This is a genomic window from Streptomyces sp. HNM0574 (assembly GCF_012726235.1).
Taxonomy (GTDB): domain Bacteria; phylum Actinomycetota; class Actinomycetes; order Streptomycetales; family Streptomycetaceae; genus Streptomyces.
This window is the reverse complement of sequence record NZ_JAASAH010000020.1, coordinates 56705-113961: the sequence shown is the minus strand read 5'-3', so window position 1 is coordinate 113961 and position 57257 is coordinate 56705. Positions and strand designations below refer to the sequence as shown.

49 protein-coding genes (1 of these 49 cut by a window edge) are annotated in these 57257 nt (G+C 73.5%); 28 read left to right on the top strand and 21 right to left on the bottom strand.

Annotated elements, in window-relative coordinates:
- The 3 genes from HCC30_RS25875 to HCC30_RS25865 form a co-directional block, all read left to right on the top strand.
- Positions 1-538 (top strand): 1-hydroxy-2-methyl-2-butenyl 4-diphosphate reductase (locus HCC30_RS25875; RefSeq protein ID WP_169445197.1); only part of this gene is annotated, 538 nt, incomplete at its 5' end.
- Between the two features lie 7 nt (positions 539-545).
- Entirely contained in the window at positions 546-1565 is a 1020-nt protein-coding gene (gene hpnH / locus HCC30_RS25870; protein ID WP_169445196.1) for an adenosyl-hopene transferase HpnH, read from the top strand.
- 50 nt (positions 1566-1615) lie between these two features.
- Positions 1616-3001: an aspartate aminotransferase family protein gene (locus HCC30_RS25865; protein ID WP_169445195.1), complete on the top strand. Its 1386-nt coding sequence runs from the start codon at positions 1616-1618 to the stop codon at positions 2999-3001.
- Positions 3002-3026: 25 nt separating this feature from the next.
- Here HCC30_RS25865 and HCC30_RS25860 read toward each other — a convergent pair whose 3' ends face one another.
- Entirely contained in the window at positions 3027-3827 is an 801-nt protein-coding gene (locus tag HCC30_RS25860; RefSeq protein WP_169445194.1) for a tyrosine-protein phosphatase, read from the bottom strand.
- A gap of 268 nt (positions 3828-4095) precedes the next feature.
- Complete coding sequence (locus HCC30_RS25855; protein ID WP_346776815.1) at positions 4096-4710, bottom strand: TetR/AcrR family transcriptional regulator; 615 nt, start codon at positions 4708-4710, stop codon at positions 4096-4098.
- Positions 4711-4871: 161 nt separating this feature from the next.
- Between HCC30_RS25855 and HCC30_RS25850 the strand changes: the two genes are divergently transcribed.
- Positions 4872-6533, top strand: coding sequence for an APC family permease (locus HCC30_RS25850; protein ID WP_346776814.1), 1662 nt, complete (start codon positions 4872-4874; stop codon positions 6531-6533).
- A gap of 57 nt (positions 6534-6590) precedes the next feature.
- On the opposite strand, the gene HCC30_RS25845 is transcribed toward HCC30_RS25850, so the two are convergent.
- Genes HCC30_RS25845 through HCC30_RS25830 form a run of 4 tightly spaced genes read right to left on the bottom strand, consistent with a single transcriptional unit; the run spans position 6591 to position 12857 of the window.
- The gene (locus HCC30_RS25845) at positions 6591-8717 is read right to left on the bottom strand and encodes an acetate--CoA ligase family protein (RefSeq protein WP_346776813.1); all 2127 of its coding nucleotides are present in this window, start codon (positions 8715-8717) and stop codon (positions 6591-6593) included.
- A 29-nt stretch (positions 8718-8746) separates the two neighbouring features.
- The gene (locus HCC30_RS25840; protein WP_169445214.1) at positions 8747-9925 is read right to left on the bottom strand and encodes a Glu/Leu/Phe/Val dehydrogenase dimerization domain-containing protein; all 1179 of its coding nucleotides are present in this window, start codon (positions 9923-9925) and stop codon (positions 8747-8749) included.
- Positions 9926-9975: 50 nt separating this feature from the next.
- Positions 9976-11676 (bottom strand): 5-guanidino-2-oxopentanoate decarboxylase, encoded by a 1701-nt coding sequence (locus HCC30_RS25835; protein WP_169445193.1) that lies wholly within the window; start codon positions 11674-11676, stop codon positions 9976-9978.
- Positions 11676-12857, bottom strand: coding sequence for an acyl-CoA dehydrogenase family protein (locus HCC30_RS25830; RefSeq protein WP_169445192.1), 1182 nt, complete (start codon positions 12855-12857; stop codon positions 11676-11678). Before HCC30_RS25830 ends, HCC30_RS25835 begins: the two co-directional genes overlap by 1 nt.
- A 587-nt stretch (positions 12858-13444) precedes the next feature.
- On the opposite strand from HCC30_RS25830, the gene HCC30_RS29085 reads away from it, so the two are divergent.
- The 6 genes from HCC30_RS29085 (at position 13445) to HCC30_RS25800 (ending at position 21349) form a co-directional block, all read left to right on the top strand.
- Positions 13445-15613: an ATP-binding protein gene (locus HCC30_RS29085; protein ID WP_206324322.1), complete on the top strand. Its 2169-nt coding sequence runs from the start codon at positions 13445-13447 to the stop codon at positions 15611-15613.
- Positions 15614-15647: 34 nt separating this feature from the next.
- A complete protein-coding gene (locus HCC30_RS25820; protein ID WP_169445191.1) occupies positions 15648-16064 on the top strand; it encodes a roadblock/LC7 domain-containing protein in 417 nt (138 codons plus the stop codon).
- A gap of 8 nt (positions 16065-16072) precedes the next feature.
- On the top strand, positions 16073-16456 hold the full coding sequence (locus tag HCC30_RS25815; protein WP_169445190.1) for a DUF742 domain-containing protein: 384 nt from the start codon (positions 16073-16075) through the stop codon (positions 16454-16456).
- Positions 16434-17048 carry an ATP/GTP-binding protein gene (locus tag HCC30_RS25810; protein ID WP_169445189.1) on the top strand — a complete coding sequence of 205 codons (615 nt, stop codon included), beginning with the start codon at positions 16434-16436 and terminating at the stop codon, positions 17046-17048. Before HCC30_RS25815 ends, HCC30_RS25810 begins: the two co-directional genes overlap by 23 nt.
- A gap of 88 nt (positions 17049-17136) precedes the next feature.
- Positions 17137-20310 carry a glycoside hydrolase family 2 TIM barrel-domain containing protein gene (locus tag HCC30_RS25805; RefSeq protein WP_169445188.1) on the top strand — a complete coding sequence of 1058 codons (3174 nt, stop codon included), beginning with the start codon at positions 17137-17139 and terminating at the stop codon, positions 20308-20310.
- Positions 20311-20410: 100 nt separating this feature from the next.
- Positions 20411-21349 (top strand): alpha/beta fold hydrolase, encoded by a 939-nt coding sequence (locus HCC30_RS25800; RefSeq protein WP_169445187.1) that lies wholly within the window; start codon positions 20411-20413, stop codon positions 21347-21349.
- A gap of 44 nt (positions 21350-21393) precedes the next feature.
- Here the strand turns inward: HCC30_RS25800 and HCC30_RS25795 are convergent, their stop codons facing one another.
- Together HCC30_RS25795 and HCC30_RS25790 are read right to left on the bottom strand one after the other, a co-directional pair.
- Positions 21394-23589 (bottom strand): EAL domain-containing protein, encoded by a 2196-nt coding sequence (locus HCC30_RS25795; RefSeq protein ID WP_169445186.1) that lies wholly within the window; start codon positions 23587-23589, stop codon positions 21394-21396.
- Positions 23586-24461, bottom strand: a complete 876-nt coding sequence (locus HCC30_RS25790; RefSeq protein WP_169445185.1) for an SAM-dependent methyltransferase — start codon at positions 24459-24461, stop codon at positions 23586-23588. The genes HCC30_RS25795 and HCC30_RS25790 overlap by 4 nt, the downstream gene beginning before the upstream one ends.
- Before the next feature lie 309 nt (positions 24462-24770).
- Here HCC30_RS25790 and HCC30_RS25785 point away from each other — a divergent pair, with 309 nt between their 5' ends.
- The 5 genes from HCC30_RS25785 to HCC30_RS25765 all read left to right on the top strand — a co-directional run bounded on the left by HCC30_RS25785 (position 24771) and on the right by HCC30_RS25765 (position 30150).
- Entirely contained in the window at positions 24771-26366 is a 1596-nt protein-coding gene (locus tag HCC30_RS25785) for an ABC transporter substrate-binding protein (protein ID WP_169445184.1), read from the top strand.
- A gap of 74 nt (positions 26367-26440) precedes the next feature.
- Positions 26441-27433 carry an ABC transporter permease gene (locus tag HCC30_RS25780; RefSeq protein ID WP_169445213.1) on the top strand — a complete coding sequence of 331 codons (993 nt, stop codon included), beginning with the start codon at positions 26441-26443 and terminating at the stop codon, positions 27431-27433.
- 137 nt (positions 27434-27570) lie between these two features.
- Positions 27571-28383 carry an ABC transporter permease gene (locus tag HCC30_RS25775; protein WP_206324332.1) on the top strand — a complete coding sequence of 271 codons (813 nt, stop codon included), beginning with the start codon at positions 27571-27573 and terminating at the stop codon, positions 28381-28383.
- 23 nt (positions 28384-28406) lie between these two features.
- Entirely contained in the window at positions 28407-29486 is a 1080-nt protein-coding gene (locus HCC30_RS25770) for an ABC transporter ATP-binding protein (RefSeq protein WP_169445212.1), read from the top strand.
- Positions 29479-30150: an ATP-binding cassette domain-containing protein gene (locus HCC30_RS25765; RefSeq protein WP_169445182.1), complete on the top strand. Its 672-nt coding sequence runs from the start codon at positions 29479-29481 to the stop codon at positions 30148-30150. The genes HCC30_RS25770 and HCC30_RS25765 overlap by 8 nt, the downstream gene beginning before the upstream one ends.
- Before the next feature lie 277 nt (positions 30151-30427).
- Here HCC30_RS25765 and HCC30_RS25760 read toward each other — a convergent pair whose 3' ends face one another.
- The 4 genes from HCC30_RS25760 to HCC30_RS25745 all read right to left on the bottom strand — a co-directional run bounded on the left by HCC30_RS25760 (position 30428) and on the right by HCC30_RS25745 (position 33188).
- Entirely contained in the window at positions 30428-31006 is a 579-nt protein-coding gene (locus HCC30_RS25760; protein WP_169445181.1) for a hypothetical protein, read from the bottom strand.
- A gap of 22 nt (positions 31007-31028) precedes the next feature.
- Positions 31029-31724 carry a class I SAM-dependent methyltransferase gene (locus tag HCC30_RS25755; RefSeq protein ID WP_240979892.1) on the bottom strand — a complete coding sequence of 232 codons (696 nt, stop codon included), beginning with the start codon at positions 31722-31724 and terminating at the stop codon, positions 31029-31031.
- Positions 31724-32638: a phosphotransferase gene (locus HCC30_RS25750; protein WP_169445179.1), complete on the bottom strand. Its 915-nt coding sequence runs from the start codon at positions 32636-32638 to the stop codon at positions 31724-31726. The genes HCC30_RS25755 and HCC30_RS25750 overlap by 1 nt, the downstream gene beginning before the upstream one ends.
- 82 nt (positions 32639-32720) lie before the next feature.
- The gene (locus HCC30_RS25745) at positions 32721-33188 is read right to left on the bottom strand and encodes a hypothetical protein (RefSeq protein WP_169445178.1); all 468 of its coding nucleotides are present in this window, start codon (positions 33186-33188) and stop codon (positions 32721-32723) included.
- Positions 33189-33376: 188 nt separating this feature from the next.
- On the opposite strand from HCC30_RS25745, the gene HCC30_RS25740 reads away from it, so the two are divergent.
- From HCC30_RS25740 to HCC30_RS25730, 3 genes are all read left to right on the top strand, one after another.
- On the top strand, positions 33377-34732 hold the full coding sequence (locus HCC30_RS25740) for a tetratricopeptide repeat protein (protein WP_169445177.1): 1356 nt from the start codon (positions 33377-33379) through the stop codon (positions 34730-34732).
- Position 34733: 1 nt separating this feature from the next.
- Positions 34734-35267, top strand: coding sequence for an NUDIX domain-containing protein (locus HCC30_RS25735; RefSeq protein ID WP_169445176.1), 534 nt, complete (start codon positions 34734-34736; stop codon positions 35265-35267).
- 139 nt (positions 35268-35406) lie between these two features.
- Positions 35407-35715: a DUF6343 family protein gene (locus tag HCC30_RS25730; RefSeq protein WP_346776812.1), complete on the top strand. Its 309-nt coding sequence runs from the start codon at positions 35407-35409 to the stop codon at positions 35713-35715.
- Here HCC30_RS25730 and HCC30_RS25725 read toward each other — a convergent pair.
- Positions 35685-36731, bottom strand: a complete 1047-nt coding sequence (locus HCC30_RS25725) for a LysM peptidoglycan-binding domain-containing M23 family metallopeptidase (RefSeq protein ID WP_169445175.1) — start codon at positions 36729-36731, stop codon at positions 35685-35687. The genes HCC30_RS25730 and HCC30_RS25725 overlap by 31 nt on opposite strands.
- 112 nt (positions 36732-36843) lie before the next feature.
- Positions 36844-37686: a DUF6227 family protein gene (locus HCC30_RS25720; protein ID WP_240979891.1), complete on the bottom strand. Its 843-nt coding sequence runs from the start codon at positions 37684-37686 to the stop codon at positions 36844-36846.
- Positions 37687-37943: 257 nt separating this feature from the next.
- Between HCC30_RS25720 and HCC30_RS25715 the strand changes: the two genes are divergently transcribed.
- A complete protein-coding gene (locus tag HCC30_RS25715) occupies positions 37944-39524 on the top strand; it encodes an FAD-dependent oxidoreductase (protein ID WP_169445174.1) in 1581 nt (526 codons plus the stop codon).
- Positions 39525-39649: 125 nt separating this feature from the next.
- Entirely contained in the window at positions 39650-41146 is a 1497-nt protein-coding gene (locus HCC30_RS25710) for an LCP family protein (RefSeq protein WP_240979890.1), read from the top strand.
- 60 nt (positions 41147-41206) lie between these two features.
- Here the strand turns inward: HCC30_RS25710 and HCC30_RS25705 are convergent, their stop codons facing one another.
- From HCC30_RS25705 to HCC30_RS25690, 4 genes are all read right to left on the bottom strand, one after another.
- On the bottom strand, positions 41207-43015 hold the full coding sequence (locus tag HCC30_RS25705; protein WP_169445173.1) for an acyl-CoA dehydrogenase: 1809 nt from the start codon (positions 43013-43015) through the stop codon (positions 41207-41209).
- A gap of 170 nt (positions 43016-43185) precedes the next feature.
- Positions 43186-44028 carry an SAM-dependent methyltransferase gene (locus HCC30_RS25700; protein WP_169445172.1) on the bottom strand — a complete coding sequence of 281 codons (843 nt, stop codon included), beginning with the start codon at positions 44026-44028 and terminating at the stop codon, positions 43186-43188.
- A 21-nt stretch (positions 44029-44049) separates the two neighbouring features.
- A complete protein-coding gene (locus HCC30_RS25695; protein WP_169445171.1) occupies positions 44050-44334 on the bottom strand; it encodes a DUF397 domain-containing protein in 285 nt (94 codons plus the stop codon).
- 4 nt (positions 44335-44338) lie between these two features.
- Complete coding sequence (locus HCC30_RS25690) at positions 44339-45196, bottom strand: helix-turn-helix transcriptional regulator (RefSeq protein ID WP_169445170.1); 858 nt, start codon at positions 45194-45196, stop codon at positions 44339-44341.
- A 207-nt stretch (positions 45197-45403) separates the two neighbouring features.
- Between HCC30_RS25690 and HCC30_RS25685 the strand changes: the two genes are divergently transcribed.
- Together HCC30_RS25685 and HCC30_RS25680 are read left to right on the top strand one after the other, a co-directional pair.
- Positions 45404-45880: an ATP-binding protein gene (locus HCC30_RS25685; protein WP_169445169.1), complete on the top strand. Its 477-nt coding sequence runs from the start codon at positions 45404-45406 to the stop codon at positions 45878-45880.
- Positions 45881-46067: 187 nt separating this feature from the next.
- Positions 46068-46922, top strand: a complete 855-nt coding sequence (locus HCC30_RS25680; RefSeq protein WP_169445168.1) for an SAM-dependent methyltransferase — start codon at positions 46068-46070, stop codon at positions 46920-46922.
- Between the two features lie 139 nt (positions 46923-47061).
- On the opposite strand, the gene HCC30_RS25675 is transcribed toward HCC30_RS25680, so the two are convergent.
- Complete coding sequence (locus HCC30_RS25675; protein ID WP_169445167.1) at positions 47062-47973, bottom strand: helix-turn-helix transcriptional regulator; 912 nt, start codon at positions 47971-47973, stop codon at positions 47062-47064.
- Between the two features lie 178 nt (positions 47974-48151).
- Positions 48152-48394: a DUF397 domain-containing protein gene (locus tag HCC30_RS25670; protein ID WP_169445166.1), complete on the bottom strand. Its 243-nt coding sequence runs from the start codon at positions 48392-48394 to the stop codon at positions 48152-48154.
- A 215-nt stretch (positions 48395-48609) separates the two neighbouring features.
- Between HCC30_RS25670 and HCC30_RS25665 the strand changes: the two genes are divergently transcribed.
- The 6 genes from HCC30_RS25665 (at position 48610) to HCC30_RS25640 (ending at position 56373) form a co-directional block, all read left to right on the top strand.
- Positions 48610-48789: a hypothetical protein gene (locus HCC30_RS25665; RefSeq protein WP_169445165.1), complete on the top strand. Its 180-nt coding sequence runs from the start codon at positions 48610-48612 to the stop codon at positions 48787-48789.
- 440 nt (positions 48790-49229) lie between these two features.
- The gene (locus HCC30_RS25660; RefSeq protein ID WP_169445164.1) at positions 49230-49997 is read left to right on the top strand and encodes a glutathione S-transferase family protein; all 768 of its coding nucleotides are present in this window, start codon (positions 49230-49232) and stop codon (positions 49995-49997) included.
- Positions 49998-50165: 168 nt separating this feature from the next.
- Positions 50166-52676 (top strand): ATP-dependent Clp protease ATP-binding subunit, encoded by a 2511-nt coding sequence (locus HCC30_RS25655; protein WP_169445163.1) that lies wholly within the window; start codon positions 50166-50168, stop codon positions 52674-52676.
- A 134-nt stretch (positions 52677-52810) separates the two neighbouring features.
- Positions 52811-53845 carry an NAD(P)-dependent alcohol dehydrogenase gene (locus HCC30_RS25650; RefSeq protein WP_169445162.1) on the top strand — a complete coding sequence of 345 codons (1035 nt, stop codon included), beginning with the start codon at positions 52811-52813 and terminating at the stop codon, positions 53843-53845.
- A gap of 80 nt (positions 53846-53925) precedes the next feature.
- Entirely contained in the window at positions 53926-54822 is an 897-nt protein-coding gene (locus tag HCC30_RS25645; RefSeq protein ID WP_169445161.1) for a universal stress protein, read from the top strand.
- A 66-nt stretch (positions 54823-54888) separates the two neighbouring features.
- On the top strand, positions 54889-56373 hold the full coding sequence (locus tag HCC30_RS25640) for an NAD(P)/FAD-dependent oxidoreductase (RefSeq protein ID WP_169445160.1): 1485 nt from the start codon (positions 54889-54891) through the stop codon (positions 56371-56373).
- 28 nt (positions 56374-56401) lie between these two features.
- On the opposite strand, the gene ligD is transcribed toward HCC30_RS25640, so the two are convergent.
- On the bottom strand, positions 56402-57257 hold the 3' portion of the coding sequence (gene ligD, locus HCC30_RS25635; protein WP_346776811.1) for a non-homologous end-joining DNA ligase. It continues 26 nt past the right edge of the window; only the last 856 of its 882 coding nucleotides appear in the window; its start codon lies beyond the right edge, outside the window; it ends in the stop codon at positions 56402-56404.

Genomic DNA, 57257 nt, shown 5'->3' with positions numbered 1-57257 from the left:
GCGCGTGCTGCGGACGGGCATGGGGCCGCAGGCCGCACGGGCCGCGCTGGCGGGGGCACTGCGCGAGGAGCCGGGACACGGCGCGACGGCGGTGCTGGCCACCGGGTTCTGCGCGGGGCTCGCGCCCGGCATGCACCCGGGCGACCTCGTCGTCGCCACCGACACCCGGGACGGGGACCGGCGCACCGCCTGCACCGGAAGTGAGGTGCTGGCGGAGGCGCTGGCCGGGTTCGGGACGGTGCACACGGGGACGCTGGCCGGATCGGGGCACGTCGTGCGGGGTGCCGAGCGGGCGGCGCTGCGCGAGTCCACGGGAGCCGTCGCCGTAGACATGGAATCCGCCGCCACCCTGGGTGCGGCCGTCGCGGCGGCCGGTGAGCGGCCGGTTGCCGCCGTACGAGTGGTGGTCGACGCGCCAGGACACGAGCTGATTCGCATCGGCACGCTTCGCGGTGGAATATCGGCATTCATCATGCTACGCCGGGTTATGCCCGCGTTTGTCGAATGGCACCGATCCTTGCTGCTCCCCTGGAGGTGAGCGCGTCATGGCCATGCCGCTGCGCCAGACCGTCCGTATCGGCTCGTACCTGCTGAGCCAGAAGCTCCGACGGCGCGAGAAGTTCCCGCTGATCGTCGAACTGGAGCCGCTGTACGCCTGCAACCTCGCGTGCGAGGGGTGCGGCAAGATCCAGCACCCGGCCGGGGTCCTGAAGCAGCGGATGCCCGTCGCCCAGGCGGTCGGTGCCGTGCTGGAGTCCGGGGCGCCGATGGTCTCCATCGCGGGGGGCGAGCCGCTGATGCACCCCCAGATCGGGGAGATCGTCAAGCAGCTGGTGGCCCGCCGGAAGTACGTCTTCCTGTGCACCAACGCGATGCTGCTGCGCAAGAAGATGGACCAGTTCGAGCCGTCCCCGTACTTCGCCTTCGCGGTGCACATCGACGGGCTGCGGGAGCGGCACGACGAGTCCGTCGCGAAGGAGGGTGTGTTCGACGAGGCCGTGGCGGCGATGAAGGAGGCGAAGCGACGCGGCTTCCGCGTCACCACCAACTCGACCTTCTTCAACACCGACACCCCGCAGACCGTCGTCGAGGTGCTCAACTACCTCAACGACGACCTCAAGGTGGACGAGATGATGGTCTCGCCCGCCTACGCCTACGAGAAGGCGCCCGACCAGGAGCACTTCCTCGGCGTCGAGCAGACCAGGGAGCTGTTCCGCAAAGCCTTCGCCGACGGCAACCGGGACCGCTGGCGGCTCAACCACAGCCCGCTCTTCCTGGACTTCCTGGAGGGCCGCGCCGACTTCCCGTGCACGGCCTGGGCGATCCCCAACTACTCGCTCTACGGCTGGCAGCGCCCCTGCTACCTGATGAGCGACGGCTACGTCCCCACGTACAAGGAACTGGTCGAGGAGACCGACTGGGAGGCGTACGGGCGCGGCAAGGACCCGCGGTGCGCGAACTGCATGGCGCACTGCGGCTACGAACCCACCGCCGTGCTGGCGACCATGGGCTCGCTCAAGGAGTCGCTGCGCGCGGCCAGGGAGACCGTGCAGAACCCCAAGTAGCGGCGTACGAGGGTCGGTTGGCGGGATCACGGGGAGAGAGGGCGACCGAGGTGACGGGCTTCGACCTGGAGAAACTGCTCGGGGAGCGCCGGGACGAGCGGTACGAGCTGCACTCCCGGTATCTCAACCACCAACTGCCGCGCATGCTGCGCACCATCGGCTTCGACAAGTTCTACGAACGGGCCGAGGGCGCCTACTTCTACGACGCCGAGGGCCGCGACTACCTCGACATGCTCGCGGGCTTCGGCGTCATGGGGCTGGGCCGCAACCATCCCGTCGTACGGCAGGCCCTGCACGACGTGCTCGACCTGCAGCTCGCCGACCTGACCCGGTTCGACTGCCCGCCGCTGCCCGGGCTGCTCGCCGAGAAGCTGCTCGGGCACGCGCCGGGTCTGGACCGGGTGTTCTTCGGCAACTCGGGGACGGAGGCCGTCGAGACCGCGCTGAAGTTCGCCCGGCACGTCACGGGCCGGCCCCGCGTCCTGTACTGCGCGCACGCCTTCCACGGGCTGACCGCGGGCTCGCTGTCGGTCAACGGGGAGGAGGCGTTCCGGCGCGGGTTCGGGCCGCTGCTGCCGGGGGACGCGGTGCCGCTGGGCGATCTGGACGCGCTGGAGCGGGAGCTGCGGCGGGGCGACGTGGCCGCGTTCGTCGTCGAGCCGGTGCAGGGCAAGGGCGTGCACGAGGCGCCGCCCGGGTACCTGCGCGCGGCGGGTGAACTCCTGCGCCGGCACAAGGCGTTGCTGATCGCCGACGAGGTGCAGACGGGGCTCGGGCGCACCGGGGACTTCTTCGCGTACCAGCACGGGGAGGGCGCCGACCCGGATCTGGTGTGCGTGGCGAAGACGCTCTCCGGCGGGGTGGTGCCCGTCGGGGCGACGCTCGGCAAGGAGTGGATCTTCAAGAAGGTCTACTCGTCCATGGACCGGGTCCTGGTCCACTCGGCGAGCTTCGGCTCCAACGCGCAGGCCATGGCCGCCGGCCTCGCCACGCTGACGGTGCTGGAGGACGAGCGGCTGGTCGAGAACGCCCGGCGCACCGGCGACCTGCTGCGCGGCCGGCTCGCCGAACTCACCGGCAGGTACGAGCTGTTGCGCGAGGTGCGCGGGCGGGGGCTGATGATCGGCATCGAGTTCGGGCGGCCGTCCTCGCTCGGGCTGCGGAGCCGCTGGACGATGCTGCAGGCCGCCAGGAAGGGGCTGTTCGCGCAGCTGGTGGTGGTGCCGCTGCTCCAGCGGCACCGCATCCTGACCCAGGTCTCGGGCGACGAGCTGGAGGTCATCAAGCTCATCCCGCCGCTGATCGTGGGGGAGCGCGAGGTGGAGCGGTTCGTCGACGCGTTCGTCTCGATCATGGACGAGGCGCACGCGGGCGGCGGGCTGATCTGGGATTTCGGCCGCACCCTCGCGAAGCAGGCCGTCACCGCCCGCCGCTGAGGCGGCGGGGGCGACGGCCCGTGCGTCAGGAGTCTTCCAGCATGCGGCCCTGGAGGCGTTCCCGCGTCGCGGCGGTGAGGCCCAGGCCCTGGCTCAGGTAGGTGTCGACGTCGCCCCACAGCTCGGTGATCGTGTCGAAGGCGGCGGCGAGGTACGTCGGACGGGCGTCGAAGAGCGGCGCCAGGAGCTCCATGACCTCGGGCGACATGCCGGCCTCGGACTTGTCGCTGCGGCGGACCTTGTACCGGCGGTGCGGGGAGTTGGACTCCAGGTAGTCGGCCTCGATGGCCTCCTGGCGCACGCCCAGGGCGAGCAGCGTCACGGCGACGGACAGGCCCGCGCGGTCCTTGCCCGCCGCGCAGTGCATCAGCGCGGGGACGCTGTCCTCGGCGAGCGCCTGCAGCAGCCTGCCGTGCTCCTCGGTGCGGCCCTTGATGATGGCGCGGTAGGAGGAGATCATGCGGCCCGCGGCCTGGCCGTCGGCGAGGGCCGCGCGGAGCTGGTCGAGCTCGCCGTCCCGCACCATCGTCCAGAACTCGGCGCCGTCGGCGGGGTCGGTGAGAGGTATGTGGACGTTGCGGACGCCGGGGAGCGCGACGTCGGGGCCCTCCAGGGCCTGGTCGGCGGAGTTGCGGAAGTCGAAGATCGTGTGGAGGCCGAGGCCGCCGAGGAACGCGGCGTCCTCCTCGGTGGCGTGGGCCAGGTGTCCGCTGCGGTAGAGCACCCCCGGCCGCACCCGGCGTCCGTCCAGGGTGGGCAGGCCACCGACGTCACGGAAGTTACGGACTCCGGTCAGGGCGGCTTCGGCTTCGGCGGACTGCGTCACGGGCGCTCCTTCGGCTCTGCGGCTGCTGGGCGGCTCACGGCCGCGGGGTACGCGGCCAGGGCGGCGGCTCGGCTTCCCGGCCGCCCGCCGGTTCCCGGAACGCCGGGCTCCGGGCGACGCGGCCGGTGCTGCCGACGATACGTCATGGGTGCCGGGGGCAATCAGCGCTGTGCACGTGACGGTGCTGACAGTCGTCGCACGTCCGGGGCGTACGCGCCCGGCCCGCGCCCGGCCCGCGCCCGCCCGCGCAGGGGGGCGCGGGAAGGTGTCAGCGGGTGGCGCGCGGGGCGTGGTCGAGGCCGAGTTCGCGGGCGAGGGCCTCGTCGACCCAGGTCTCCATCCGGCGGCGGCCGAGGGCCTGCGGGTAGGCCGTCATCTGGACGGCGAGGCCGTCGATGAAGGCGGACAGCCGCCAGGCGGCGCCGCGCGGGTCCTCGCAGGCGAACTCGCCCGCGGTGACGCCCTCTTCGATCACCTCGGCGATGGCCGCCTTCCAGCGGCGGTCCAGGTTCTCGCTGACGGCGCGGAGTTCGGGCTCGCGCAGCGAAGCGGCCCAGCCCTCGATCCACAGCCGCCAGCCCTTGGCCTGACCCGTCGGCGCGTACCAACGGACCGCCGAGCGGAGCCTCTTGAGCGCCGGGCCGCGGCGGGAGAGGAGCGCGGAGAGCTTGTTCAGGTCGCTCTCCGCCGCGTGGGCGAAGGCGGCGGAGACGAGCTTCTCCTTGGTGTCGAAGTGATAGAGCACCAGCGCGTTGCTGATGCCCAGCTCCTTGGCGACGTCGGCGATGCGCAGCGCCGCCACCCCGCGCTCCTCGATCTGCCGTACGGCCGCGCTCAGCAGCTCCTCGCGCCGTTCGGCCACGCTCAACCGGATCCTGGCCACGGCGTCACTGTACACACGTCCGCACCCCTTGACGGCGTCGCGTCCCTGGTCCAGAGTCAGCCACTACTAACTGGAGGGTCAGTAGCTACTGTTCCGCTATTAAGTAGCGGAGGTTTGGAGCGAGCTGGCCGGGGCAGGGACAACCGAAGGAGCGAGCGCCTGTGACGGATCTGCGCCGAGCAGACGGGACCGACACACCACAGCAGAAGTCCGCACGGGCGCCCGACCTCTCGCTCTCGCCCGGCTGGGACGAACAGCGCGGCAGTCTCCGCAAGGACCTGCGCCGTACCGACGTCTTCTTCTTCCTCCTGTGCACGCTCGTCGGCATCGACACGATCGGCGCCGTCGCGGCCGAGGGACCGCAGGGGCTCACCTGGATGGTGATCCTCGCCTTCGTCTTCTTCCTCCCCTACGGCCTGCTGGTGTCCGAACTCGGATCCGCCTTCCCCGTGCAGGGCGGGCCATACGTGTGGACCCGGCTGGCCTTCGGGCGGCTGACCGCGGGGCTCAACCAGATCCTGTACTGGATCACCAACCCGGTCTGGATGGGCGGCAGTCTGTGCATCGTCGCGCTCACCACCTGGGAGCAGTTCTTCACGCCGCTGCCCGGCGTCGCCAAGTACGTGGCGGGGCTGGGTTTCATCTGGCTCGCGGCGCTGTGCGTGGTGCAGTCCGTACGGGTCGGGAAGTGGGTGCCGATCGCCGGGGCCGTCGCCCGGATCGTGCTGCTCGGGTTCTTCCTCGTCTCCGTCGTCCTCTACGCGTTCCGGCACGGGGTGCACGCGCTGCCCGCCGGTGACTTCCTGCCGACCTACGTGGGATTCGTCGGGCTCGTGCCCGTCCTCATCTTCAACTACGTCGGGTTCGAGCTGCCGAGCACGGCCGCCGAGGAGGTCAGGAACCCGCGCCGGGACATCCCGCTGGCGATCCTGCGCTCGGGGCTAGCCTCGTTCGCGCTGTACGGCGGGCCGATCCTCGGCATCCTCTTCGTGCTGCCCTCGGAGTCCATCCGCAGCCTCGGCGGCTTCATCGACGCCTCCAAGGCAGCCTTCACCGTCTACGGCGGGCACATCGCGGCCGACGGCACCGTCACCCTCTCCGGCGCGGGCGCCGTGCTGGGCGGCATCGCGGCGGCCGGCCTGATCATCGCGCTCCTGACCAGCGGCGTCACCTGGGCCATGGGTGCGCACCGGGCCCAGGCCGTGGCCTGCGCCGACGGCGCCGGGCCGGCCTGGCTGGGCAAGATCTCCGAAACGCGCGGCACGCCCGTCCGCGTCAACCTGCTCTCCGCGGTGATCGCCTCCGCGCTGTTCGTGGTCACCCTCAACCTCACGGGCGGGAACGCGGAGAAGTACTTCGCCGCCGGGATCAGCCTCACGATCTGCACCACCTTCATCTCGTACGTGATCACCTTCCCCTCGCTGCTGATGCTGCGCCGCAAGTACCCCGACACCCCGCGCCCGTACGCGGTGCCCGGCGGGTGGGCCGGTGCCTGGCTGGTGACGGGGCTGTCCACCGGGCTGGTGCTGTTCACCGTGATCGTGCTGATCTGGCCGGGCTTCGGCGTGGGCTGGTTCGGCACGGCCGGTGACCCGGCCGCCTCGCTGCCCGACGGGTTCGAGGGGCAGCGGACGGCGTACACCCTCAGCCAGGTGATCCCGCTGGCGCTGTTCCTCGTCGTCGGGCTCTGCTTCTACGCCCTCGGGGCGCCGGGACGCCGGGCGGCGCGTGCGGCGGAGGCCGGACGCGCGGCCGACGGGTCTTCGCAGGACGGGAGTTCGGCGTCCGTGGAGGCGGCAGCGGGGCTGCCCTCGCCGCGCTGAGGCCGTGCCGGGGTGCCGGGGCCGTCGCCGAGGGGCGGCGGCCCCGGCACCCCGGTGTCACGGGGCGGTGCCGTCCCGGGCGAGGACGCCGTGGGCGTCCAGCGCGACCGCGCCCGAGGGGTGGACCAGCAGCGGGTTCACCTCCAGCTCGGCCAGCTCCGGGTGTTCGACGGCGACCCGGGCCAGCGCGGTCAGCGCCCGCGCCGCCGCGTCGACGTCCAGGGAGGGCGCCCCGCGCCAGCCGTGCAGCAGCGGCGCGTGCCGCAGCGACAGCAGCAGGTTGCGGGCCCGCGCGTGGGTGACCGGCGCGAGGCAGAGGGCGGTGTCCGCGAGCAGTTCGGCCGTGACGCCGCCGATGCCCGCCATCAGCACCGGCCCGAAGGCCGGATCGTGCCGTACCCCGGCGATGAGTTCGACGGCGTGCGGGATGCGGGCCATGGCCTCGACGGCGTACGACCCGGCCGCCGTGGCCCGGCTCATCCGCGCGAACGCGGCCCGCAGCCGGGCCTCGTCGCCGATGCCGAGCGCGACGCCGCCCGCCTCCGTCTTGTGCGCCAGGCCCATCGCCTTCAGCACCAGCGGGAAGCCGACGCGTCCCGCCGCCTCGGCCGCCTCGTCGGCCGTGGTCACGAACTCGGCCTCGGGGAAGACGATTCCGCGGGCGCCGAGCAGCTCCCGCAGCGTGCGGTACCCGCCGTCGCACACGGGCGCCGCCGTGGCCCCGTCCGCGTCCGGGTCGGGGCCCGGGGGCGGGGCGCCGTCGTCCAGGCGGGTGCCCTCCGCCCAGCGGACGGCGTTGGCCAGCGCCGCGGCCGCCTGCTCGACGCGCTCGTAGACGGGGACGCCCCGGGAGCGCAGCAGCCGCAGGGCGGCCGTGTCCCGCGCCATCGTGTGCACGACCAGCGGACGGCCCGACTCCCCGACGGCGTCCGCGAGTTCGGTGGCCACCGCGCACTCCAGCCACTCGTGCTCGGGGTTGTCGCTGGCGTAGTCGCCGAAGTAGCCGGTGAGCACGGCCGCGTCCGCGTCGCCGGTCAGCAGCGTCCGGGCGACCCGCGCGTAGGTGGTCAGATCGGCCTCGCCCGCGCCCGCGAGGTCCACGGGGTTGCCGCGGGCCGCGCCGGCGGGCAGCAGCCGGGACAGCGCCTCGGCCGTGTCCGGGGAGGGCTCGGCCACGTCGAGCCCGCGCTCGGCGAGCTCGTCCGCGGCCAGCGCGCCCTGCCCGCCGCTGTCCCCCGCGACCGCGACCCGGCGCCCGGTGGCGCGGGCCGGGGAGAGCAACGCGACGGCCGTGTCGACGAGTTCGCCCGCGCTGTCCAGCAGCAGCGCGCCCGCCTCCTGGCACATGGAACGGACCGTGGCGCGGGCGCTGACCAGCGCGCCGGTGTGCGAGGCCGCGGCCCGGCCGGAGGCGGCGCTGCGGCCGACGGTGAGCAGCAGCACGGGCTTGCCCGCGTCCCGCGCGGCGGCGAGGGTGCGGGCGAGGCGGCGGCCGTCGCGGAAGTCCTCGATGTACGCGGCGATCACCCGGGTCGGCTCGTGCCCGACGAGGCTGTCCAGCACGTCGGCCGCGTCGATCCCGCGCTGGTTCCCGAGCGAGACGAAACGGGAGATGCCCTGGCCGGAGCGGCGCAGCAGCCGGGCCAGTTCGAGCGCGAGGTTGCCGCTCTGCGAGACCAGGCCGATGTCGCCGCGCGGGAACTCGCCCCAGGTCAGGTTGAGTTCGGTGCCGGTGTCGACGACGCCCATGCAGTTCGGGCCGAGCAGCCGGCCGCCGTGCGCGGCGACCAGAGCGGCGAGCGCGCGTTCCTCGGCGGGCGCGGACGCCGGCCCCTCCTCGCCGTGGGCGCCGGAGGTGACGACGGTGAACTGCCGTGCCCCCACGGCCAGTCCGTCCAGCACGGTCTGCCGGACGGAGGGCGGGGGCACGGCGACCACGACGTGCTCGGGCCGCGCGCCGAGCGCGTCCAGCGAGGGGCGGAAGGGGACCCCGCCGAGGGCGCCGCCGCGCCGGTTGACCAGGTGCACGGCGCGGCGGTCCCGTCCGGCGAGGGCGCCTGTGGCCAGCCAGTAGCCCCACTTGCGGGGCGACTCGGACGCGCCGACGACGGCCACCGAGCCCGGGTCGAACAGCGGCCCGGCGAGCGGGTGCGCCGCTTCCGCCCGGTGTTCCGAAGGGGCCACGTCGCCCTCGTCGGGAGGCTGTTGGGGAGTCACCTGTACCACCCGAACCTTTCGGCCATGACCGGCAGCCGGTCGGCGACGAGGGCGTGCGCGGCGGCGCGGGGCGTGCTGCCGTCGGCGTCGGCGCGGGCCAGCATCCGGTCGATCAGCGCGCGCATGGACCGCCGGGTGTAGGCGAAGGCGGCGTCCGCGTCGGCCGGGACGTCACCGAAGAGGGTCCACCACCACCAGGCGTTGGTACCGGAGTTGACCACCACGTCCGGCAGCACCGTCACCCCGCGGTCGGTGAGCAGCTTCTCCGCGCCCGGCAGCACGGGCATGTTGGCCGCCTCGACGATCAGCCCGGCCGTGACCAGGTGCTGGTTGTCCTCGTCGATCGCGTAACTGACGGCGGCGGGCACCAGCACGTCGGCCCCGGCCTCCAGCCACGCCTCACGCGGCAGCCGCCGCACCGACTCCGGGAGGCCCTCGCGGCGTACGGCGCCGTGCCCGTCGCGCGCGGCGAGCAGCGCCTCGACGTCGAGCCCGGCCGGGTCGGCGAGGGTGCCGTGCACATCGGCGACGGCGACGACCCGCAGCCCGGCGCGGGCCAGGAACCGCGCGGTGGCGCCGCCCATGGTGCCCAGCCCCTGCACGGCGACGGTCGTCTCCCCGTACGGGGTGCCCGCGCGGTCCAGGGTGGCGAGCACGGCCTCGGCGACCCCGCAGCCGCCGACGAGTTCGTCCAGACCGATGCCGTCCACCTCGACGGCGAACGCGTCGGCGAGCCGCTGCCGCGCGGCCTCCTCGTCGTCCAGCAGCGGGTGCACGGCCTGCACCGTGGAGTCGATCCCGGCCTCCCGCGCGGCGCGGTCGACGGTGTCCTGGGTGAGCCCGAGGTCCTCGCCCGTCGTCCAGAACTGTTCGACGATCGGGCGCACGGCCCGCAGGAAGCGCACGAGGACGCCGTACGCCTCCGGGTCGCGCGGGTCGCAGTCGATGCCGCCCTTGGCGCCGCCGAGCGGGATGTAGCGGGCCTCGGGGTCGTAGTGCAGGGCTTCCTTCATCGTCATGCCGCGCGCGAGGCCGGTCACCTCCTCCAGGGTGCAGCCCTCGCGCATCCGCAGCCCGCCGCTGGAGACGCCGCGCAGCAGCCGGTCGACGACGACGTGGCCCCGGCGCCCGGTGACGGGGTCGGTCCAGGTGGTGGCGAGCAACGGCGCGGGCAGGGCGGCCGGTTCGGGGGTGCGGGCGGGTTCCTGGGTCGTGGCGGGGGCGGTCACGGGGTGGGCTCCTCGGTGCTCTGCGGGTGTGTGGCCGGTGCGGTTTCGGGGACGACGACCAGGGTCGGTCCGGGGAAGGTGAGCGCGGTGCGCAGCGCGGCGGACAGCTCGTCCGGGGTGCGGGCGTGCGCGCCGGCGCCGCCGTAGGCGCGGGCGAGCGCCGGGAGGTCGACGGCGGGCAGGTCGACGGCGGTGGGGGAGTCGCCGCGTGCGGCCATCCCGTCGCGGATCTCGCCGTAGCCGCCGTTGTCGAACACCACGACGGGCAGCGGCAGTCGGAGCGCGGCGGCCGTCGCCAGCTCCTGCACGCTGAACTGGAGCCCGCCGTCCCCGCTGAGCGCGACGACCTGGCGGTCCGGTGCCGCGGCCTTGGCGCCGACGGCGGCGGGCAGCGCGTACCCGAGCGTGCCGAAGCCGGTCGGGTGGAGATACCGGCCCGAGGGGCCGAGCGGCAGGTGCGGGAGCGCGCCGTAGTAGCAGCACTGCGCGCTGTCGGAGGTGAGCACGGCGTCCTCGTCCAGCACGGACCGCAGCGCGTCGAGGTACGGCACCCAGCGCGCGTCCCGCTCCCGGGTCTCGGCGGTACGCGCCCGGCGCAGCGCCCCGGCCTCCTCCGGCGCGCGGGGGCGCGGGTCCGGCGCGCACGCGTCCAACTCGCGGTGCAGCGCGTCGAGTACGGCCCCCGCGTCGCCGACCAGCGGGACGTCCGCGGGGAGCCCGGCGTACATCTGGCCCGGGTCGGCGTCGGCCCGGAGCAGGGTGCCGCGCAGCGGGAGCCGGTCCACCCAGGTGTCGGCCTCGGCGAGTTCGGTGCCGACGGCGAGGACCACGTCGCGCTCCGCGAGCCACTCCTGGACGGCGGGGCTGTGCAGCCCGACGCCGAGCGCCAGCGGATGCGTCTCGTCCAGCACGCCCTTGCCGTTCGCCGTCGTCACCAGCGGAGCCCCGAGCCGCTCGGCCAGCGTCCGCAGCCCGGCGGCGGCCCCGCGCGCGCCGCCGCCGGCGACCAGCGCGGGCCGCTCCGCCGCGGCCAGCGCCCGCGCGGCGGCGCGCACCGGCTCCGGCGCGGGGGAGGCGGGCACCACGGGCGGCGCGGTGCAGGGCGGGCCCGGGTCCCCGGTGGCCTCCAGCAGGTCGAGCGGGATCTCCAGGTGGGCGGGGCGGGGCCGGCCGCCGGTGAAGAGGGCGAAGGCGCGGGCCACGGCCGGGCCGATCTCGGCCACCGAGCTCACCCGGTGGCTGAAGGCGACGACGCCGTCCAGCGCCCGGGTCTGGCTGCGCATCTCGTGCAGCAGCCCCGTCGGCAGCGCCGGGTGGCGCAGCGGCATCCCCGGCGAGACGACGAGCAGCGGAACGCTGTCCGAGTACGCCTGCCCGGCCGCCGCCGCGATGTTGAGCAGCGCGGGCCCCGTGGTGGTGACGGCGACGCCGGGGCGACCGGTGAGGCGCGCGTACGCGTCGGCGGCGTACCCCGCGCCCTGCTCGTGCCGGGGGTTGACGTGCCGGATGCCGTGCCGGGGGAGGTGCCGGTAGATCTCCAGGTTGTGCGTGCCGGGGATGCCGAAGGCGAGTTCGGCGCCGTGCGCGGCGAGGGCCCGCACCAGCGCCTCCCCGCCGGTGACGGGGGTCCGGGCGTCCTCAACTGCCAGGAGTGGCAGTCCTGTTGAGGCTTCGCGGGTGGTGGTGGGCGTGCTCATCACAGGCTCCGGGAGATGATCAGTCGCATGATGTCGGAGGTTCCTTCCTCGATCTCCTCCAGCTTCGCGTCGCGCATCCAGCGCTCCACGGGGTGCTCGCGCGAGTAGCCCCAGCCGCCGAGCGTCTGGACGGCGGCCCAGGTGCACCACGCCGCGGTCTCGGAGGCGGAGAGCTTCGCCATGGCGGCCTCGGCCGTCGCGTCGAGCCCCGCGTCGAGGCGTTTGGCGGCGCGCCAGGTCGCAAGCCGGGACTCGGCGATGCGGCGCCGCATGTCGGCCAGCCGGAAGGCGACGGCCTGGTGCTCCACGAGCGGCTTCCCGAACTGCTCGCGCTCCTTGGCGTACGCCGTGGCGTACTCGAAGGCGGCGCGCGCGACACCGGTGGCCGCGGCGCCCAGCACCACGCGCGAGATGTCGAAGGTCCGCATCAGTCCGGAGAAGCCCGCGCCCTCGGCGCCGAGCCGGTCCTCCTCGGGGACGAAGACCTCGTCGAGGAAGATCTCCCGGCAGACGATGGCCCGTTGGCCCATCTTCCGCATCGGCGCGCCGAAGCGCAGCCCCTCGGCGTCGCCGCGCAGCAGGAACGCGGTGACGCCGCGTGCCCGCGCCGCCGGGTCGGTCTTGGCGAAGACGACGTACTGTCCGGCCTCGCCCGCGTTGGAGATCCACGCCTTCTGGCCGCGGAGCAGGTACCCCCGGCGCCCCTCGCGGGTGGCGGGGGCCGCGGTGGTGCGGATGGACGCGGCGTCGGAACCGGCCTCGGGTTCGGTGGTGGCGAGCGCGGTCATGGGGGTGTCCGGGCCGGTGAGCGGGGTGAGCCAGGTGCGCTTCTGCTCCTCGGTGCCGAGCGCGAGCACGGGGTCGGCGAAGAACCCGTTCGAGCACAGCAGGTTGCCGATGCCCAGGTCGCCGACGCACAGCTCCTCCTGCACGAGGCACTGCGTGAACACGTCCGTGAACCCGCCGCCCCCGTACTCCTCCGGAAGCATGAACCCGGTGATGCCGACCTCGGCGGCGGCCCGCCACAGGTCACGGGGTGTGACGGTGTCGTCCTCGTCGACGTCGTGCGCGCGGGGGCGGATGCGCTCGCGCGCGAAGGTGCGGGTGAGGTCGACGATGTCGCTCTGCTCGGGCGTCAACGGGCAGAGCTCCGTGGGGAGATCCGCGGGGAGATCGGCCATGGTCCCTCCGGCTGGGCGTGGTGGCTCGGGGCGGGCGCGCGGGCAGGGCACGCGCCCGGTAACTGAATAGCGATTCAGTACGTGGGCTCAGTATCGGGACCGTGCCGAACGTGTGTCAACGGGGCGGGCCAGGTGCGTACTGATTGGCGAGTCAGGAGTGGTTGACGTGCCGCACCGTGCCGTGCGAGGTGCGGCGCGGGAGGGCGCGGGTCGGGGCTCGCGCGGCACGCCGGGCGCCCCGCCGTGCCGCGGTTGCCCCGCCGGTGCGGGCTCCCCGGCGTCCCGGCCGGGGTAGGCGGCGGGTGCGGCACCCGCCCTCCGGGGCGCCGGCGGCCCGCCCCGTTCCGCCGTGCCGGGGACTCATCAACTCGTCCTCGTCGCAGGGGAATTGCGCGCCGTATTACCCGGGAGTTTCGTCAAACGCGTGCGCGAAAAGGTCACTCGATAGGGGCTGGCGAGGGGTGGCGAATATGCCAACCGTGCCCTGTCCCGGTTCTCCTGGCGATTAGCGTGGCTCCGGCGCTGGAAGAGACCGCGCCGCCACCCGAATTCACCGCCATGAGACCTCAACTCGCCCGAGGAATCCGATGCCTGAACCCCCGAGCCACGCGGCGCCGACCGGAAAGGCGGCGAACGGCTCCGCCCGGCACGGCAGGGCACCGGTGAGGGAGAGCGCCGCCGACGCGGCCCTGCGCCACAGCGCGGTGCGTCAGGCCGTGGTGCCCGCCGTGACCGTCTCCGGCGCGGCCGCCGCCGTCACCGCCTACGCCCTGACCCGCACCGGCAGCGGCGCCGCCGCACGCACGGACCCCGCGCTGTGGGCCGCGTTCGGCGGCGGCCTGCTGTTCGTCTGCCTCGTCGTCGCCCTCGCCGCGCACCACGCGTCCGCCTCGGCCCGCGCGGCGCAGGAACGGTACGCGGCGCTCCGCCGGTCCGTCGCCCGCGGCCGCGCCGAGGCCCGCACGCTGGTGCGCGGGCTCGAACAGGGCGAGCGGCTCCCCGAGCGCACCGGCACCCCGCCGCCGGACGGTCCCGACCCCGAGGCCGACGCGCTCGACCACCTCGCCCACGAGATCGGCCTCGCCCGCCGCACCGCCGAGGAGGCGATCGGCCGCGCCGCCGCCTTCGTCGAGAGCAGCTCCAGCGGGAGCCAGGAGCAGGTCGAGGTCTTCGTCAACCTCTCGCGCAGGCTCCAGTCCCTGGTGCACCGCGAGATCGAGCTGCTGGACGAGCTGGAGAACAAGGTCGAGGACCCCGACCTGCTCAAGGGCCTCTTCCAGCTCGACCACCTGACCACCCGCATCCGGCGGCACGCGGAGAACCTCGCCGTCCTCGGCGGCGCCGTCTCCCGCCGCCAGTGGAACCGGCCCGTCACCACCACCGAGGTGCTCCGCTCCGCCACGGCCGAGGTCGAGCAGTACTCGCGGGTGAAGCTCGTCCCGCCGGTCCAGGGCACCCTGAGCGGGCACGCCGTCGCCGACGTCATCCACCTGCTCGCCGAACTCGTCGAGAACGCCACGGTGTTCTCCTCCCCGCAGACCCACGTCGTGCTGCGCGCCCAGCAGGTGACGGCCGGGCTCGCGATCGAGGTCGAGGACCGCGGTCTGGGCATGACGCCCGCCGAGCAGAACCGGATGAACGCCGTCCTCTCCGACCCGGACCGGGTCGACGTCGGCCAGCTGCTCCAGGACGGCCGGATCGGCCTGTTCGTCGTCTCGGCCCTCGCCCGGCGGCACGGCATCGTCGTCCAGCTGCAGAGCAACATCTACGGCGGCATCCAGGCCGTCCTGGTCCTGCCCCGCGACCTGCTCGGCGCCGAACAGGCGGCCGTGGAGGCCGGGCCCTCGGCGAAGACCGAGGAGGCTCCGTCCGCCGCCGGCTCCGCCGCGGAGGCGGCGACTTCGGCGTCCGGCGCGTCCCCGGCCGCTCAGCCCGCCGCGGGCACGGGTACGCCGCCCGCCGGGGTGCCGGGCCCGCGGCACGCGGCGCCCGCCGGTGAGCCCGTCGTCGCCGGTGGCCAGGCGGCCGGTGAGCCGCGGCCGTTGCCCCGGCGCAGGCCGCAGGGCGGCGGCCCCGGCTCGTACGCGACGCCCGAGCCGCCGCCGATATCCACCACCGTCCGCGACCCCGCCGGAACCCCCGCGGGCCCGGCGCCCGAGACGCCCCCGGCACCGGAACCCCCGGTCACGGAGCCGCAGCCGACCGCCGAACAGCCCCCGCACGCCCCGGAGTTCGCCGACCCGCGCGCGTACGCCCCGGAGCACGCCGGAGCCCCGCCGCACGCCGACGGAGCGACCCCCGGTGGCGTCCCCGTCCCCGGCCCCCCGCACGTCGTCGGCACACCGGCGGCCGGGGTGCCCGCCGGGGGCGAGGGGGCGCCGGAGGCGGCCGGCGGTGTGGTGCCCTGCGGGGACCGGCCCGGGCTGCCGAGGCGGCAGCGCCAGCAGCACCTCGTTCCCGAACTGCGCGCACCGGCGGCCACGCGCCGGAGCGCCGAGCACGCCGACGATTCCGACCGGGGGCACGACCCCGGTCTGATGGCCGCCTTCCAGCGCGGCACGAGCCTTGCCGAGGACACCGACAGCTATGACGACAGCCATACCGACGGCATCGGCGGCGCAGCCGCCGCCCCCGGGGCTCCGGCCCGGACAGCACCGGAGGGACCCGCGGACCCCGGATTCCCCGGTTCCGCCGACTCCCGGGCCCCGGCCGGAGATGTCCCTCCGTCCGGAGAGCTCCCCCGCCCCGCCCGTTAGTGCGGCCTCGTCCCCCAAGGAGAAGAACGCGATCATGGTGAGCGAAGCACCCGTCGGCCAGAACTCGGACCTCTCCTGGCTGCTGACCGGACTCGTCCAGCGCGTGCCGCACTCGCACAGTGCCCTTCTGCTGTCCTCGGACGGACTGGTGAAGGCCGTGCACGGCCTCGACCCCGACACCGCCGACCACATGGCGGCGCTCGCCTCCGGCCTCTACTCGCTGGCCCGCAGCGCCGGGGTGCGGCTGGGGGACGGGGGCGAGGTGCGGCAGGTCGTCGTCGAGCTGGACTCCTCGCTGCTGTTCGTCTCGACCGCGGGCCAGGGCGCCTGCCTCGCGGTCGCCGCGAGCCGGGAGGCGGACGCGGCGGTGCTGGGCTACGAGATGGCGATGCTGGTCAAGAGCGTCCGCTCCTCGCTGGCCACGCCCGCGCGGCAGCCGGCGGGGCGCTGAGGCCACGGATGGGAGACGACCAGCGGGGCGCTCCGTGGCTCGACGGTGACGCGGGCCGGCTGGTCCGCCCGTACACGGTCAGCGACGGACGGACCCGCCCCTCGGCCCAGTTCGACCTGATGACGCTGGTGATGGCCACCGAGAGCCGTCCCCAGAGCTATCTGGGCCCGGATCACACGCATGTGCTGGACCTGTGCGGCGGACCCGTCTCGGTGGCGGAGATCGCCGCGCAGATCGGGCAGCCCGTCGTCGTCACCAAGGTGCTGCTGTCCGACCTGGTGGACTGCGGCGCCGTCACCACGCGGGAACCGACCCGGGTGCCCCTGGGCCCGAACCCGACCGACCGAGAACTGCTGGAGGCGGTGCTGGATGGGCTCCGTAAACGACTCTGAGGCGAAAGGCGTCGCCGATCCCTTCCCGACCGCGCTGAAGATCCTGGTCGCGGGCGGGTTCGGGGTCGGCAAGACCACGCTGGTCGGCGCCGTGAGCGAGATCGAGCCGCTGAGTACGGAGGAGGTGCTGACCCAGGTCAGCGCGGCGACGGACAGTCTGGAGGGCGTCGAGCAGAAGACGTCCACGACGGTCGCCATGGATTTCGGGCGGATCACGCTCGGCGTGGACCATGTGCTCTATCTCTTCGGAACGCCGGGCCAGGAGCGTTTCTGGTTCATGTGGGACGAGTTGTCGGAGGGGGCACTCGGCGCGGTCGTGCTGGCCGACACCAGAAGGCTCGAACAGTGCTTCGCCGCCGTCGATTTCTTCGAGCGGCGAGGAATCGGATTCGTCGTCGCGGTCAACGAATTCGACGACTCGCACCGTTACGGGACGGAGGAGGTGCGCGCTGCGATCGATCTCGATCCGATGGTGCCCGTGGTCCGGTGCGACGCGCGCCGTCAGGATTCGGCCACGGCCGTTCTGGTCGCCCTCGTCCGCCACTTGATCGACGCGCGCCGTGCGGCGGCCCGGACGGTCGACGCGCTCTGACCCGCCTCCGGCGGCGCAGCGCGTACGGCACGACCGGCGGTGTGCGAAAGCGTTGATTGGCGTGTCGTTCTGTGGTGTCTTCTGGGGTATGAACGCTGAGTCGTTGGCACGACGGAGTTTTCTGGCGGTGAGCGGCGGCGCCCTCGCGGGCTGGGCCGCCTTCAGCTCACAGAAGGCGGCCTTCGCCGCCACCGGGGCGAACACGGAGTGGGATGCCGACCCGCGCACCTTCGCGGTCAACCGGGAGCCCGCGCGTACGGCCCTCGTCCCGCACCGTGACGCGGAAGCGGCGCTGCGCGGCGCGCCCCGCGCCGAGTCCCCCTACTACCTGTCCCTGAACGGCGATTGGCGCTTCCGCTGGTCCGAGAACCCGGACAAGCGGCCGACGGGCTTCCACGAGCCCGGCTACGACGACAGCGGCTGGGACCGCATCCCGGTGCCGGCCAACTGGGAGCTGCACGGCTACCGCGAGCCGATCTACCTCAACGTCGACTACCCCTGGACCGGCTACGAGAAGCCGGCGCCGCCGCACGTCCCGAAGTCCTTCAACCCGGTCGGCTCCTACCGCCGCACCTTCGAGGTGCCGGACGGCTGGGACGGGCGCAGCACCCTGCTCTCCTTCCAGGGTGTGAAGTCCGCCTTCTTCGTCTGGGTCAACGGCCGGAAGGCCGGATACAGCGAAGACAGCTTCACCCCGGCCGAGTTCGACATCGGGCCGCTGCTGCGCGCGGGCACCAACACCCTCGCCGTCGAGGTGTTCCGCTGGTCCGACGGCAGCTGGCTGGAGGACCAGGACATGATCGACGTGTCCGGGATCTTCCGCGAGGTGTACCTCTACTCCGTGCCCCGCGTGCACCTGGACGACGTCGAGGTCCGCACCGCCTTCGACGGCGCCGACGCCCGCCTCACCCTCGCCACCCGGCTGCGCAACCGCACGGGCGAGGCCGCGGGCGCGTACACCGTCACCGCCGAGCTGTACGACGCCGACGGCGAACGCGTCGCCACCGAGGGCCGGTTGAGCGGCGCCGTCCGCCCGCCCGCGCACGGGACGGCCGAGCTGGAACTGGCCGCCACGGTGCGCGCGCCGGACCGGTGGTCGGCCGAGCAGCCGGCCCTCTACACCCTCGTCCTCACCAGCGAGGGACCCGGCGGGAGGAGCGCCGCGCGCGAGGTGCAGCGCGTCCGGTTCGGCTTCCGGGAGATCACCTTCGGCCCGGGCCGGCTGGAGATCAACGGCAGGCCGCTCGTCCTGTGCGGCGCCAACCGGCACGAGTTCGACCCGGACCACGGGCAGGCCGTGCCCGAGGAGACGATGCTGCGCGACGTGCGGCTGATGAAACGCTTCAACATCAACGCCGTCCGCACCTCGCACTACCCCAACTCCCCGCGCTGGCTGGAACTCTGCGACGAGTACGGCCTGTACGTCGTCGACGAGGCCAACCTGGAGACGCACGGCGTCCGCGATGTCCTCCCCGGCTCCCTCCCCGAGTGGACCGACGCCTGCGTCGACCGGATGCGCAGCATGGTCGAACGCGACAAGAACCACCCCAGCGTCCTCATCTGGTCGCTCGGCAACGAGGCCGGAAAGGGCGGCACCTTCCGCGCCATGGCCGACTGGACGCACCAGCGGGACCCGTCCCGCCCGGTGCACTACGAGGGCATGAACGAGGTCGCCGACGTCGAGTCCCGGATGTACGCCCGGCCGGCCGAGGTCGAGGAGTACGGGAAGTCCGGCGACGAGAAGCCGTTCCTGCTGTGCGAGTACGCGCACGCGATGGGCAACAGCGTCGGCAACCTGCGCGAGTACTGGGACCTGTTCGAGCGGTACCCGAACCTGCACGGCGGCTTTATCTGGGACTTCGTCGACCAGAGCATCCGGTTGCCCGTCCCCGGCGACCCCTCCCGCACCTACCTCTCCTACGGCGGCGACTGGAAGCAGGGCTACCCCACCGACGGCAACTTCTCCTGCAACGGCATCGTCACCGCCGACCGCCGTCCCGAGCCGGAGATCTGGGAGGTCAAGCACGTCTACCAGCGGATGACCTTCGCGCCCGCCGAGGGCGGCGGCCCGGCCCGGGTCGCCGTCACCAACAAGCAGCTGTTCACCGGGCTCGGCGCGTACGAGCTGCGCTGGGAACTCACCCGCGACGGCACCCGCGTGCAGCACGGTACGACACCGGCGCCCGAGGCCGGGCCCGGCGAGACCGTCACCGTGGACCTCCTCGCGCGGCGCCCCGCCGAGCCGGAACCCGGGGCCGAGTACTGGCTGAACCTGGCGCTCGTGCTCCGCGAGGACACCCGCTGGGCCGAGGCCGGGCACGAGGTCGCCACCGGGCAGGTGCGCGCGGCCGAGTGGGAGCGGCCCGCGCCCGCCGAGCGGGACGCGAAGGCGCCGCCGCCCGTCGAGTTCGAGGAGACCGCACGCGAAGTCACCGTCACCGGACGGGACTTCGCCCTCACCCTCGACAAGCGCACCGGCACCCTCTCCGCCTTCCGGCACGGCGGGACCGCGCTCCTCACCACCGGGCCCGAGCCGAACTTCTGGCGCGGACCGCTGGACAACGACCTCGGGCGCGGCTTCGAGAAGAAGTCCGCCACCTGGAAGGAAGCGGGCGCCCGGCGCACCGTCGAGGAGGTGACCGTCACCCCCGAGGGCCCCTCCGCCGTCGCCGTCCGCGTCGTCTGCGCCCTCCCGACCGAGCCCGCCGCCTCCACCTGGACCACCGTCTTCACCGTGCGCGGCGACGGGGAGGTGCGGGTACGGCACACCCTGGAGCCCGGCAAGGGGCTGCCCGACATCCCCGTCGTCGGCGCCCTGGTCACCCTGCCCGCCGGGCGGGAGACCTTCGAGTGGTTCGGCCGCGGCCCGCACGAGAACTACGCGGACCGCAGGACGGGCGCGCTCGTCGGCCGCTACCGCAGCACCGTTACCGAGCAGTTCCACCCGTACGTCCGGCCCCAGCAGTGCGGGAACGTCACCGGCACCCGCTGGGCGACGCTCACCGGCAAGGACGGCGCCGGGCTGCGCGTGCGCGCGGACGGGGAGCTGCTGGAACTCAGCGCCCTGCACTACGCGCCGTCCGATCTCGACGGCCCGAAGCACCCGCACGAGCTGACGCCGCGTCGGGAGACCGTCCTCGGAGTGAACCACCGGCAGACCGGGGTCGGCGGCAACGACTCCTGGGGAGCGCCTCCGCTGGAGGAATACCTCCTTCACGCGGACCGTACCTACAGCTACGGTTACCGCTTGCGGGCGGTCTGACCGGCCGCGCTCCGGGTACGGGCACGACGGCGTGATCCGGCGCCGTCCGAAGCGTGCGGACGGCATCGGACGGCGACGGAATCGGACAGATGGGAGCACCGTGGGCGTTCGGCAGGACTTCACGACAGCGGCGGACGGCACCGAGGTGGCCACGTTCACCTGGCTGCCCGACGACGCGGAGGGCGCGGGCGCCGTCCCGCGCGGCCTCGTGCAGATCGCCCACGGTGCCGCCGAACACGCCGCGCGCTACGGCAGGTTCGCCCGCTTCCTCAACCGGTACGGGTACGCGGTGGTCGCCTCCGACCACCGCGGCCACGGCCGCACCGCCCCGCACACCGGCGGCCTGGGCGCCGTCGGCGAGGAGGGCTGGCGCAGCACCGTCGAGGACCTGCGCACGGTCGGCGCCCGGGTGCGGGAGGAGCTGCCGCCCGGCACCCCGTACCTCTTCCTCGGGCACAGCATGGGCGCGCAGCTCGCCCGCGACGTCGCCCAGGAGTTCGGCGGCGAGCTGTCCGGGCTGATCCTCAGCGGCACCTTCCGCTCACTGCCCGGCTGCGAGGCCGAGAGCTGGATCCAGCGGCTGGAGAAGGACATCGCGAAGGGCGGCAGAAACGCCCCCTCCACCTTCGTGCCCGAACTCTTCGGCGCCTTCAACAACCCCTACGCCCACCGCACCGGGTACGAATGGCTCTCCCGGGACGAGGACGAGGTCGACGCCTACGTCGCCGACGAGGCCTGCGGCTTCCCCTTCAGCGCGGGCCTCGCCCTGGACTGGGTACGCGGCAGCCGCAAGGTCAACGACCCCGAGCAGCTCGACCGCATCCCGCGCGACCTGCCGGTGCACCTCGCCGTCGGCGACGAGGACCCCTGCAACCAGGGGATGACCCTGGTCTACGAACTCCTGGAGGACTTCCGCTACCTGGGCCTGCGCGACCTCGGCTGGCGCGCGTACTCCGGGGCGCGGCACGAGATCCTCAACGAGACCAACCGGGAGGAGGTCCACACGGACCTCCTCCAGTGGCTGAACGACCGCGTCTGACCGGCAGGTTGGCCGGGGCGGCGGTCACCGCCCCGGCGCCGCCGTCACAGCGGGGCGGGAACCCAGTCGCGGACGAACTCCCGCGCCGAGGCCGGACGCGCGTAGTGCCAGCCCTGCGCCGTGTCGCAGCCCAGCTCCCGCAACTGCGCCGCCTGGTGCTCCGTCTCCACGCCCTCGACGGTGACGTTCAGCCCCAGCGCGTGCGCCAGCGAGACGATGCCGCCGACGAAGGTCACGTCCGCCGGGTCGGCCGGGTGCCGCTGGAGGCCCTGGGTGAAGGAGCGGTCGAGCTTCAGCGTCGTCGCGGGCAGCCGCCGCAGGTTGGCGAGGTTCGAGTAGCCGGTGCCGAAGTCGTCCAGGGCGATGTCCACGCCCATCTCGGCGAGTTGGCGCAGCGGCTTCAGCTCGTCCTCGTCCGCTCCTATCAGCGCGCTCTCGGTGACCTCCAGACACAGGGTGCCCGGCGGGACGCCCGCGGCCTCCAGCACGGCGATCGTGTCCGGGACCAGATCGGGGTTGTGCAGCTGGCGCGGCGAGAGGTTGACGTTGACCCGCATCGGGTGCCCGTCCCGCGCCGCGCCCCCGGCGCCCTGCTCGTTCCACATCACGGCCTGGCGGACGGCCTGTTCCAGCACCCAGCGGCCCAACGGCACGATCAGACCGGTGTGTTCGGCCAGCGGGATGAAACGGTCCGGGCCGAGCCTGCCGTGCACCGGGTGCTCCCAGCGCACCAGCGCCTCGGCCCCGGCGACGGTGCCGTCGTCCATCCGGATCAGCGGCTGGTACTCCAGGAAGAACTCGCTCCGCTCCAGCGCGGCCGGCAGGTGGTTGGTGAGGCTGTGCCGGTCTATGGCCTGCGCGTCCGAGTCCGGGTCGGCCAGCTCGTAGCGGTTCCCGCCGGAGTCCTTCGCCCGGTACATCGTGATGTCCGCGCTGCGCATCACGTCCTCGGGCCGCAGCTCGCCGCTCTCGCCCTCGACGATGCCGATGCTGGCCCGCACCGACAGGTCCCGCCCGTCCAGCGCGATCGGGGTGGCCAGCGCGGCCAGCGCCTGCCGGGCCAGCTCCGTCACGTCGTCCGGGCCCGGGTCGGTGATCAGCGCGGCGAACTCGTCCCCGCCGATGCGGGCGACGAGATGGCCGGGGCCGGTCGCGCAGGACTGGAGCCGCTCGGCGACCGAGACCAGCAACTGGTCGCCCACGGCGTGCCCCAGGCTGTCGTTGACCGCCTTGAAACCGTCTATGTCCAGGTAGCACAGCCCGAAGCGGCGCACCCCGCTGTTCGAGGAGAGGATGCGCTCCAGCCGCTCCGCGAAGAGCGTGCGGTTGGGCAGCCCGGTCAGCTCGTCGTGCGTCGCCTCATACCGCAGGCGGAGGTGGAGGAGGCGGCGCTCGGTGACGTCCTCCATCAGGGCCAGCTGGTACCGCGGTTCGCCCTCCGCGTCCCGCAGCAGCGAGACCGTGAGGTTGGTCCACAGCACCGTGCCGTCGGGCCGCTGGTACGGCTTCTCCACCCGGAAGTGCTCGCGTTCCCCGCGGACGAGCTGACGGTGCATCCGCGCGGCCTCGGGGGCCTCGTCCGGATGCAGCCACTCGCTCATGTTCCGCCGCCGCATGTCCTCCTCGGTACGGCCGAACATCCGCGCCATCGCGCCGTTGGCGTCCATGATGCGGCCGTTCATGTCGGCGATGCCGATGCCGAGCGTCGCGTCCTTGAACACCGCGCGGAACCGCGTCTCGCTCGCGTGCAGCGCCTCCTCGACGGCCGTCTGCGCGGCCAACGCGGCCCGGGACAGGGCCTCTTGCTCCGCGAGCGTCCGCTCCCGCAGCGAGCGCGAGAAGCCCGCCGCGATCGCGTGCTGGAGCCGGGAGCAGCGCGCCCGCGCCTCGTCCGTCGCCAGTGCGGGCCGGGGCAGCTCGGCCCGGGCGCCGCCCTCGTCGGCGGTGCCGTACAGCACCAGGTACGACTCGACGACGCCGAGGATGTGCGGCAGCGCGTCCGGGCTGGTGCAGTGCCCCGCGACGAGGGCCTCGCCCACCCGCTGCCCGACGAGCGGGGAGAAGGGCTGCGCGAACAGGGCCTCGCGGAGCTTGCGCGCCAGCGGGTAGAGGTACTCCTCGAACTCGGCGCGGGTCATGGAGGTCTGCGTCGCCGGGTAGACCGCGCGGCTCCAGATCGTCGCGAACCGACGGAGGCCGTCGTCCTCGAGCCCGTCGGGCTCGTTCACCGTGGTACTCACCCGGTACTACCCACCTTGACCGTCGTCTTCGCCGTGTCCGGACCTTCGGGGCCGTCCGCTTCCCCGCCCTCGGCCGGCTTGCGGCCCACGCCCGCGAGCCCGCTGAGCAGCGCCGGTTCCTCCTGCCCCGGTGGCCCGTCGGGCCGCCAGTGGGGGAGGGGTACCAGGCCGGGCGCCACGGGCTCGAACTCCCCGAAGAATCCGGCGATTTCCTTCCGGCGACGGATCGTCAGCGGGGCGCTGGCCCGCCGGTAGACGTCCCGTACCCCGGCCGTTCCGTAGCCCTCGCCCTCGGTGGCGTGCGTGATCGCCAGGAGACTGCCGGGGGCAAGTGCCGAACCGAGGTCGGCCACCGACTTCTCCGGACCGTCCTTGTCCTCGACGAAGTGCAGCAGCGCGAGCAGCATCAGTGCCACGGGCTTGTCGAAATCCAGCAACTGGCGGGTCTCCGGGCTGTGCAGGATGTCCTGCGGGGAACGGAAATCGGCCGAAACGATACCCGCCCGCTCGTTGCCCTCCAGCACCGCGCGGCTGTGCGCCACCGCCACCGGGTCGTGGTCCACGTACACCACGCGCGCGGTGGGTTCGAGGCGCTGCGCGACCTCGTGCACATTGCCGAAGGAGGGAATGCCGGAGCCGATGTCGAGGAACTGCGTGACGCCTTCCGAGAGCGCGAAGCCGATGGCCCGGCGCATGAACGCGCGGTTCGCCTGCATGATCTTCGGCAGCGCGGGCTGCGCCGCGACCGCCTGCCGTCCGGCCTCCCGGTCGACCTCGAAGTTGTGCGACCCGCCCAGGTAGTAGTCGTACATACGCGACACGCTCGGCACGTTCAGGTCGATGCCCTGCGGGGCCCAGGCGGGACGTTCCATCGATGGGGTCTCCAGGTCGTATCAAGCTCCGGCGGCTTCCCGTCGGAAGATGAGGCTACTGACCTTGACACGGCCGTTGGAAGAAAACGAGAAGTCCGCGGCCGGATCCTGTCATCCCCATAAGGGAGTTTCCGGGCAAAGCGCCCCGGTGCTCACCAGCCGTGTACGCGTGGGTACTTGACGACGGGCGAACCAGGAAGGTTCCCGGGAACCTCTTCGGCGGGCGGGGTGGACGGCACTCCACCCCTGTGTTGTTTAATTGCGAGGCATTTGCAATAACGTTTGATTTTCACCGGGAGTGTGAAACGGATGACCGCCCGTACGATGCGGACTGCCGCCGTTGCAGGCGCGGTGTCGGCGCTGCTGGCCGGCGCGACGGCCTGCTCGGCACCCAGTGGCGGCGAGGGTGCGGGCGGCGGGGAGGACTCCCTGACCGTCGGAGTCGCCCAGGAGCCGGAAACCCTCAGCCCGATGCTCGGGTACGGCAAGGAGGGCAACTCGAAGATATTCGACGGGCTGCTCACCCACGACGCCGAGATGAATCTGAAGCCCGCGCTCGCCACGAAGCTTCCCGAGGTCGCCGACAACGGCAAGAAGTACACGTTCCAGCTGCGGGACGGGGTGAAGTTCAGCGACGGCACACCGTTCACCGCGAAGGACGTCGTCTTCACCTACGAGACCATCCTCGACAAGAAGACCAACAACCCCTCGAAGGGTGAACTCGACGCTCTCGAAAGCGTGAAGGCCGAGGGCGACGACACCGTCGTCTTCACCCTCAAGTACCCCTACGCACCCTTCGCCGAGCGCACCGTGCTGCCCATCGCCTCCGAGAAGGCGGCGAGCGGCCAGGACGTCAACTCCGGTGCGTACAACACCAAGCCGGTCGGTACGGGCCCGTACATCCTCACCGGCTGGCGCAAGGGCGAGAAGCTCAGCTTCAAGGCCAACCCGCACTACTGGGGCGGCGCCCCCGAGGTGAAGAAGTTCACCGTCGCCGTCATCGAGGACGACGACGTGCGCGCCACCCGGCTGCGCTCCGGCGACCTCGACGGCGCCATCCTGCCGCCGAACCTCGCCAAGACCTTCAAGGACGACTCCGGCAAGCGCACGCTGGAGGCCACCACCGCCGACTACCGCGCCGTGACCCTGCCCAGCGGCAACAAGGTCACCGGCGACAAGGCCGTCCGCCGCGCGCTCGACCTCGCCGTCGACCGCGAGGCCATGGTCAAGTCCATCCTCAACGGCGCCGGCCGGCCCGCCTACGGCCCGGTCTCCACCGACAGCGAGTGGTTCGCCAAGGGCACCGAGCGGAAGCGCGACCTGGACGAGGCCAAGAAGATCCTGGACGACGCCGGCTGGAAGCCCGGCAGCGACGGCATCCGCGAAAAGGACGGCGAGCGCGCCGAGTTCACCCTCTGGTACTTCTCCGGCGACAAGCTCCGCCAGGACCACGCCCTCGCCTACGCCTCGGACGCCAAGAAGGCCGGCATCGACGTCAAGGTGCAGGCCGGCAGCCGCGAGGTGATCCAGCCCCGCCTCGACAAGGACGCGATGCTCGCCGGGAACGGCTTCCCCGCCGACCCGGACTTCGACCTGTACCCGGCGCTGCACTCCTCGCAGTCCGGTGAGGGCTGGAACAACATGGCCCAGTACGACAACAAGGCCGTGGACGAGGCCCTCGACGAGGGCCGCCGCACCCGCGACGAGGACGAGCGCCGCACGGCGTACGACACCGTGCAGAAGGAGCTCGCCAAGGACCCGGGCTACACCTTCCTCACGCACATCGACCACGTCTACGTGATCAACGACGGCTGGCAGAAGCTCACCACCCAGGTCGAGCCGCACGACCACGGCATCGGCGCCGGGCCCTGGTGGAACGTCGAGGACTGGCAGCGCAAGAAGTGACATCGCAGCACGCCCCCGGGCGCGGGCCGGCCACCGCGCCGGACCCCGCGCCCGGGCGCCCGTCCGCGCCCGGGGTGCGCCGGCCCCTGGCGCTGCCCGCCGCCCGCCTCGCCGGGCGGCGGCTGCTCGCCTCCGTGCCCGTCCTGCTGGCCGTCACCCTCGGGGTGTTCGCGCTCGCCGCCGCGTCCCCGTTCGACCCGGTGCAGCAGTACGCGGGCACGGCCGGGCTCAACGCCTCGCAGGAGACGCTCGACCAGCTGCGCCACAACCTCGGCGCCGACGACCCGTTCCCCGTCCGCTGGTGGCGCTGGCTCACCGCCGCGCTCGGCGGCGACCTCGGCGACTCCACCGCGCTGCGCCAGCCCGTCGCGCAGGTCATCGGTGAACGCCTCGGCTGGTCCGTGCTGTTGTGCGCCGCCGGGTTCGCGCTCGCCGTCCTGCTCGGCACCGCGCTCGGCGTCGCCGCCGCCCGCCGCAGGGGCGGCCTCCTCGACCGCTGCGTCACCTCGGCCGCGTACACCCTGGAGGCCGCGCCCCCGTTCTGGATCGGCCTGCTCGCCGTCTGGCTGTTCGCGCTCAAGCTCGGCGTGCTGCCCGCGGGCGGCCTCACCGGCACCGACAGCGAGGTCGTCACCGCCGGAGCCCTGGCCACCCACCTGATCCTCCCGGCGAGCGTGCTCGCGCTCACCCAGCTCCCCTGGTTCCTGCTGTACGTGCGCCAGGGCGTCGGCGACGCGCTCGACGAGGACCCGGTACGCGGGGCCCGCGCCCGCGGCCTGCGCGAGCGCACCGTCCTGCTCGGGCACGCGCTGCGCTCAGGGCTGCTGCCGGTGCTCACCCTCGTCGGCTCCCGGGTGCCCGAACTCATCACCGGCGTGCTGCTCATCGAGACCGTCTTCAGCTGGCCCGGCATCGCCTCCGCCACCGTCGAGGCCGCCACCGCCGCCGACTTCTCGCTGCTCGCGGCACTGACGGCGCTCGCCACCGTCGCCGTGCTCCTGGGCAACCTGCTCTCCGACCTGCTGTACGGGCTGGCGGACCCGCGCGTCGCACTGGAGGAGCTGTGACCCCGACGAACCCGCCGCACACCACCGTCGCCGAGCGGCCCCGCGCCGAGCAGCCGGAGCAGGACCGTGCCCCGGACGGCGCCGAGCGGCTCCGCCGCGTGCGCGGGGCAGCCCGGGGTACCCGCTCCTACCGGGCGCTGCGGACGCGGACCTCGGTGGCGCTGGTCGCCCTGACGGTGCTCACCGTGCTGCTCGTCCCGCCGCTCATCCCGCTCGACGAGCAGGCCGTCGACCTCGCGGCGAAGCTCCAACCCCCGTCCGGGGCGCACCTGTTCGGCACCGACGACAACGGCCGGGACGTGCTGCTGCGCAGCATCTACGGGCTGCGCGTCTCGCTGCTCGTCGGCGTGGTGGCCGCGCTGGTGGCGAGCGTCATCGGCACCGCCGTCGGCGCCGCAGCGGGCGCGGCCGGCGGCCGTACGGACCGGCTGGTGATGCGCGTCGTGGACGTCTTCTCCTCGGTGCCGCACCTGCTGCTCGGGATCTTCATCGTCGCCATGTTCCGCCCCGGCGTCTGGCCCGTGGTGATCTCCGTGGGCCTGACCCACTGGCTGTCCACGGCGCGGATCGTGCGGGCCGAGGTGCTCTCGCTGCGCTCGCGCCCGTACATCGACGCGGCCGTCTCCGGCGGTGCCTCGCGGCGCCGGGTGCTCACGCGGCACCTGCTGCCCGGGGTGCTGCCGCAGGCCGGGCTCGCGGCCGTGCTGATGGTGCCGCACGCGATCTGGCACGAGACCGCGCTGTCCTTCCTCGGCCTCGGCCTGCCCACCCACCGGGCCAGCCTCGGCAACATGATCCAGGACGCGCGCGGCACGCTCCTCGCCGGTGACTGGTGGCCCACGCTCTTCCCCGGCCTGTTCATCATCGTCCCGACTCTCGCCGTCGCCGGGCTCGCGGGCGTCTGGCGCGAGCGCATCAACCCGCGCCGCCGATCGGAGCTGACCCTGTGACCCCCACCGGAACGCACGATCCCGTGGCCGCGGGCGTCACGGAGGAGCGGCCCGCGGAGTCCGCCACCGCCCCGCTGCTGTCCGTGCGCGAGCTGAACGTCCGCTTCCGCACCCGGGAACGGCCGCCGGGCGGCCGCCGGTTCCGGGGCCCGCGCCCGGGGCGGTTCGCCGAGATCGCCGCCGTCACCGGGGTCTCCTTCGACCTGGCGCCCGGCGAGTGCCTGGCGCTGGTCGGCGAGAGCGGCTGCGGCAAGTCCGTCCTCGCCTCGGCCCTGCTCGGGCTGCTGCCCGGCAACGCGTACACCAGCGGCAGCGCCGTCCTCGGCGACGGGCTCGACCTCATCACCGCCGACGAGACCACCCTCGCCCGGGGCGTACGCGGCCGCCGCGTCGGCCTCGTACCGCAGAGCCCCGCCGCGCACCTCACCCCGGTGCGGACGGTGCGCGCGCAGCTGGAGGAGACCGTCGCCGAACTGACCGGCACCCCGCGCGCCGGGCTGGCGGACGCCGCGCGGGAGGCGGCCGCGCGGGCCGCGTTCCCCGAGGACCATCTCGACGCCTACCCGCACCAGTTGTCCGGCGGCCTGGCCCAGCGCGCGGCCACCGCCCTCGCGCTGGTCGGCGAGGCGCCGGTGCTGCTGGCCGACGAGCCCACCACGGGCCTCGACCGCGACCTGGTCTCCCGCACCGTCGACGAGCTCCGCCGGCACACCGAGGCGGGCCACGGCCTGCTGATCATCACCCACGACCTGGCCGCCGCCGAACGCGTCGCCGACCGGGTCGCCGTGATGTACGCGGGCCGGATCGTCGAACTCGCCGACGCGCGGGGCTTCTTCGGCTCCCCGGGCCCCCGGCACCCCTACGCCCGCGGGCTGCTCGACGCCCTCCCGGAGCGCGCCTTCACGCCCGTCCCCGGCATGCCGCCCGAGCTCGGCGCGCTGCCCGAGGGCTGCGCCTTCGCCCCGCGCTGCGCGCACGCCGACGAGCGCTGCGCCGTCCTCCCGCCCCTCACCGGCGGCACGGCCTGCCACCACCCGCTGACCACCGAACCGGACGGGGACCTCCTGGTCCCCGAGAACGCGGCGGACGCCACCCATGCTTGAACTCCACGAGATCACCGCCGGATACGACCGCCGCGCCCCCGTGCTGCGCGGGGTGAGCCTGCACGTCGCCGAGGGCGAGTCCGTCGGGCTGCTGGGCCCCAGCGGCTGCGGCAAGTCCACCCTCGCCCGGGTCGCCGCCCTGCTGCACCGCCCGTACGCGGGCAGCGTCCGCCTCGGCGGCGAGCCCGTACGCGGCTGGCGGCACCGGGCGCCCCGGGCCCAGCGCACCCGGGTCGGCGTCGTCTTCCAGCAGCCGCGCGGGGCCGCCGACCCCAGGCTCCAGCTCGCCGACCTGATCGCCGAGCCGCTGCGCGCCACCGGCAGCCCGGCGGCCGAGGTGCCGGGGCGCGTCGGCGAACTGGCCGAGTCCGTCGGCCTCGGCGGCGACCTGCTCACCCGGCGCCCGCACGAGGTCAGCGACGGCCAGCTGCAACGCGCCTGCCTCGCCCGCGCCCTGGTGCTCCGCCCCCGCTTGCTGATCTGCGACGAGATGACCGCCATGCTCGACGCCTCCACCACCGCCGCCCTCGTCACCGTCGTCGAGACCTACCGCACCGAGACCGGCGCCGCCCTCCTCACCGTCGGCCACGACCGCACCCTCCTGGGACGCTGGTGCGACCGGACGGTGGAGCAGGGGGAGCTGGCGGGTGCCGCGGCGGGCTGACCCGGCCTGTCAGAACAGGTGCGGTCTGGATCCCCGGTCAGGCAGCGATCCGAGATCCTTCCGGCGCAGCTGTTCGTGGACCATGTGGTGAAGTTCCGCGATGCACTGGCCGCAGCCGTACAGGTTGCCGATGGAGTCCGGGGCGTGGATGGGGCCGAGCCACAGCACGCGTGTGTGGTCGCGTCGGCAGTAGAGCATGCACAGGCCGGTCACCCAGTGATTCCCGTCATCGGTCCGTGCTGCGAGCAGCCGTGGTATGGGATTCCTCGGCCCGGGCTCAACGGACGGGGTACTCACGGGGTTTCCGGGTGGACCTTGCCTGCGTCCGGTCGAACCCGGAAGCCCAACGCTCCACGGATGTGAGGTGTTTGGGCAGCAGTCCGATGTGCGGGTCGGGCTGGACGAGGAGGGTCGGTCGGCCGTGGGCGGTGCGTTGGGTGGCCCAGGCGCGGTCGAGGGCGGTGAAGTCGTCATCGATCCAGATGGCGGGTGCGTCGTCGAGCCAGGCGTCGACGAAGTCGCGTTTCCACAGGTAGCCGTTGGGGTGGCTGGTGTTGATCTGCGGTCGGGGGAGGTTCAGGTGGGGCCAGGGCGGCAGGCCGAGGAGGGGCGCGATGTGTCGGCTCGCGTCGTGCCGCCAGCTGGTGCACCAGCGTGGGGCGAGCCTGCTGGTCTGCGTTACCGCGCGGAGCATGGGGCCGTGGGCGGGGTGGAGCCAGATCGGGACGGGCGCGGACGGGTCCCGTCCGGACGGGACGACGTGGTGGTGGACGTGGCCTGCCGGAGCGGAACCGTCCGGATCGGGGAAGGGAATGAGGACTCCGTCGATGTCGATGAGCAGGCGAAGCTGACGCATCGGTGCCTCCAGCGGGGCGGGGTCAAAGCTTGTACGCGGTGATCAGGAGCGTGGTGGGCCAACGTCCCTTGCCGGGGTTGCCGATGGCCTGACTCGTGACGTGCGTGAACCCGGCACGCCGCAGGTGGCGGGCCCATGCGCTGGGAGCGAGCTCCCAGCGGACGAGAGGAAGCCGGCTGCGGTCGGGCAAGGCCAGGAAGTCGCGGTGGGGGTAGGTTCCGGGGCCCGGCGAGCGGCCGTGCCGTCGCGGGTGGGGTACAGCGAAGACGAGCAGCCCTAGCCCGGCGAGACAGCCGACGGTCGCAGGAAGCAGCAGTTCCGGTGCGACGAGGCCGATGGCGCCGAAGACGGAATAGATGACGTCGAAGGGCCCTTGGTCGGCCTGGAGGTAGTGCAGAGCGTGCGCGGCGGTGAAAGAGAGGCCGGCGACGTGCCCGTAGTGGCTGCGGGCTCGCCGCACCTGGAGGCCGACCAGGTCGATGCCCGTCACCCGGGCGCCTGTGCGATGGGCGAGGTGGGCGGCGTTGTGGCCTGGGCCGCAGCCGAGTTCGAGGACGCGGCGGCCTCGCAGCTCGGTGCCGAGGAGCTCAGCTCCGGGTCCGTGTGCGCGATGTGGGGTCCATTCCATCCGGGCAGGCGGTGTGAGCGGCTCGGCGGGGCCGGAAGCCAGCCGCTGGAGTGCGTGAGCATGCCATGGCGAGGGATACGTGGTGGCCATCACGCCTCCAACAGCCTTACAGCGTCCGTGAGATGGCGCCGCACGACCTTGAGGTAGGCCGGGTCGGTGGTTGGGTCGTTGATCCAGCGGATGGCCTGTTCCATGAACCACTCCACGGCCCAGACCCGGTGCCATCCCAGCGCCCACGCCTCGGCAGGCAAGCCCCCGCGCTCGGTGAAGGCGTCCGGTGTGCCACCGCTAGCCACGTACGTTTCGAGCAGTTGCCGAAGCCGGGTGGGGTCCGGGTCGTCGAGGGTGCCGTGCCAGCTGGCGAGGTCGAGCAGGCCGGGGCCGGTGAAGGCGCGGGCGAGATCCAGCAGCCGCCATCCCCTGTGGGAGATGTGCAGGCTGGTGGGGTGGAACTCGGAGTGCACCCAGCCGAAAGGGGCGAGGTCGGCGCCTCGTGCTCGGACGCCGGCGGCTTGAGCCAGGCGGTCGAGCGTCGCCTCAACGTCTCCGGTATCCGGCCAGCGGTCGGCCTTGCGCAGGTGATCGAGGTGGTCGAGCGCCCGCGCCGGAAGGGCAGCCAGGCGGGCCTCATCCAGCAGCGGCAGGACAGTGACGGGCCTGGCGGCGTGCAGGGCCACGGCCGCTGCGGCGCCGTCCGAGTTGTCGGCTTCGCGGACGGGTTCACCGAGGTCGTCCATCAGCATCCCGAGCCAGCCCTCCCGCTGGGCGGAGGCGTGCACGCGGGGCACGGGGACGCCGCGTGTGCGGGCCATGCGCAGCGCCTGGTCCTCGCGGTTGAAGGGCGGGCGGGCGTACTTGAAGACAGCGGTCGCGCCGTCGGGAAAGGTGACCCGTTCGACCCCGGACATGAACCACACGCGCACAGGGACCCGTTGGGGTTCGGCGCGCCTGGTGAGGGTGCACAGGTCGGCGAGGAGTTCGGCGGAAGCGTCCTTCTGATCCATCGGGTGTGCTCCAGTGCGGTGGGAAGCCGCTGGGCGGGCAGGTTGGCTCCTCGCCCGCCCGCCCAGCGGCAGTACGGAGTGGTCAGTCTTGGGCGGGACGGTGGGCGTAGACCTGGTCGAGCCAGTCGCCCTTGAGCGCGGCCAGTTCGTCGCGGAAGGTGGGCATCGCAGTGCCGTACGGGGCCACCACGCCGCCGGCCTGGTCCGGTACGGACTGGCAGCCGTGCACCAGTCGTCCGCCCAGGGCCGCATGGGCCTTGATGGACTCGGCGTCCTTCGTCGGGGCGGCGTGCGCCGTGATGAAGTCCAGCGCCAGCTGCTCGACCGCGCTCTCGGCCGTCTCCTGAACGGGCAGCAGCTCGCTCTTGACCAACTCCCAATCGGCCAGCAGCCAGCTGTGCGACTCGAAGCGGAAGAAGTACGCCTCGGGGTCGAGGGTGAGCCGGTGCCCGTCCACCGTGATGCCCGGCAGGCGGCTCCAGCGCGGGTCGAACTGCTCGGACAGCTCGACCGTGATGGTCGTGTCTGTCGTGTCGGAGAGGGTGGTCATGCCTGTGCCTCCGTTGCTCGTACGGATGGAAGGCCGCCCGGGGGCCGGACCTTGGGCGGGGAGCCTGGATGGGTGTCCGTGCGCTCCGGGCGGCCTGCAATCAGTGAACCGACTGACGCTCACAGTCGGTACGGTGGAGAGCACGCAAGGTGGTATACGCGGTTTACAGCGCTACTCGGGGAGGGGCTGTGGCAACGCGAGGCGAACCCAACAACCGGCTCCGCGACGTGGTTGCCGAATCCGGCTGCACCTACGACGTGTTGGCCCGCGCCGTGCGCCAAGTGGCAGCGGAGAACGGCGAAATACTGCAGACCAACAAGGCCGCCATCTCCCACTGGATCAACGGCATCCGCCGCCCCACCGGCCGCGTCCCTCAGTACCTCGCCGAGGCCCTCTCACGGCGCACCGGCCGCACCATCACACCCCGCGAACTCGGCCTCCAGGACGAGGGCTCAGACCTCTCCACCACGAGCGATCCGGTGGCGGCCGCCACCGACCTGGGCCGCGCAGACGTGGAACGCCGCCGCTTCCTCGCCGTCGCCGCCTTCACCACCGCCGGCGTGACCATGCCGCTCGGCTACGACCACGAAGCCACCTCCCGACTCCTGCGCGCCCGCACCGGCCACATAACCATCGGCGAGGAGGACGTGACTGTCGTACGCAACATCACCACCGCCTTCAGCGCCGCCGACGAGCGCCTCGGCGGCGGCCACGGCCTCACCACCGTCACCGCCTACCTGGCCGACACCGCAGCACCCCTGCTACGCGGACGCTTCCCCAGCGACCACGTCCGCCGCCAAGCCTTCGGAGCAGTCGCCGAACTCGCCTACCTCGCCGGATGGAAACACCACGACCTCGGCCAGGAGGGCGCCGCCCAGCGCTACTACCACATCGGCTACCAACTCGCCTGCGAAGCCGACCCCCACGCCCACGCGGCCTGGATGATGCGCGCCCTCGCCCACCAGGCCCTCAGCCTCAAACAACCCCACCACTGCGTCGACCTCGTCGAAGGCGCCCTCACGCGCGGGCTCGACCACGTCGACGGCCAGACCGAAGCGCTCCTCCACATCACCCATGCCCGCGCCTACGCCGCCGTCGGCGAGAAGCCCGCAGCCGCCCGCGCCCTGCTGTCCGCCGAAGACGCCCTCCTCCGCGACGACGTGCCCCAGCCCAGCTACTCCCTCGTCTCCGGACCCGCCGCCGGCACCGTCGCCAGCCACACCGCCCGCACTCTCACCGACCTCGCCGACCACCCCGGCACCGAACTCCAGCACCGCGCCGCCCTCACCCGCTGGGACCCGGCCCAGTACAAACGCGTCCACGCCCTCACCCACGCCGACCTCGGCGACAGCCTCGCCGCCCAGGCCCGCGCCGACGAAGCCATCGCCGCCTGGACCACCGCCCTCGACCTCATGGACGGCATGACCTCCGACCGCACCCGCAAAGCCATCGCCTCCATCCGCCCCACCCTCGCCACCTACCAGCGACGCCAAGTCCCCGGCGCCACCCAACTCCACCGCCGCGTACGCGAAGCGCTCCTCTAACATGCCCAACACCCCGGCGAACGAAGGGAACACCGTGGCCCAGCCGCACACCAACGACGCACCCAGCGCTCTCCCGCCCGCCCTGGAATCGATGACCCTGCTGGTTGCCGCCGTCATCGTCCACGACACCGCCAACGACCGTGTCCTGCTCCTCCAGCGCGGCCCCAACGCCAAGTTCGCCCAAGGCAAATGGGACCTGCCCGTCGGCAAGAACGACCCCGGTGAATCCATCACCGACACCGCCGTACGCGAGCTCTACGAGGAGACCGGCCTGACGGTGAAGCCCGAGTCCCTCCGCGTCGCCCACCTCATCCATGGCGCGCGCGGCGTCGAATCCCCCAACGGCTTCTTCACCGTCGTCTTCACCGCGCACGACTGGTCCGGAGAGCCCGAGAACCGCGAACCTCGCAAGCACTCCCAGGTCCGCTGGTTCAACACCGCCGCGATCCCCGAAGACTTTGTGAGCACCACTGCCAGCGCCCTGCGCGGGTACCTGGCGGATGGCCCGCAGGTCTCCCTCGACGGATGGCGCTGACGCGTCGCCTGACGCGCATGCGGTACTGAACGTAAGCGCTCGGGCACATACTGCCTGCCCGTGCGTGCGTTTCGGCTCTCCTCGCACCCCGCGCGACACTGGGAGGAGAGCCCCCGGTGTCCGGAGGGAGGCGGGTGCGGTGTTGCGGAATCGGCGGGGGAGTGAGCCGGTGACGGCGCGGAGTGACCTGCGGCTGCGGCAGCTGCTGGCCACCGTGTTCGTCCCGCTGTTCGTCGCCGGGACGGCGCTGTTCTGGTACTGGATGACGCAGACCGGTCCTGGCGACGTGCCCAGCGAGGGGTCGCTGCGGGTGCTGACGGTGGTCTGCGGTCTGCTCGCGCTGTTCGCCGCCGTCGACCTGGCCGTGGTGCTCAGGCGCCGCCGGCGCGGGGACGACGCCAGGGACGAGCGGGAGCGTCAGAGGCGTACGCCGCGCGCGCGGAGGTAGGCGAGCGGGTTGATGTCCGTGCCGTAGCCGGGCCCGGTGCGGATCTCGAAGTGCAGGTGCGGCCCGGTGACGTTGCCCGTGGCGCCCGAACGCCCCAGCCGCTGCCCGGAGTTGACGCTCTGGCCGGCCGAGACGGAGATGGCCGAAAGGTGCGCGTACTGGCTGTACTTCCCGTCGTCGTGCCGCAGCACCACCTGGTACCCGTACGCGTCGGCCCAGCCGGCCGAGACGACCCGGCCCCCGCCGACGGCCCGCACGCTGGTGCCGGTGGCGACGGGAAAGTCCACGCCGGTGTGGTACCCGGACGACCAGTTGCCGCCCGAGACGCGGTACGCCGTCCCGGGCCCGACCCCGCTGACGGGGGCCGACGCGGCGGCCCGCTCCCGCTCCCGCTCGGCTCGTACGGCGGCCCGCTCCCGCTCGGCGGCGGCCCGCTCCTCGGCGGCCTTCTCCTCGGCCCGGCGCTTCTCCGCCCGCTGCTTCTCCGCACGGGCCGCCGCCCGCCGCTCCTCCGCACGCTCGGCTGCCCGCTCCTCCGCCCGCTCGCCCTCGCGCCCGGCCTCGCGGCCCTCCGCGCCCCCGCCCCCGCCCCCGAGCTCCAGCCGCTGTCCCGGCCGGATCAGGTCCGGGTCGGGGCCGATGGCGGGGCGGTTGCGGGCGTAGAGGGCCTGCCAGCCGCCCTCGACGTCCTGGCGCTCGGAGATCGCGAACAGCGAGTCCCCGCCGACGACTTCGTAGGTGGTGGCCCGTTCGGCCCGCTCGCGCCGCGCCTGTTCCGCCCGCGCGTCCCGCTCGGCGGCCCGGCTCGTGACGGGTGCCTGCCCGGCGCGCGCGGCGGCCGCCGGGGCAGTGCGCGGCGCGTGGTCCGCCGTGTCGGCGGCTTCGGGGGGTGTGGCCTGGGCGAGCTGGGCGGCCGTGAGGGGCAGGGCGATGCCGGCGCCGCCCGCCGTCACCCGGAACGAGGTGCGCGCGAGCGGGCCCGGAGTGCTGCGGCGGTGTCGTCCCCGTGCGGACATGGCGGTCCTCCGGTCAACTGGGCTCCCGGGAGCGGGAGTTGCGAAGACGATAGGACCGGGCCGTGAAAGGTCACAAGGGCACACGGGCGGTCAGCCCATGGGCAGAGATCCGTCAGCCGCCGATGCCGTGGTTCCGCGCGTGCCGGTGCGCGGCCCGGTCGGCGACGTCTTCCTCCAGGTAGACCTCGCAGACGAGGCGTCCCGTCCCGGTGAGGTCGTGCTCCAGTTCGTACAGGCTGATCTCGCGCCCGTCCTCCAGCAGGAAGGCGTGCTCGTACACCGAGCACCACACGTGCCACTGGCGGGCCAGCGCGTGCGGCTTGGGGACGTGCACGATCTCGTGGCCGCGCGCGGTGGCCAGCAGCCGGAGCGTCTCGTCGCCGGGGCGGTCGGCGTTCTCGGCGCGGCGCAGCAGGCGGCGGGCGTGCTCGGGGGAGTTGCCCTCGCCGTAGCGGCGGCCGCCGGGGCGCGCGCCGACAAAGCGGTGGCCGGCGCCGCCCGGCGGCCCGTCGAGCGGGTGCTCCAGCCGGTCGAGCGCGGTGTGCGGGTCGAAGGGGTCGTACGGGCCGGTGCCGCCGGAGCGTTCCTGGACGCGCCGTTCGGCCCGGCGGAGCGTGGACTCGTCCTCGTACACCTCGGCCAGCTGCCCGCCGTCCGCCTCCGGGCTGTCGTAGCGCAGCTCCCACAGCGGGAGGCCGCTGCCGTCGGTGAGCAGGAAGCTGTGCCGGTAACCGCCGCAGCGCACGGCGTGCGCGGGGGCGTGCCGGCTGAGCCGGGCGCCGTGCGGTTCGACGCGGTGCAGCACGGCCTGCTCCAGGCGTCCGAGCGTCACGTCCGAGACCTCGAACGGGTTCTGCACCCGCGTGAGCAGCGCCCTCAGATGCTGTGCGGGCGTCAGCACCGCTTCCTCGCCCATCGCGGACCCCTCCCGGCAGACAGCGACCTGTTGCTCCATCCGACCTCCCCGCGAGCACACACCGTAGTGCCGTGAATGCGCTCCGGGGGCGGAATCCCGGAATCCGATGGGGAGTTGGGGCGATTTCCGGACGCGCACCGGGCCCGTGGGAGCCCTCCCGGGCACCTCGGCCGGCCCTCCCGGAACCCCCGCGTCCGCACATGTGGATGATTCGCGGACGAACGGGAACCACCCAGTGGACGCGCACGCCCCCGCGCGCACCGACGAGGAGGACCCATGCGGAGGAAGGAACGGCGGTGACGACACTGCCGATCGGCTACGAGTCGTACTGGATGCTCTCGGCGGCCGGTGCCCCCCACCCGCCGCTCGCCCCGGACAGCGTGACCGAGGTCGACGTCGCCGTCGTCGGCGGCGGCATCGCGGGCCTGTCCGTGGCACGGGAACTCGCCCGCGCGGGACGCGGCGTCGCCGTGCTGGAGGCCGACCGGATCGCCGCCGGGGTCACCGGGCACACCGCGGCGAAGGCCACCTCGCTGCACGGCCTCGTCTACTCCCGGCTGCGGGAGACCCGCGGCGCGGAGGACGCCCGGCTGTACGCGCGCAGCCAGCAGGACGCGCTCGCCCATCTGGTCGCCACGGCGGGCGAGTTGGGCGTCGACTGCGAGCTGGAGCGGGTGCCCGCGCACACCTTCGTCGAGTCCGCGCACCACGCCGCCGAGATCCGCGCCGAGGCGGAGGCGGCACGGGAGGCCGGCCTGCCCGCGAGCCATGTCACCCGCACCGGGCTGCCGTTCCCGGTGCACGCCGCCGTACGGGTCGAGGACCAGGCGCAGTTCCACCCGCGCAAGTACCTGCTCGCCCTCGCCGACGACCTGGTGCGCAGGGGCGGCCTGATCCGCGAGCGCACCCGCGTCACGGCGCTGGAGCAGGACGGTTCGCGGGCGCGTTCGAGGACCGGTACGTACCGGCTCGGCACCGAGAACGGGGCCGAGGTACGCGCCGCCGACGTCGTCGTCGCCACCCACTACCCGGCCTTCGACCGCGCGCTCACCTACTCCCGGCTCATCCCGCGCCGCGAACTCGTCGTCTCCGCGCTGCTCCCCGAGGAGCAGGACCCGGGCGGCAGCTACGTCACGCCCGAGCGCGGCAGCCGCACCGTGCGCACCGCGCCGTACCCGTTCACCGAGGGCAGGCGGCTGCTGATCGTCACCGGCGAGACCTTCGTGCCGGGCACCGCCGGGCAGGGCTCGGTCGGCGCCCGCTACGAACGCCTCGCGGCCTGGACCTACGAGCGCTTCCCCGACGCCCGGCTGGTGCACCGCTGGGCGACGCAGGACAACGACACCACCGACGGCGTCCCCTACATCGGCCCCTTCCACCCGGCCGACCGGCACCTGTGGGTCGCCACCGGCTTCGGCGGCTGGGGCATGACCAGCGGCGTGCTGTCCGGCCGGCTGCTCGCCGCGCACATCACCGGCGCCGAACTCCCGCCCTGGGCCGGGCTGTACGAGCCGCGCAGGCTCCGGCCCCGCGAGACCGCCTCGCTGATCCGCTTCCAGTCGGCCGTCGCGGGCCGGTACGTCGGGGACCGGCTGCGCACCGCCGGCACCTCGCACGTGGACACCGTCGAGGAGATCCCCCGCGGCACCGGCGCCATCGTCCGCGTCCGCGGACGCCGCTGCGCGGTGCACCGCACGCTGGAGGGCGAGATCCGCGCCGTCTCGCCGCGCTGCACCCACCTCGGCTGCCTGGTCCGCTTCAACGACGCGGAGAGCGCCTGGGAATGCCCCTGCCACGGCTCCCGGTTCGGCGTCGACGGCGAGGTGCTCCAGGGCCCGGCGACCCGCCCGCTGGAGGTCCGCGACGACGTCGGCTGAGCCGCCCGCGCCGTTGCACCTCCCGGGTGACCCGGCCCGGGGCCGGTGCCCGATGAGCCGGGGCCGGGCACGGGCACGTGCCTACCATGCGGGACCCGTACGACCCCGCGGAGGTGCGCAAGCCCATGTCTCCTCTCCACCGGCTCACTCCGTCCCCCCTCAAGCGCTCCGCGCGGCCGCGCCGGCTCGGCCTCACGGGCGCGCTGTGCACGGCCCTCGCCGCGGGCGCCGTCCTCGCCCCCGGCACCGTCGGCGCCGCCACGGGGCAGCGCGACGGCGGTCCGGGCCCGGGCGAACCCGGAGCGGTGGACGGCCCCGAGGCCGTCGCCTCCGTGATGCGGGACGTCGCCCGGCGCGCCGGCCGGCCCGCCGACCGGCCGGGCGTGAACATCCTCCTGGTCGGCCTCGACAGACGCTCGGGCATGACGAAGGCCGAGAAGGACCGGCTGCACGTCAACGGCGAGGAGTGCAACTGCACGGACACGATGATGCTGCTGCACCTCTCCGAGGACCGGAAGCGCGTCAGCATCGTCAGCATCCCGCGCGACTCCTACGTCCCCTTCGCCGCCCACCGCGAGCAGGGCGGGAAGACGACCGTCCGGCACCGGGGGAAGATCAACAGCGCCTACGAGCACGGCGGCCCCGCGCTCGCGGTCCGCACCGTCGAGCAGGCCACCGGCGTCCGCGTCGACCACTACGCGGAGACCGACTTCAAGGGCTTCGTCGGCACCGTCGACCGCGCGGGCGGCAACCGGGTCTGCACCGGCAAGCCGCTGCGCGACACCGGCTCCGGCCTCGACCTGGCCGCCGGCACCCACGTCCTGGACGGGGCACGCTCGCTGCGGTACGTGCGGGCCCGCCACGTCTCACCGCCCGGTGACCTCGGCCGCGTCCGCCGTCAGCAGCGGTTCGTCGCGCACCTGCTGGAGACCCTCACCAGCGAGCGCGTCGCCGGGAGCCCCGCCACGCTGTACGGCGCGGCCGCCGCGCTCCGCGCCACCGTCCGCACCGACGACACGCTGACCGTCGGCAGGCTCGCCGGCTTCGGCCGTGAACTGCGCGGACTGCGGCCGGAGCGGATGGAGTTCGCCACCCTCCCGCTCTCCGAGTTCGACCACCGCGTCCCCGAGTGGGGCTCCACCCTGAAGTGGGACGCGCCGCGCGCCGAGGTGCTCTTCCGCAACCTGCGCGAGGACCGCCCCGTCACCGGCGACCCGCGCACCGAGCCCGCGCCGGGCAAGCACCCCGTCTCGCTGCCGCCCGGCGAGGTCACCGTCCGCGTCCAGGGCCACGGCGAGGGCGTACGCCGGGTCGAACAGGGCCTGCGCGACAACGGGTTCGACGTCGCGCCGCGGGGCGGGGACGGCGCCGAGGGGACGGCCGCCGCGCCCCCGCTCCGTACCGAGATCACCTACGCGCCGCGCACCGAGCCGCACGCGCTGGCGCTGGCCACGGCGCTGCCCGGGGCCACGACGCGTGCGGTGAAGGGGCACCCGGCGACCCCGCTGGTCCGGCTCTCCGCCGTCGACGGCGCGCGGGGCACCCGGGTCGTCGACGTGGTCGAGGACCGCAGCAGCGTCGAGGGCGCCCCGGTCACGGGCGACGCCTTCGCCTGCGACTGACGCGCACCGGGAGGCGGGGTCCGCACGGCGCGGGCCCCGCCTCCCGCTGTGCGCGGGGGCTCAGAGCCAGCCGGGGTCGGTGTCCAGCGTCGTGGTGTCCAGCGACTCCAGCAGGGCGAACTGCGGCCCGGTGCGCGGGAGTTCGTGCCGGAAGAAGTAGCGGGCCGCCTGCCGCTTCCCGTGGTGGAAGTCGTCCTCCCGGCCGCCCGTGGCCAGGAACTGGCCGAGCCAGACCCAGGCCACGACGACATGGCCCACCGCCTCCAGGTACACCGTGGCGTTCGCCAGCGCGAGCGTCGGATCACCGCCGCTCCACAGCCGCGCCGTCACCTCGGTGACCCGCTCCCACGCCGTACGCAGCCGCTCCCCGAGCCCGGCCGCCTCGCCGCCCGCCTCCGCGGCGCGCTCCACGGTCCGGCCGACGGCCTCGCCGAGCGCGGCCAGCCCGGCGCCGCCGTCCAGCACGACCTTGCGGCCCAGCAGGTCGAGGGCCTGGATGCCGTGGGTGCCCTCGTGGATCGGGTTCAGCCGGTTGTCGCGGTAGTGCTGTTCGACGTCGTACTCGCGGGTGTAGCCGTAGCCGCCGTGCACCTGGAGGGCCAGGCTGTTGGCCTCCAGGCACCACTGCGAGGGCCAGCTCTTGGCGATCGGCGTGAGGACGTCCAGCAGCAGCCGCGCCCGGTCGCGCGCGGATTCCTCCGTCGCCGAGTCCTGCTCGTCGACCAGGCGCGAGCAGTACAGCAACAGGCCCAGCGCGCCCTCGACATAGCTCTTCTGCGCCAGCAACATCCGCCGCACGTCCGGGTGTTCGACGATCGGCACCTGCGGCGCCGTCGCGTCCTTGCCCGCGACGGGGCGCCCCTGCGGCCGCTGGCGCGCGTAGTCCAGGGACTTGAGGTACCCGGTGTACCCCAGGGCCATCGCCCCGGCGCCGACACCGATCCGCGCGCCGTTCATCATGTGGAACATGTACGCGAGCCCGCGGTGCGGTTCGCCGATCAGATGGCCGACGGCGCCCTCGGCGCCGTCCGGACGGTGCGCGCCCTCGCCGAAGTTGAGCAGCGTGTTGGCCGTGCCCCGGTACCCCATCTTGTGGTTCAGCCCGGCCGTCACCACGTCGTTGCGCGCGCCGCGGCTCCCGTCCGGGTTCACCAGGTACTTCGGGACGATGAACAGCGAGAGCCCCTTGACCCCGGGCGGGCCGCCGGGGATGCGGGCGAGGACCAGGTGGACGATGTTCTCGCCCAGTTCGTGGTCCCCGCCGGAGATCCACATCTTGCTGCCGAACAGCCGGTACCGGCCGTCCGCTCCGCCGTCGGGCTCGGCGCGGGTCGCGACGTCCGCGAGCGAGGAACCGGCCTGCGGCTCGGACAGGCACATCGTGCCGTGGAAGCGGCCCTCCAGCATCGGCCGCACGTACGTCTCGATCTGCTCGGCCGAGGCGTGCGCGCACAGCAGCCGCGCGTTGCCGAGCGTGAGGAACGGGTAGGCGGCGGTGCCGATGTTCGCGGCCTGGAAGTAGGCGAAGCAGGCGGTGGAGACGGTGTGCGGCAGCTGCGCGCCGCCGTACTTCTCGTCGAGCCCGCCGGCGAGCAGCCCGGAGGCGGCGAAGGCGTCCAGCGCCTCCTTGACCTCGGGATGCGTGTGGACGCGCTCCCCGTCGAAGTGCGGCTCCTCCCGGTCGTTGCGCTTGTTGTGCGGCGCGAACCAGCGGGTGGCGAGCTGCTCGCCGAGGTCGAGGACGTCGTCGAAGGTCTCCCGCGAGTGCTCGGCGAACCGGTCACGCCGGGTGAGCGCCTCGGTGTCGAGCCATCGGTAGAGCTGGAATTCGAGGTCGCGGCGGGAGAGGAGGAGTGACGGTGTGGCCATGGCGGTGATCCGATCCCGTTCGGCTGCGCGCGTGCGGTGGCCGGGTGCCCGTCGCAGCGTCGCGGCGCACCGGCCATGCTAAGCGGTTGCTTATCCTCGGGGTGCGGCGCCCGCCCTGTCAACGCCAACGGAACACGGGGGAGCGGGGGTTCGCGAGAACGGGGCGGCGCTCAGAGCTTGCGCGCGACGCCCGCGTAGCCCGGGATCGACGTCCGCCCGAGCTCCGGCGGAAGGGGGCCGTCCGGGTGCCACAGGTGCGGCGGGACGATGCCGGGACCGATCAGCCGCAGCCCGTCGAAGAACCGCGCCACCTCGGACGCGCTCCGCGGCCGCACCGGCGACCCGCTCTCCGCCCAGATCCCGAGCACGGACTGCGCCGCGTGCAGCGCCCCGTCGTCGAGGAAGTCGGCCGTCGCGTGCGTCAGCACCAGGCAGCTGCCCGCCGGCAGGGCGCTGAGCAGCGTCCGCAGGATCGCGTACGGCTGCCGGTCGTCGGTCACGAAGTGCAGCACCGCGTTGACGGACAGCGCCACCGGCCTGCCCAGGTCGAGGGTGTCGCTCAGCTCGGGCGCGTCCAGCACGCTGTCCGGGTCGGTGACGTCCGCGTACGCGCAGGCCACCGTCCCCTCGGGGGCGCCGGAGACCAGCCGGCGCGCGTGCTCCAGGACGACGGGGTCGTTGTCCGCGTAGACCACCCGCGCGTCCGGGGCCACGGACTGGGCGACCCGGTGCAGCGCGGGCTCGGTCGGGATGCCGGAGCCCAGGTCGAGGAACTGCCGGATGCCCAGCCTGGAGGCGAGCAGCCGGGTCGCCCGGGTCATGAAGTCCCGGTTGGCGAGCGCCGCGGTACGGGTGACGGGCATCGCCGCCAGCACCGCCTCGCCCGCGCGGGCGTCGGCCTCGGTGTGACTGGTGCCGCCGAGGAACCAGTCGTACACCCGCGCCGGATGCGGGCGCGTCGCGTCGCTCCCCGCGGCGAGGGCGGTCTGGGTCGCCTGACGCTGTCCGGTCATCGGTCTCTCCGTCTGCGTGCGCTACGGCTGCGGCGCGACTGCGGCCTGGTGGAGGAGGAAGTCGGCCTCGCCGCGCTTGGCGCCGAGGATGAAGCACTCGATCTCGTGCGGGGTGTAGATCAGCGCGGGGCCCTCGGGGTCCGTCGACTGCCGGAGCGCCACCCTGCCGTCCCGCAGCTTCATCACCTCGACGCAGCTGCCGCCGTTCGGCCCGCTCCACGGCTTGTGCCAGCCCTCGCTGCCCAGCTGGCCGGCCGGCATGCCGTTGTACACGTGGCCCGTGCTGTGAACCCTGTCGTGGCGCATCTCGTCAGAACTCCTTGCGCAGGTCGGCGAGGATCGTCGCGGTGCGGTGGGCGGGCGCGGCCTGCGCGCCCATCCGGTCGAGGGCCTCCAGGTAGGCGGCGGTGTCGGCACGTTCGTCGTGGTAGGTGGCGCCGGTCAGGGACTCGGTGTAGACGATGTCGGGCAGCTCCGGGATGTCGAACCGGAACAGCTGGAAGGGCCCGAACATCCCCGGGTGCGGGCCCGCGCTGTACGGCAGGACCTGGAGCGTGACGTTCGGCGTCGCCGTGGCGTCCACGAGGTGGTCGATCTGCTCCCGCATCACGGACGCGTCCCCGACGTGCCGCCGCAGCACCTGCTCCTCCAGCACGGCCCAGAGCCGGGGCGCGTCCGGGCGGCGCAGCAGCTCCTGACGCTCCATGCGCAGCGCGACCCTGCGATCGAGCTCCTTCTCCGGGGCGTTGGGGAAGCCGGCGCGCAGCAGGGCGCGCGCGTAGTCCGGGGTCTGCAGCAGCCCGGGCACGCAGTGCGGCTCGTACGCGCGGATGAGTCCGGCCTCGCCCTCCAGGCTGACGTAGAGGCTGAACCAGGGCGGCAGCACGTCGCGGAAGCGGTGCCACCAGCCGGGCCGGTTGGCCTCGTTGACGAGGTCGAGGAAGTCGGCGATGTCGCCGGCCGGAACGCCGTACGTCTTGAGCAGCTTCTCCACGTACGGCGGCTTGAGGCCGACCTCGGCCTTCTCCATGCGACGCACGGTCGTCGTGTTGACACTCAGCGCATGCGCGGCGTCCGTGAAGGTGCATCCCGCGGCCTCGCGGAGATCGCGCAGCCGGAGGCCGAGGACCATCTGCCCCACCGTCGGCGCGGCCCGCCCCTCCGCCATCTCTGCCTCCCCTTACTGGACTTGTCGCGGTAGGCAGTGTGCCACGGCCGGACTGCGGCAGCCAGACTGCACTTCCGATTCTGCAATTTGCAGAACTCCTCTTGCCAGATGTGATGTGCACCGCGCATAGTGTGGAGCGTGATGCAGTTCATGAGCCCCCGTGTGCCGACGCGGCGCACTGTCCCCGCGCTCGGCCGGTAGGCCCCGATGGACGGCGATCCGTTCGCGACCCTTCCCGCGCCGAATCCGACCCTGCCCTCGGCCCGTCCGGGCCCGGAGGGCGAGGCGGCGGACGTGCGCCACGACGGTTTCGACCTCCCCGCGCAGGCGTCCGCCGTCGCGCAGGCCCGCGAGCGCGTCTGCGGGCGCCTGGAGCACTGGGGCCTGCCCGAGGACCTCGGGCACACGGCTCAGCTCGTCGTCTCCGAGTTCTTCACCAACGCGCTGCTGCACACCGACAGCGAGCGCATCCGCTGCCGGCTCCGGGTCTGCTCCGAGCGGCTGCGCATAGAGGTCGTGGACGAGGGCGGTGACGCCGAGGTCACCCCCAGGGAGGCCGAGCCCGGCGACGTCAACGGCCGCGGGCTCCAGCTCGTCGGTGCCGTCGCCGAGGAGTGGGGCGTGCACGCGAGCGAGCACCCTGCCCGCACCGTCTGGGCCGAACTGAGCCTCGCCGTCCCCTGATCCACGGCGCCCCCGAGCGTTTCGCCCTCCCCTGATCCCCCGCCGGTCCGCTCTCGTTCACCCCGTGCGGTGCTCGTATTTCCTTGCGGGAAAACGCAGTTGACGTGGTGTCGAGAGCGGCCGGCGTGGGATGCTGTCCGCGCGGGGGGATCGTGTACGCGTGAGACGGTGAGACAGCGAGGCGCGCATGCCGGATGAGAGGACCGCGGGGGGCGGCGACCGGGTCGTGGGGGGTGCCGCACCGGAGTCGGTGGACGTCAACACCCCCAGTGTGGCCCGGATGTACGACCACTACCTCGGCGGCAAGGACAACTACGAGGTGGACCGGCTGGCCGTCGCCGAGCTGGACAAGGTCGTTCCCAGTACGCGCCCGCTGGCGCTCAACAACCGGAGCTTCCTGCGCCGGGTGGTGGACGTCCTGGCGCGGGAGTACGGCGTACGGCAGTTCCTCGACCACGGTTCGGGGCTGCCCACGCAGGACAACGTGCACCAGGTGGCACAGCGGGTGGACCCGGAGGCGCGGGTCGTCTACGTCGACAACGACCCGATCGTCCTCGCGCACGGCCGGGCCCTGCTGGAGGAGAACACCAACACCGCGGTACTCCAGGCCGACATGCGGGACACCGACGGGATCTTCGGCCACCCCGAGGTGGAGCGGCTGATCGACCCGGCGCAGCCGGTCGCGGCGCTGTTCGTCTCCGCGATGCACTGCATCCCGGACGACTCGGAGCGCGGCGGTCCGGCCGAGGTGCTGGGGCGGGTGCTGGAGCGGGTGCCGTCCGGCAGCTTCGTCGTCGTCAACCAACTCGTCAGCCCGCACCGGGAGATCCGGGACTCGGTCACGTCCTTCATGGACGAGAGCACCGGCGGCCAGTGGGGGAGGGTCCGCGAGGCGCACGAGGTCGCGCGGTACTTCGACGGGCTGGACGTGCTCGAACCCGGGCTCGGCTGGATCAACGACTGGCGCCGCGACTCGGACCTGATCCACAAGGAACCCACCGACGAGTGGTACGAGTTCGGCGGCGTGGCCAGGAAGCCCTGAGCGCCCGCGGACACACATGATGCCCGGCGGGCCCTGACGTACACCGGTGGTGCGTCAGGGTCTGCCGGGCATCAGGGGTCCAGTGCGGTCCTGCGCCGGAAGACGTGTGGGGGAGGGACTGCCGGACGTGCGGGGCGGTTCAGGCCCCGTCGAGTTGCTCAAGTATCCGCCGGAGGAACCCGGCGGTGTTGACCGGTGGTTCGGACGTGGCGCACAGCCGGTCCATCACGACCATGTAGTTCTCGACCTCCTCGCGCTTCTCCAGATACAGCGAGGACGTCAGCTGTTCGAGGTAGACGATGTCCGGGAGATCGGGCTCCAGGAACCGCAGTATCGTCACCGGCCCGCCGGCCGCGGCGAGACCGCCGATCTGGAACGGGGCGATCTGCACGGTGATGTTGGGCTCCTCGGACACCTTGATCAGGTGCTCGATCTGCTCCCGCATCACTTCCTTGCCACCGAGCGGCCGTTGCAGCGCGGCCTCGTCGATGACGGCCCACAGCCTCGGCCCGTGCTCCTTGCGGAGCGCCGCCTGCCGCTCCAGCCGCAGGCTCACCCGCCGCTCGATCTCCTCTTCCGAGGCGCGCGGATGCCCGAGGCGGACGACCGCACGCGCGTACCCGGGGGCCTGCAACAGGCCCGGTACGAACTGGACTTCGTACATCCGGATCACCGAGGCGGCTTCCTCCAGGCCGAGCAGCCTGTCGAACCAGGGCGACATCACGTCGCTGTACTTCTGCCACCAGCCGGCGGTGCTGGCCTGGCGTGCCAGTTCGAGGTACTCGTCGCGCCGCTCCGGGTCCGAGACGCCGTAGAGCGTCAGCAGATCCGAGACGTCGCGGTCCTTGAAGCCGACCCGGCCCAGTTCCAGGCGGCTGATCTTCGCGTGGGAACCGCGGATGGCGTCCCCGGCGGCCTCACGTGTGATGCCGCACTGCTCGCGCAGCCGACGAAGCTGCGTACCGAGCACGATACGCAGGATGGTGGGACCGCCCCTGGGGTGCTCGAGGAGGCGTCCGACCGACATCTCGTCTTCCGACTGTGCTGCCATCACCTGTCCTTGCTCCGCTGAGTAATGGGCTGGGCGCTCAGTGTCCCACCTCGCGAAGGGACCGTACAGCCTTGCTGGTTGCGGATGCCCCGGTCATGTGGCAGAGCCTCATGACCGGGGCACATTCTCACGCGCTGGCCAGAGTCGCTGAGTTGGGGTTCGAGTGGGTGGGCAGTGGTCAGTCGCCCGCCGTGATCAGGTCGTCGAAGTCGCCGTCCTTCGCGCCCTGGATGAAGGCGGTCATCTCCGCGGGGGTGTAGATCAGCGCCGGACCGGCAGGGTGGCGCGAGTTCCGCACCGCCACGCCGCCGTCGGGCAGCCCGGCGAGCTCGACGCAGTTCCCGTTGGGGTTGCTGCGCGCGCTCTTCCGCCAGGTGACGTCGTGGAGTCGGGTGGCCTCGATGCCGTTCTGGATGTGCATGTGCGCCTCTCCGTCAGTTCCTTGGGAGTTCCGGTCATCAGGTCCTGATGGAACTCACTGTGCCACAGCTTCCCGTTCTTGCATCTGTAATTGCAGACGTGCTTGCACCCGTAAGCACGCTTCCGCCAGAATGACCCGCGCAGTTGAACTAGACCCCCAACTTGCGGGCGAGGACACGGAGTTCAAGATCATCCGTCTCGCGCTCTGGAGTTCTGATGACGCCATACGGCACCGACCGCGTCGCTTCCGCGGGCCCCGAGGGAGATCAGACCGAGTACGCGTGGGAGGACCCGCTCACCCGCCTGCTGCTCCTGCTCGAGATCGCCCAGCAGCCCTCCTGGCTCCGGGACATATCGCGTCCCACCTGCGGCTCCGCGCGCAGATCCGGCGCCTGACCGGCCGCTGACCGGCCCCGGCCCCGTCCCGCCCCACGGCGTGACGGCGTCCTGAAGGGCCGCCCCCTGCCCGGCTGTTGACCGGGCAACCGGCGGCGCCGACAATCCGAAGAGGCCCCGGCGCAGCCACGGCACGCGGGGCGTCCCGGACGGATCGGTGGACTGCCATGGACGGTGCGAGGCCGCGGCCCGGACACGGGCCCCGCCCTGCACCCGCGCGCACCCTCCCGTGCGCGCTCCGGCGTGCAACCCTCCCCAACTCCCTCCCCCTCGCCCGGCCATGGCTCTCCCGGCCCGCCGCCGCGCCGGCCGCGGCCCGCGGCTGGCTGCTGACCTCCCGCCGGCACATCGACCTCCTGCGCGTCGCCAGCGCGAGGTAGGGCGGACGCCGGAGCACCCGGCGTACGACATCCGGTCATCCGCCCCGCTGAGGGAGAGTCATGTCCACTGCCCTGCCCGGCTGTACGTCCCCCCGCGCCGCCTCTGCCGCCTCAACCGGCCCCGCCGCGGCCGCCGTTCGCCCCGTCCCGCCCGCCCGTCGTGCCCCCGTGTTCCGGGGCCGGATCGGCAGCCGTCCCGGCAGCGGGTTCCACGCCGCGCCGCACCGGTACCGGCTGTACCTGGCGCCGCCCGGGCCCGCCTCGGTCCGGATCGCCGTCACCCACCGGCTCCTCGGACTCGACGCCGTCCTGCCCGTCACCCTGCTGCCCCCGGCCGCCCCCGACGCCGGGCACCCCGTGCTGCGCGGGCTGTACGAGGCGACCCGGCACCGGTGCGAGGGGCCGTTCGCGGCGCCCGTGCTCGGGGACGGCTGGAGCGGGCGGATCGTCAGCAACCACGCGCCCGACATCGTGCGCGACCTCGCGGGCTGCTTCGGCACCGGTACCGGGCCCGAGCTGTTCCCGGCCGCGCTGACCAGGGACATCGCGCGCTTCGAGGCGCTGTTGGAGGAGTGCGGGGACGAGGGGCTGCGGGAGGCCGAGCGGCGGCTGGCCGGGCGCGGGCACCTGCTGGGCGAGACGCTGACCGCCGCCGACGTGCACCTGTGGTCCCGGCTGCCCGCGCCGGGGGAGCGGCCCGTACTCGACGCGTACCGGCAGCGTCTGGCGCGGACGCACCCCGCCTTCCGCGGTGATGCGCCCCGGCGCACGCCCCCGCGCCCCCAGAACGAGGGACCCGCCGGGCGCCCCGGAACGCCGGTGCGGTGACGCCTTCCCGCCGGGCCCGGCTCCGTGGACGCGCTCCCAGGCGCCGGTGCGGAGCCGACCGGCGGTGCTTTTGCGGAGGTTTTCGGGCGCTGTTCTAGTGGGGCGAGACGTGTCCCACGCCGGGCGCCGGTGGCAGTGCCGGGCGCCGCACCCCGGGAGGCTCCGCTCATGGCCATGTCCCCGTACGGCTCGTTCGGTTCGCCCGACCCGTTCTCCGAGCTCCTCAACCGGTTCTTCGGAATGTCCCCCGTGTCCTCGCCGCCCGCGATGCAGCGCGTCCCCATCGGCGAGCTGCTGACGGACTCCGCGCGGGAGCTGATCGCCCGTGCCGAGGCGCGGGCGCGCGAGGACGGCAGCCCCGACCTGGACACCGAGCACCTGCTGTGGGCGTGCACGCAGACCGAGCCGGTGCGGTCGACGCTGGCGCGGGCCGGGGCCCACCCCGACCGGCTCGCCGCGAGCATCGCCGAGGCCCTGCCCGGCGAGAGCGGCGCCGCCTCCTCCGAGCCGGGGCTGACGCCCTCGGCCAAACGCGTCCTGACCTCGGCGCACGCCCACTCGCGCGCGGCCGGCGTCTCGTACATCGGGCCCGAGCACATCCTCGCCGCGCTCGTCACCGACGACAGCTCCGGTGCGGCCAGGTTCCTGGACGCGTACGGTGCCGACCCGGCGAAGCTGCGCCGGGACGCGGTCGCCGCGAGCCGTACCGAGGCGCCGTCCGGCGAGGCGGCGCCGAGCGACACCCCGACCCTGGACCAGTACGGGCGCGACCTCACCGAGGAGGCGCGCACCGGGCGGCTGGACGTCGTCGTCGGCCGCGCGGACGAGGTCGAGCAGACCGTCGAGATCCTCTCCCGCCGGACGAAGAACAACCCGGTGCTGATCGGCGAGCCCGGCGTCGGTAAGACGGCGATCGTCGAAGGGCTCGCGCAGCGCGTGGTGTCCGGCACGGTGCCCGGGACGCTCAAGGGGAAGCGGGTCATCGCGCTGGACCTGACGGGGCTGGTGGCCGGTTCGAAGTACCGGGGCGAGTTCGAGGAACGGCTCAAGGCCGTCATCGACGAGGTACGGGAGGCGGAGGACTCCACCATCCTGTTCATCGACGAACTGCACACCGTCGTCGGCGCCGGATCGGGCGGCGAGGGGTCGATGGACGCCGGGAACATCCTCAAACCCGCGCTCGCCCGCGGCGAGTTGCACGTCATCGGCGCCACCACGCTGGACGAGTACCGGCGGCACGTGGAGAAGGACGCCGCGCTGGAGCGCCGGTTCCAGCCCGTCACCATCCCGGAGCCGACCGTCGAGGAGACCGTGCAGATCCTCGACGGGCTGCGGGACTCCTACGAGGCGCACCACCAGGTCAGGTTCACCGACGAGGCGCTGGAGTCGGCGGCGGTGCTCTCCGACCGGTACGTCACCGACCGCTTCCTGCCCGACAAGGCCATCGACCTGATGGACACCGCGGGCGCCCGGGTGCGGCTGCGCTCCCTGGGCCGCTCCACCGAGGTCGTCTCCCGCGAGGACCGGATCGCCAAGCTGAGCCGCGAGAAGGACGAGGCCATCGCGGCCGAGAACTTCGAGCGCGCGGCCGAACTGCGGGAGGAGATCGCCGGGGTGGAGGCGGAGCTCGCCGGGGTCGAGGAGCGCCGCGAGGGCGTGATGTCGGTGACCGCCGAGGACATCGCCGAGGTGCTCTCCCGCCGCACCGGCATCCCCGTCGCGCAGCTCACCGAGAGCGAGCGCGAGCGGCTGATGAAGCTGGAGGACGCGCTGCACGAGCGCGTCGTCGGGCAGGACGAGGCGGTGACGGCCGTCGCCCAGGCGGTACGGCGCAACCGCGCGGGGCTCGGCGACCCGGACCGGCCCGTCGGCTCCTTCCTCTTCCTCGGGCCGACCGGCGTCGGCAAGACCGAACTGGCCAAGGCGCTGGCCGAGTTGCTGTTCGGCGACGAGGGGCGGCTCGTCCGGTTCGACATGAGCGAGTTCCAGGAGAAGCACACCGTCTCCCGCCTGGTCGGGGCGCCGCCCGGCTACGTGGGCCACGAGGAGGCGGGCCAGCTGACCGAGAAGGTGCGGCGGCAGCCGTACAGCGTGCTGCTGTTCGACGAGGTGGAGAAGGCACACCCGGACGTCTTCAACGCGCTGCTCCAGGTGCTCGACGACGGCAGGCTCACCGACGCCCGCGGCCGGACCGTCGACTTCCGCAACACCGTCGTCATCATGACGAGCAACATCGGCGCCCAGCGCATCCTCGCCCACGAGGGACGGGTCGACGAGATCCGCGAGCAGCTGATGGAGGACCTGAACGGGCGCTTCCTGCCCGAATTCCTCAACCGCATCGACGAGATCATCATCTTCCACGGCCTCACCGAGGCGGACCTGACCCGCATCCTGGACATGCTGCTGGACCGCAGCGTCCGGCGGCTGCGGTCCCAGGACATCGGCCTGGAGGTCACCGAGGCGGCGAAGAAGCTGCTGGTCGCGCACGGTACGCGCCCCGAGTTCGGGGCCCGCCCGCTGCGCCGCACGATCCAGACGGAGCTGGACAACCGGGTCGCGGGGCTGCTGTTGAGCGGGGAGGCGTCGGAGGGGGACACGGTGGTGGTGGACGTGGACGAGGACTCGCTGGTGTGCCGGGTGCGGAGCGGCGGCGGGGCCGCAGGGGAGACCACCGGGTAGGGGCTGCGGGTGCGTCGTCGGCTGCCGGTGCGCGGGTGGTTGATCGCGCAGTTCCCCGCGCCCCTTTTACGGGGCGCGGAACCCCCGCGACTCGGACATAATGCGTGGAGTCGTCCGGAGATGGAGCATCGTCCATGAAGGCACTTCAGTACCCCAGCGTCGGCGCGGCGCCCGTCGTGGTCACCGTCCGGGACCCGGAACCGGGGCCGGGGCAGGTGCTGCTGAAGGTCACCGCGGCCGGGGCCTGCCACTCGGACATCGCCGTCATGGAGATGACCGCGGACCAGCTGTCCTTCCCTCTCCCGCTAACGCTCGGGCACGAGGGCGTCGGCACCGTCGCCGCGCTCGGTCCGGGCGCGAGCGGGGTGTCCGTGGGCGACTCCGTCGCCGTGTACGGGCCGTGGGGCTGCGGCGTGTGCCGGATGTGCGCGCAGGGCAAGGAGAACTACTGCCTGCGCGCCGACGCCGAGCGCATCTTCCCGCCCGGCCTGGGCGAACCGGGCTCCATGGCCGAGTACCTGCTCGTCGACGACGCCAGGCACCTCGTCCCGATCGGCGACCTCGACCCCGTCACCACCGTGCCGCTCACCGACGCGGGGCTCACCCCGTACCACGCGGTGAAGCTGTCCCTGGCCAAGCTCGTGCCCGGCAGCACCGCCGTGGTCATCGGGGCCGGCGGGCTCGGGCACGTCGGCATCCAGCTGCTGCGGGCGATGACCGCGAGCCGGGTGATCGCCCTCGACGTCACCGAGGGCAAGCTCGAACTCGCCCGCACCGTCGGGGCGCACGAGGCGCTGCTCTCCGACGACAAGGCACCGGCCCGCATCCGCGAGCTGACCGGCGGCGTCGGGGCGAGCGTCGTCCTCGACTTCGTCGGAGCGCCGCCCACGGTGGCGCTCGCCGGGAAGAGCGTCGGCGTCGAGGGCGACGTCACCGTCGTCGGCCTGGGCGGCGGCGCGCTCCCCGTCGGCTTCGGGACGCTGCCGCACGAGACCACCGTCCGCTCGCCGTACTGGGGGACCAGGTCCGAGTTCGCCGAACTGATCGAACTGGCCCGGCAGGACGTGCTCGACATCCACGTCGAGACCTTCTCGCTGGACGAAGCACCGCGCGCCTACGAGCTGTTGACGTCCGGAAACATCAACGGCAGGGCCGTGATTGTCCCTTGAGCTGCCAGCCGCCCCGCACGTCACGCACACTGGGGACGCACGCGAGCGAGCCGAGCGAGCCGAGGGAGAGCTGACGAACGATGAGTGACCAGTCCGGTGGCACCGGCAGGACGAACCGTGTCGTGGTGGGTATCGACGGATCGAAGCAGGCGCAGACGGCCCTGGACCGGGCCGTGCTGGAGGCGCGGGCTCGTAAGGCCGAACTGGAGGTCCTCTGCGGAGCGGGCTGGCCGAAGCGCTCGGCCGTGCCCGTGACCGAGACCGACACCGAGTGGCTGCGCAGGGCCGCGGCCGAGGTCGTCGACGCGGCGGTCGCCCGCGTCCGGGAACGGGCGCCCGAGCTGGACGTGTTCCCGCGCGTCGAGTCGAAGTCCGGCGCAGCGGACGCGCTCGTCGAGGCCAGCAGGACCGCGGCCCTCACCGTCGTCGGCACCCGCGGGCACGGCGGCTTCGCCGGGCTGCTGGTCGGCTCCGTCAGCCTCCGCGCCGCGGCGCACTGCCAGGGCCCGCTGATGGTCGTCGGTGGCGAGCGCTCCGTCGAGGAGGCCACCGCGCGCGGCACCGTCCTGGTGGGCGTGCGCTCCCCGGCCGAGACGGAGACCGTCCGCTTCGGCTTCGACGAGGCGCAGCGCACCGGTTCCACGCTGCGGGTGCTGCACGCCTGGTCGCGGCCGCCGATGCCGCCGAACATCCCGGTGCCCCCGAGCGAGGACGCCGGCGCCAGGCAGGCCGCGACCGAACTCGTCCGCGCCGCCGTCGCCCCGCTCCGGGAGCAGTACCCGGACGTCCGGGTCAAGGGGCGGGAGCAGAGCGGGCCGCCCGCGGCGACGCTGATCGAGGCGACCCGCGCCGCCGACCTCGTCGTCCTGACCACCCCGCGCCGGCGGCAGCGCCGGCTCGGACTCCAGCTCGGGCCCGTCGTCCACGCGGTGCTGCACCACGCGCACTGCCCCGTGGTCCTCGTGCCCGCCGACTGAGGAACGCCGCCCGGCCGGGGGCTGCCCGGCCGGGCGGGCCGACAACCACCGCCCGTGGAGGCCGCCATGAGCCCGTCCGAGAGCACCGAAGAGCCGGCGTCCGTGCGCGCCGGGGACGCAGGGCCCGTCGAGTACGACGTGATCGTCATCGGGGCGGGACCGGTCGGTGAGAACGTCGCCGACCGGGCGCACGCGGCGGGGCTCAGCGCCGTCGTCGTCGAGCACGAACTCGTCGGCGGCGAGTGCTCGTACTGGGCCTGCATGCCGAGCAAGGCGCTGCTGCGCCCGGCGCTCGCGCTCGCCGACGCGCGCCGGGTCGACGGCGCCTCGCAGTCCGTCGACGGCGGACCGGACACCGGTGCCGTCTTCAAACGGCGGGACGGGTTCACCTCCGGCTGGCGCGACGAGGGCCAGGTGGGCTGGCTGGACTCGGCCGGCATCGACCTCGTACGCGGCCGGGGCAGGCTGGACGGCGCCCGCAGGGTCGCCGTGGAGACCCCCGAGGGCGGCCGGGTGGAGCTGACGGCCCGGCACGCCGTCGCCGTCTGCACCGGGAGCCGCGCCGTCGTGCCCCCGCTGCCGGGGGCCGCGGAGGCCCGGCCGTGGACGAGCCGGGAGGCGACGTCGGCGAGCGAGGTGCCGGGGCGGCTGGCCGTCGTCGGCGGTGGCGTGGTCGGCTGCGAGATGGCCACCGCCTGGCGGGCGCTCGGCTCCGAGGTGACGATGCTCGTGAGGGGCGGCCGGCTGCTGCCGCGGATGGAGCCGTTCGCGGGCGAGCTGGTCGCGGACGCGCTGGAGGACGCGGGCGTCACGGTCCGGCGCGGCGTCGGCGTCACCGCCGTCGAACGCCCCGCGCCGGGCGGGCCCGTGACGCTGACGCTGGACGACGGCGGGCGGGTGGAGGCCGACGAGGTGCTGTTCGCCACCGGCCGCGCGCCCCGCACCGACGACCTCGGCCTGGAGACCGTCGACCTGCGGCCCGGCGGCCCGCTGGAGGTGGACGACAGCTGCCGCGTCCCCGCCGTGCACGGCGGCTGGCTGTACGCCGTCGGGGACGTCAACGGGCGGGCGCTGCTGACGCATCAGGGCAAGTACCAGGCCAGGATCGCGGGCGCGGCCATCGCGGCCCGCGCCGCCGGGGTGCCGCTGCTGGAGACCGACCGCTGGGGCGCGCACGCGGCCACCGCCGACCATCTCGCCGTCCCGCAGGTGGTGTTCACCGACCCGGAGGCGGCCGCCGCCGGGCTGACGGTCACCGAGGCGGAGCAGCGCGGGCTGCGGGTGCGGTCCGTCGACGTGGACCTCGGCGGCGTCGCGGGCGCCGCGCTGTACGCCGACGGCTACCGGGGGCACGCGCGGATGGTCGTCGACACCGACCGGGAGGTCGTCGTCGGCGCCACCTTCGTCGGCCCCGGCGTCGGCGAGCTGCTGCACTCGGCCACCCTGGCGGTCGCCGCCGAGGTCCCGCTGGAGCGGCTCTGGCACGCCGTCCCCGCGTACCCGACGATCAGCGAGGTCTGGCTCCGGCTGCTGGAGGCGTACCGGGGCTGACGGGAACGGGCCGGTGTGCGGCGCCGGGTCACTCCACCGAGCGCAGGCGGCGGGCCGCGGCGGCCACCGAGCGGCCGCGGGTGTCCGCGTCCGCCCACGGGTCGCGGGCGCGGAGCCGCTCGCCGAGGGTGCGCAAGGTCCAGCGCCGCGGCGTCAGTTCGGGGTCGTCGAGCTCGTCCCAGGTGATCGGCGCGGCGACGGGCGCCCCGGCGCGTGCCCGCAGCGCGTACGGGGCGACGGCGGTCTGCGCGTACGCGTTCCGCTGGATGTCCAGGTAGACGCGGTCGCCGCGGTTGGCCTTGCGGGGCTCCTCGGTGAGCCGGTCCGGGTGCCGGCGCGTCAGGACGCCGGAGAGGCCGCGGGCGAACTCGCGCACGGTGTCGAAGTCCGCCTTCCCGTCCAGCGGCGCGAGCACGTGCAGACCGCGGGAGCCCGTCGTCATCAGCCGGGACGGGAGCCGCACCTCGGTGAGCAGCTCGCCGACCCGGCGCGCGGCGAACCGCACGTCCTCGAAGTCCGCGCCGCCGCTCGGGTCCAGGTCGACGACGAGGAGGTCCGGATGGTGCGGACGGGCGGCCCTGGCGAGCCAGCGGTGCGGGGTGACGCACGCCTGGCCCGCGAGGTACACCAGGGTGTCGGCGGTGTCGCACAGCACGTGCCGCACGGTGCCGCCCTCCTTGGGGAGTTCGGCGGTGCGCACCCAGTCGGGGAAGTAGCCGGGGGCGTTCTTCTGCATCAGCGGCTCGCCGCCGATGCCGTCCGGGTGGCGCTCCATCATCAGCGGCCGCCCCCGCAGGTGCGGGACGGCACGGCGGGCCACCGACCGGTAGTAGCCGGCCATGTCGTCCTTGGTGATCCCGTCGTCGGGGAACAGGACCTTCTCC

What these genes read in the sequence shown, in the direction of transcription:
- hpnH (WP_169445196.1), top strand. Translation starts at nt 546, where the DNA reads ATGGCCATGCCGCTGCGCCAGACCGTCCGTATCGGCTCGTACCTGCTG.
- HCC30_RS25835 (WP_169445193.1), bottom strand. Translation starts at nt 11,676, where the DNA reads ATGAGCACGCCCACCACCACCCGCGAAGCCTCAACAGGACTGCCACTC.
- HCC30_RS25830 (WP_169445192.1), bottom strand. Translation starts at nt 12,857, where the DNA reads ATGGCCGATCTCCCCGCGGATCTCCCCACGGAGCTCTGCCCGTTGACG.
- HCC30_RS29085 (WP_206324322.1), top strand. Translation starts at nt 13,445, where the DNA reads ATGCCTGAACCCCCGAGCCACGCGGCGCCGACCGGAAAGGCGGCGAAC.
- HCC30_RS25820 (WP_169445191.1), top strand. Translation starts at nt 15,648, where the DNA reads ATGGTGAGCGAAGCACCCGTCGGCCAGAACTCGGACCTCTCCTGGCTG.
- HCC30_RS25815 (WP_169445190.1), top strand. Translation starts at nt 16,073, where the DNA reads ATGGGAGACGACCAGCGGGGCGCTCCGTGGCTCGACGGTGACGCGGGC.
- HCC30_RS25810 (WP_169445189.1), top strand. Translation starts at nt 16,434, where the DNA reads ATGGGCTCCGTAAACGACTCTGAGGCGAAAGGCGTCGCCGATCCCTTC.
- HCC30_RS25805 (WP_169445188.1), top strand. Translation starts at nt 17,137, where the DNA reads ATGAACGCTGAGTCGTTGGCACGACGGAGTTTTCTGGCGGTGAGCGGC.
- HCC30_RS25790 (WP_169445185.1), bottom strand. Translation starts at nt 24,461, where the DNA reads ATGGAACGTCCCGCCTGGGCCCCGCAGGGCATCGACCTGAACGTGCCG.
- HCC30_RS25785 (WP_169445184.1), top strand. Translation starts at nt 24,771, where the DNA reads ATGACCGCCCGTACGATGCGGACTGCCGCCGTTGCAGGCGCGGTGTCG.
- HCC30_RS25765 (WP_169445182.1), top strand. Translation starts at nt 29,479, where the DNA reads ATGCTTGAACTCCACGAGATCACCGCCGGATACGACCGCCGCGCCCCC.
- HCC30_RS25760 (WP_169445181.1), bottom strand. Translation starts at nt 31,006, where the DNA reads ATGCGTCAGCTTCGCCTGCTCATCGACATCGACGGAGTCCTCATTCCC.
- HCC30_RS25755 (WP_240979892.1), bottom strand. Translation starts at nt 31,724, where the DNA reads ATGGCCACCACGTATCCCTCGCCATGGCATGCTCACGCACTCCAGCGG.
- HCC30_RS25750 (WP_169445179.1), bottom strand. Translation starts at nt 32,638, where the DNA reads ATGGATCAGAAGGACGCTTCCGCCGAACTCCTCGCCGACCTGTGCACC.
- HCC30_RS25745 (WP_169445178.1), bottom strand. Translation starts at nt 33,188, where the DNA reads ATGACCACCCTCTCCGACACGACAGACACGACCATCACGGTCGAGCTG.
- HCC30_RS25735 (WP_169445176.1), top strand. Translation starts at nt 34,734, where the DNA reads ATGCCCAACACCCCGGCGAACGAAGGGAACACCGTGGCCCAGCCGCAC.
- HCC30_RS25725 (WP_169445175.1), bottom strand. Translation starts at nt 36,731, where the DNA reads ATGTCCGCACGGGGACGACACCGCCGCAGCACTCCGGGCCCGCTCGCG.
- HCC30_RS25720 (WP_240979891.1), bottom strand. Translation starts at nt 37,686, where the DNA reads ATGGAGCAACAGGTCGCTGTCTGCCGGGAGGGGTCCGCGATGGGCGAG.
- HCC30_RS25710 (WP_240979890.1), top strand. Translation starts at nt 39,650, where the DNA reads ATGTCTCCTCTCCACCGGCTCACTCCGTCCCCCCTCAAGCGCTCCGCG.
- HCC30_RS25705 (WP_169445173.1), bottom strand. Translation starts at nt 43,015, where the DNA reads ATGGCCACACCGTCACTCCTCCTCTCCCGCCGCGACCTCGAATTCCAG.
- HCC30_RS25700 (WP_169445172.1), bottom strand. Translation starts at nt 44,028, where the DNA reads ATGACCGGACAGCGTCAGGCGACCCAGACCGCCCTCGCCGCGGGGAGC.
- HCC30_RS25695 (WP_169445171.1), bottom strand. Translation starts at nt 44,334, where the DNA reads ATGCGCCACGACAGGGTTCACAGCACGGGCCACGTGTACAACGGCATG.
- HCC30_RS25690 (WP_169445170.1), bottom strand. Translation starts at nt 45,196, where the DNA reads ATGGCGGAGGGGCGGGCCGCGCCGACGGTGGGGCAGATGGTCCTCGGC.
- HCC30_RS25685 (WP_169445169.1), top strand. Translation starts at nt 45,404, where the DNA reads ATGGACGGCGATCCGTTCGCGACCCTTCCCGCGCCGAATCCGACCCTG.
- HCC30_RS25680 (WP_169445168.1), top strand. Translation starts at nt 46,068, where the DNA reads ATGCCGGATGAGAGGACCGCGGGGGGCGGCGACCGGGTCGTGGGGGGT.
- HCC30_RS25675 (WP_169445167.1), bottom strand. Translation starts at nt 47,973, where the DNA reads ATGGCAGCACAGTCGGAAGACGAGATGTCGGTCGGACGCCTCCTCGAG.
- HCC30_RS25670 (WP_169445166.1), bottom strand. Translation starts at nt 48,394, where the DNA reads ATGCACATCCAGAACGGCATCGAGGCCACCCGACTCCACGACGTCACC.
- HCC30_RS25665 (WP_169445165.1), top strand. Translation starts at nt 48,610, where the DNA reads ATGACGCCATACGGCACCGACCGCGTCGCTTCCGCGGGCCCCGAGGGA.
- HCC30_RS25660 (WP_169445164.1), top strand. Translation starts at nt 49,230, where the DNA reads ATGTCCACTGCCCTGCCCGGCTGTACGTCCCCCCGCGCCGCCTCTGCC.
- HCC30_RS25655 (WP_169445163.1), top strand. Translation starts at nt 50,166, where the DNA reads ATGGCCATGTCCCCGTACGGCTCGTTCGGTTCGCCCGACCCGTTCTCC.
- HCC30_RS25650 (WP_169445162.1), top strand. Translation starts at nt 52,811, where the DNA reads ATGAAGGCACTTCAGTACCCCAGCGTCGGCGCGGCGCCCGTCGTGGTC.
- HCC30_RS25645 (WP_169445161.1), top strand. Translation starts at nt 53,926, where the DNA reads ATGAGTGACCAGTCCGGTGGCACCGGCAGGACGAACCGTGTCGTGGTG.
- HCC30_RS25640 (WP_169445160.1), top strand. Translation starts at nt 54,889, where the DNA reads ATGAGCCCGTCCGAGAGCACCGAAGAGCCGGCGTCCGTGCGCGCCGGG.